At 63.6% G+C, this 56733-nt stretch carries 53 protein-coding genes and 2 pseudogenes (1 of these 55 only partly in view); 32 read left to right on the forward strand and 23 right to left on the reverse strand.

Going from position 1 to position 56733, the window contains the following annotated elements:
• Window positions 1-744 precede the first annotated feature (744 nt).
• From ACZ9H4_RS00005 to ACZ9H4_RS00020, 4 genes and pseudogenes are all read right to left on the reverse strand, one after another.
• Window positions 745-978, reverse strand: a complete 234-nt coding sequence (locus tag ACZ9H4_RS00005) for a hypothetical protein (RefSeq protein WP_408323480.1) — start codon at window positions 976-978, stop codon at window positions 745-747.
• Between the two features lie 148 nt (window positions 979-1126).
• On the reverse strand, window positions 1127-1732 hold the full coding sequence (locus ACZ9H4_RS00010; RefSeq protein WP_476117961.1) for a hypothetical protein: 606 nt from the start codon (window positions 1730-1732) through the stop codon (window positions 1127-1129).
• A gap of 532 nt (window positions 1733-2264) precedes the next feature.
• Window positions 2265-2785: pseudogene (locus tag ACZ9H4_RS00015) on the reverse strand (low affinity iron permease family protein).
• A gap of 121 nt (window positions 2786-2906) precedes the next feature.
• Window positions 2907-4154: an MFS transporter gene (locus ACZ9H4_RS00020; RefSeq protein ID WP_476117962.1), complete on the reverse strand. Its 1248-nt coding sequence runs from the start codon at window positions 4152-4154 to the stop codon at window positions 2907-2909.
• 343 nt (window positions 4155-4497) lie between these two features.
• Here ACZ9H4_RS00020 and ACZ9H4_RS00025 point away from each other — a divergent pair, with 343 nt between their 5' ends.
• On the forward strand, window positions 4498-4770 hold the full coding sequence (locus ACZ9H4_RS00025) for a hypothetical protein (protein ID WP_408138737.1): 273 nt from the start codon (window positions 4498-4500) through the stop codon (window positions 4768-4770).
• A 58-nt stretch (window positions 4771-4828) separates the two neighbouring features.
• Here ACZ9H4_RS00025 and ACZ9H4_RS00030 read toward each other — a convergent pair whose 3' ends face one another.
• Window positions 4829-5350 carry a hypothetical protein gene (locus tag ACZ9H4_RS00030; RefSeq protein WP_476117963.1) on the reverse strand — a complete coding sequence of 174 codons (522 nt, stop codon included), beginning with the start codon at window positions 5348-5350 and terminating at the stop codon, window positions 4829-4831.
• A 546-nt stretch (window positions 5351-5896) separates the two neighbouring features.
• Here ACZ9H4_RS00030 and ACZ9H4_RS00035 point away from each other — a divergent pair.
• Both ACZ9H4_RS00035 and ACZ9H4_RS00040 read left to right on the forward strand, forming a co-directional pair.
• Window positions 5897-6223: an H-NS family nucleoid-associated regulatory protein gene (locus ACZ9H4_RS00035; protein ID WP_408138741.1), complete on the forward strand. Its 327-nt coding sequence runs from the start codon at window positions 5897-5899 to the stop codon at window positions 6221-6223.
• 287 nt (window positions 6224-6510) lie between these two features.
• Window positions 6511-6792 (forward strand): hypothetical protein, encoded by a 282-nt coding sequence (locus tag ACZ9H4_RS00040; protein WP_408138743.1) that lies wholly within the window; start codon window positions 6511-6513, stop codon window positions 6790-6792.
• 62 nt (window positions 6793-6854) lie between these two features.
• On the opposite strand, the gene ACZ9H4_RS00045 is transcribed toward ACZ9H4_RS00040, so the two are convergent.
• The 3 genes from ACZ9H4_RS00045 to ACZ9H4_RS00055 form a co-directional block, all read right to left on the reverse strand.
• The gene (locus tag ACZ9H4_RS00045) at window positions 6855-7478 is read right to left on the reverse strand and encodes an arsenate-mycothiol transferase ArsC (RefSeq protein ID WP_476117964.1); all 624 of its coding nucleotides are present in this window, start codon (window positions 7476-7478) and stop codon (window positions 6855-6857) included.
• Between the two features lie 270 nt (window positions 7479-7748).
• Entirely contained in the window at window positions 7749-7949 is a 201-nt protein-coding gene (locus tag ACZ9H4_RS00050) for a hypothetical protein (RefSeq protein WP_408323478.1), read from the reverse strand.
• A 313-nt stretch (window positions 7950-8262) separates the two neighbouring features.
• The gene (locus tag ACZ9H4_RS00055; protein ID WP_476117965.1) at window positions 8263-8661 is read right to left on the reverse strand and encodes a hypothetical protein; all 399 of its coding nucleotides are present in this window, start codon (window positions 8659-8661) and stop codon (window positions 8263-8265) included.
• Between the two features lie 369 nt (window positions 8662-9030).
• Here ACZ9H4_RS00055 and ACZ9H4_RS00060 point away from each other — a divergent pair, with 369 nt between their 5' ends.
• Window positions 9031-9696: a gamma-glutamylcyclotransferase gene (locus ACZ9H4_RS00060; protein WP_476117966.1), complete on the forward strand. Its 666-nt coding sequence runs from the start codon at window positions 9031-9033 to the stop codon at window positions 9694-9696.
• A 4-nt stretch (window positions 9697-9700) separates the two neighbouring features.
• Here the strand turns inward: ACZ9H4_RS00060 and ACZ9H4_RS00065 are convergent, their stop codons facing one another.
• Complete coding sequence (locus ACZ9H4_RS00065; RefSeq protein WP_408323476.1) at window positions 9701-10435, reverse strand: J domain-containing protein; 735 nt, start codon at window positions 10433-10435, stop codon at window positions 9701-9703.
• A 410-nt stretch (window positions 10436-10845) separates the two neighbouring features.
• Between ACZ9H4_RS00065 and ACZ9H4_RS00070 the strand changes: the two genes are divergently transcribed.
• The 7 genes from ACZ9H4_RS00070 to ACZ9H4_RS00100 all read left to right on the forward strand — a co-directional run bounded on the left by ACZ9H4_RS00070 (window position 10846) and on the right by ACZ9H4_RS00100 (window position 17631).
• On the forward strand, window positions 10846-11505 hold the full coding sequence (locus ACZ9H4_RS00070) for an NADPH-dependent FMN reductase (RefSeq protein WP_408152098.1): 660 nt from the start codon (window positions 10846-10848) through the stop codon (window positions 11503-11505).
• Between the two features lie 342 nt (window positions 11506-11847).
• On the forward strand, window positions 11848-12063 hold the full coding sequence (locus tag ACZ9H4_RS00075) for a transcriptional regulator (protein WP_175159099.1): 216 nt from the start codon (window positions 11848-11850) through the stop codon (window positions 12061-12063).
• A 420-nt stretch (window positions 12064-12483) separates the two neighbouring features.
• The gene (iaaH, locus tag ACZ9H4_RS00080) at window positions 12484-13938 is read left to right on the forward strand and encodes an indoleacetamide hydrolase (protein WP_476117967.1); all 1455 of its coding nucleotides are present in this window, start codon (window positions 12484-12486) and stop codon (window positions 13936-13938) included.
• Between the two features lie 65 nt (window positions 13939-14003).
• Window positions 14004-14828, forward strand: a complete 825-nt coding sequence (locus ACZ9H4_RS00085; RefSeq protein WP_476117968.1) for a CDP-diacylglycerol diphosphatase — start codon at window positions 14004-14006, stop codon at window positions 14826-14828.
• Window positions 14829-14964: 136 nt separating this feature from the next.
• The gene (locus ACZ9H4_RS00090; protein ID WP_408323472.1) at window positions 14965-16020 is read left to right on the forward strand and encodes a fatty acid desaturase; all 1056 of its coding nucleotides are present in this window, start codon (window positions 14965-14967) and stop codon (window positions 16018-16020) included.
• A 522-nt stretch (window positions 16021-16542) separates the two neighbouring features.
• Window positions 16543-16821: a DUF1488 family protein gene (locus ACZ9H4_RS00095; protein WP_408138762.1), complete on the forward strand. Its 279-nt coding sequence runs from the start codon at window positions 16543-16545 to the stop codon at window positions 16819-16821.
• A gap of 18 nt (window positions 16822-16839) precedes the next feature.
• The gene (locus ACZ9H4_RS00100) at window positions 16840-17631 is read left to right on the forward strand and encodes a phosphate/phosphite/phosphonate ABC transporter substrate-binding protein (RefSeq protein ID WP_408138764.1); all 792 of its coding nucleotides are present in this window, start codon (window positions 16840-16842) and stop codon (window positions 17629-17631) included.
• Between the two features lie 9 nt (window positions 17632-17640).
• Here the strand turns inward: ACZ9H4_RS00100 and ACZ9H4_RS00105 are convergent, their stop codons facing one another.
• The 4 genes from ACZ9H4_RS00105 to ACZ9H4_RS00120 form a co-directional block, all read right to left on the reverse strand.
• On the reverse strand, window positions 17641-19677 hold the full coding sequence (locus ACZ9H4_RS00105) for an acetyl/propionyl/methylcrotonyl-CoA carboxylase subunit alpha (RefSeq protein ID WP_476117969.1): 2037 nt from the start codon (window positions 19675-19677) through the stop codon (window positions 17641-17643).
• Window positions 19678-19767: 90 nt separating this feature from the next.
• Window positions 19768-20553: an enoyl-CoA hydratase/isomerase family protein gene (locus ACZ9H4_RS00110; protein WP_408138768.1), complete on the reverse strand. Its 786-nt coding sequence runs from the start codon at window positions 20551-20553 to the stop codon at window positions 19768-19770.
• Window positions 20554-20584: 31 nt separating this feature from the next.
• Window positions 20585-22192: a carboxyl transferase domain-containing protein gene (locus ACZ9H4_RS00115; protein ID WP_408138770.1), complete on the reverse strand. Its 1608-nt coding sequence runs from the start codon at window positions 22190-22192 to the stop codon at window positions 20585-20587.
• 128 nt (window positions 22193-22320) lie between these two features.
• Window positions 22321-23502, reverse strand: a complete 1182-nt coding sequence (locus ACZ9H4_RS00120) for an isovaleryl-CoA dehydrogenase (RefSeq protein ID WP_168668902.1) — start codon at window positions 23500-23502, stop codon at window positions 22321-22323.
• 309 nt (window positions 23503-23811) lie between these two features.
• Here ACZ9H4_RS00120 and ACZ9H4_RS00125 point away from each other — a divergent pair, with 309 nt between their 5' ends.
• From ACZ9H4_RS00125 to ACZ9H4_RS00135, 3 genes are all read left to right on the forward strand, one after another.
• The gene (locus ACZ9H4_RS00125) at window positions 23812-24561 is read left to right on the forward strand and encodes a TetR/AcrR family transcriptional regulator (RefSeq protein WP_408138774.1); all 750 of its coding nucleotides are present in this window, start codon (window positions 23812-23814) and stop codon (window positions 24559-24561) included.
• 111 nt (window positions 24562-24672) lie between these two features.
• The gene (locus tag ACZ9H4_RS00130) at window positions 24673-25512 is read left to right on the forward strand and encodes a DUF72 domain-containing protein (RefSeq protein WP_476117970.1); all 840 of its coding nucleotides are present in this window, start codon (window positions 24673-24675) and stop codon (window positions 25510-25512) included.
• Between the two features lie 172 nt (window positions 25513-25684).
• Window positions 25685-26806 (forward strand): 3-deoxy-7-phosphoheptulonate synthase, encoded by a 1122-nt coding sequence (locus ACZ9H4_RS00135; RefSeq protein WP_408152090.1) that lies wholly within the window; start codon window positions 25685-25687, stop codon window positions 26804-26806.
• A gap of 184 nt (window positions 26807-26990) precedes the next feature.
• On the opposite strand, the gene ACZ9H4_RS00140 is transcribed toward ACZ9H4_RS00135, so the two are convergent.
• Window positions 26991-27269: an HU family DNA-binding protein gene (locus ACZ9H4_RS00140; RefSeq protein ID WP_042324988.1), complete on the reverse strand. Its 279-nt coding sequence runs from the start codon at window positions 27267-27269 to the stop codon at window positions 26991-26993.
• A gap of 349 nt (window positions 27270-27618) precedes the next feature.
• Here ACZ9H4_RS00140 and ACZ9H4_RS00145 point away from each other — a divergent pair, with 349 nt between their 5' ends.
• Window positions 27619-28002 carry a hypothetical protein gene (locus tag ACZ9H4_RS00145; RefSeq protein WP_408138781.1) on the forward strand — a complete coding sequence of 128 codons (384 nt, stop codon included), beginning with the start codon at window positions 27619-27621 and terminating at the stop codon, window positions 28000-28002.
• Window positions 28003-28187: 185 nt separating this feature from the next.
• A complete protein-coding gene (locus ACZ9H4_RS00150; RefSeq protein WP_476117971.1) occupies window positions 28188-30161 on the forward strand; it encodes a putative bifunctional diguanylate cyclase/phosphodiesterase in 1974 nt (657 codons plus the stop codon).
• Between the two features lie 87 nt (window positions 30162-30248).
• Here ACZ9H4_RS00150 and ACZ9H4_RS00155 read toward each other — a convergent pair whose 3' ends face one another.
• On the reverse strand, window positions 30249-30977 hold the full coding sequence (locus ACZ9H4_RS00155; RefSeq protein WP_476117972.1) for a DUF899 family protein: 729 nt from the start codon (window positions 30975-30977) through the stop codon (window positions 30249-30251).
• A 267-nt stretch (window positions 30978-31244) separates the two neighbouring features.
• Between ACZ9H4_RS00155 and ACZ9H4_RS00160 the strand changes: the two genes are divergently transcribed.
• Complete coding sequence (locus tag ACZ9H4_RS00160; protein WP_476117973.1) at window positions 31245-32183, forward strand: LysR substrate-binding domain-containing protein; 939 nt, start codon at window positions 31245-31247, stop codon at window positions 32181-32183.
• A 114-nt stretch (window positions 32184-32297) separates the two neighbouring features.
• Window positions 32298-33548 (forward strand): MFS transporter, encoded by a 1251-nt coding sequence (locus ACZ9H4_RS00165; protein ID WP_476117974.1) that lies wholly within the window; start codon window positions 32298-32300, stop codon window positions 33546-33548.
• Between the two features lie 55 nt (window positions 33549-33603).
• Here the strand turns inward: ACZ9H4_RS00165 and ACZ9H4_RS00170 are convergent.
• Window positions 33604-34208 (reverse strand): annotated as a pseudogene (locus ACZ9H4_RS00170) (peroxidase-related enzyme).
• Window positions 34209-34379: 171 nt separating this feature from the next.
• Here ACZ9H4_RS00170 and ACZ9H4_RS00175 point away from each other — a divergent pair.
• Both ACZ9H4_RS00175 and ACZ9H4_RS00180 read left to right on the forward strand, forming a co-directional pair.
• Window positions 34380-34796, forward strand: coding sequence for a cupin domain-containing protein (locus ACZ9H4_RS00175; RefSeq protein WP_476117975.1), 417 nt, complete (start codon window positions 34380-34382; stop codon window positions 34794-34796).
• Window positions 34797-35044: 248 nt separating this feature from the next.
• Complete coding sequence (locus ACZ9H4_RS00180) at window positions 35045-36073, forward strand: VTT domain-containing protein (RefSeq protein ID WP_476117976.1); 1029 nt, start codon at window positions 35045-35047, stop codon at window positions 36071-36073.
• 148 nt (window positions 36074-36221) lie between these two features.
• Here the strand turns inward: ACZ9H4_RS00180 and ACZ9H4_RS00185 are convergent, their stop codons facing one another.
• Window positions 36222-36350, reverse strand: coding sequence for a hypothetical protein (locus ACZ9H4_RS00185; protein ID WP_476117977.1), 129 nt, complete (start codon window positions 36348-36350; stop codon window positions 36222-36224).
• A 39-nt stretch (window positions 36351-36389) separates the two neighbouring features.
• On the opposite strand from ACZ9H4_RS00185, the gene ACZ9H4_RS00190 reads away from it, so the two are divergent.
• The 7 genes from ACZ9H4_RS00190 to ACZ9H4_RS00220 all read left to right on the forward strand — a co-directional run bounded on the left by ACZ9H4_RS00190 (window position 36390) and on the right by ACZ9H4_RS00220 (window position 43571).
• Window positions 36390-36593, forward strand: a complete 204-nt coding sequence (locus ACZ9H4_RS00190) for a hypothetical protein (RefSeq protein WP_408139533.1) — start codon at window positions 36390-36392, stop codon at window positions 36591-36593.
• Between the two features lie 280 nt (window positions 36594-36873).
• Window positions 36874-37671, forward strand: coding sequence for a gamma-glutamyl-gamma-aminobutyrate hydrolase family protein (locus ACZ9H4_RS00195; protein ID WP_476117978.1), 798 nt, complete (start codon window positions 36874-36876; stop codon window positions 37669-37671).
• Window positions 37672-37704: 33 nt separating this feature from the next.
• Entirely contained in the window at window positions 37705-39039 is a 1335-nt protein-coding gene (locus tag ACZ9H4_RS00200; protein ID WP_168668927.1) for a glutamine synthetase family protein, read from the forward strand.
• 70 nt (window positions 39040-39109) lie between these two features.
• A complete protein-coding gene (locus tag ACZ9H4_RS00205; RefSeq protein WP_476117979.1) occupies window positions 39110-40534 on the forward strand; it encodes an aspartate aminotransferase family protein in 1425 nt (474 codons plus the stop codon).
• Window positions 40535-40910: 376 nt separating this feature from the next.
• On the forward strand, window positions 40911-41600 hold the full coding sequence (locus ACZ9H4_RS00210; RefSeq protein ID WP_408152080.1) for a DUF969 domain-containing protein: 690 nt from the start codon (window positions 40911-40913) through the stop codon (window positions 41598-41600).
• Entirely contained in the window at window positions 41600-42550 is a 951-nt protein-coding gene (locus ACZ9H4_RS00215; protein ID WP_121323156.1) for a DUF979 domain-containing protein, read from the forward strand. Before ACZ9H4_RS00210 ends, ACZ9H4_RS00215 begins: the two co-directional genes overlap by 1 nt.
• 10 nt (window positions 42551-42560) lie before the next feature.
• Complete coding sequence (locus ACZ9H4_RS00220; protein WP_408138798.1) at window positions 42561-43571, forward strand: DUF2891 domain-containing protein; 1011 nt, start codon at window positions 42561-42563, stop codon at window positions 43569-43571.
• Between the two features lie 240 nt (window positions 43572-43811).
• On the opposite strand, the gene ACZ9H4_RS00225 is transcribed toward ACZ9H4_RS00220, so the two are convergent.
• A complete protein-coding gene (locus tag ACZ9H4_RS00225; protein ID WP_121323160.1) occupies window positions 43812-44237 on the reverse strand; it encodes a PRC-barrel domain-containing protein in 426 nt (141 codons plus the stop codon).
• Window positions 44238-44448: 211 nt separating this feature from the next.
• Between ACZ9H4_RS00225 and ACZ9H4_RS00230 the strand changes: the two genes are divergently transcribed.
• Window positions 44449-46815 (forward strand): DNA polymerase II, encoded by a 2367-nt coding sequence (locus ACZ9H4_RS00230; protein ID WP_476117980.1) that lies wholly within the window; start codon window positions 44449-44451, stop codon window positions 46813-46815.
• A 54-nt stretch (window positions 46816-46869) separates the two neighbouring features.
• Window positions 46870-47835, forward strand: a complete 966-nt coding sequence (locus ACZ9H4_RS00235; protein WP_408152077.1) for a TIGR03571 family LLM class oxidoreductase — start codon at window positions 46870-46872, stop codon at window positions 47833-47835.
• Window positions 47836-47851: 16 nt separating this feature from the next.
• Here the strand turns inward: ACZ9H4_RS00235 and ACZ9H4_RS00240 are convergent, their stop codons facing one another.
• From ACZ9H4_RS00240 to ACZ9H4_RS00255, 4 genes are all read right to left on the reverse strand, one after another.
• Window positions 47852-49321 (reverse strand): MFS transporter, encoded by a 1470-nt coding sequence (locus ACZ9H4_RS00240; protein ID WP_476117981.1) that lies wholly within the window; start codon window positions 49319-49321, stop codon window positions 47852-47854.
• Window positions 49322-49550: 229 nt separating this feature from the next.
• Window positions 49551-51500 carry an aconitase family protein gene (locus tag ACZ9H4_RS00245; RefSeq protein ID WP_476117982.1) on the reverse strand — a complete coding sequence of 650 codons (1950 nt, stop codon included), beginning with the start codon at window positions 51498-51500 and terminating at the stop codon, window positions 49551-49553.
• A gap of 174 nt (window positions 51501-51674) precedes the next feature.
• A complete protein-coding gene (locus ACZ9H4_RS00250) occupies window positions 51675-52577 on the reverse strand; it encodes a LysR family transcriptional regulator (RefSeq protein ID WP_408152075.1) in 903 nt (300 codons plus the stop codon).
• A gap of 161 nt (window positions 52578-52738) precedes the next feature.
• On the reverse strand, window positions 52739-53488 hold the full coding sequence (locus ACZ9H4_RS00255) for a 2OG-Fe(II) oxygenase (protein WP_476118267.1): 750 nt from the start codon (window positions 53486-53488) through the stop codon (window positions 52739-52741).
• Window positions 53489-53715: 227 nt separating this feature from the next.
• Between ACZ9H4_RS00255 and ACZ9H4_RS00260 the strand changes: the two genes are divergently transcribed.
• Window positions 53716-54357 (forward strand): DsbA family oxidoreductase, encoded by a 642-nt coding sequence (locus ACZ9H4_RS00260; RefSeq protein WP_476117983.1) that lies wholly within the window; start codon window positions 53716-53718, stop codon window positions 54355-54357.
• A gap of 109 nt (window positions 54358-54466) precedes the next feature.
• On the forward strand, window positions 54467-55162 hold the full coding sequence (locus tag ACZ9H4_RS00265; protein ID WP_476117984.1) for a hypothetical protein: 696 nt from the start codon (window positions 54467-54469) through the stop codon (window positions 55160-55162).
• A 111-nt stretch (window positions 55163-55273) separates the two neighbouring features.
• On the opposite strand, the gene ACZ9H4_RS00270 is transcribed toward ACZ9H4_RS00265, so the two are convergent.
• Window positions 55274-56347 (reverse strand): AraC family transcriptional regulator, encoded by a 1074-nt coding sequence (locus ACZ9H4_RS00270; RefSeq protein ID WP_408138810.1) that lies wholly within the window; start codon window positions 56345-56347, stop codon window positions 55274-55276.
• 241 nt (window positions 56348-56588) lie between these two features.
• Here ACZ9H4_RS00270 and ACZ9H4_RS00275 point away from each other — a divergent pair, with 241 nt between their 5' ends.
• Window positions 56589-56733: the 5' end (the start) of a glycoside hydrolase family 3 protein gene (locus ACZ9H4_RS00275; protein WP_476117985.1), read on the forward strand. 1871 nt of this gene lie beyond the right edge of the window; only the first 145 of its 2016 coding nucleotides appear in the window; the start codon lies at window positions 56589-56591; the stop codon falls past the right edge of the window.

Consider the following 56733-nt stretch of genomic DNA (forward strand, 5'->3'; position numbering starts at 1 on the left):
TCTCGCTGTAATAAATCCGGCGTCGCTGTTTCATTTGCAACACTCCTGCTGCTTACGCAGTCTTCAGTGTGTTGCATCCACCGGTTGAATGCGCCCAGGCGTTGCCGGCCGAAAAAGGCTCGTTCCATTACATTGGCAAAAAGACTGGCAACTATCGTCTACCCTAGCGGCGGCGCCGATGACATTTGGCATAGGGCGCGACTGACAAAGAATGTTGATATATATCGCCAGGGGCACGTGCACAGGCAGCCCGACCAGGCGCCATGAAGCCGACGTGGGAAGAGTAGCGAGCGCACTCGAAATCGCCGGTTATCCGGTTACCTGCGGCGCCTTACGTGGTCCGCGGTGCAGCCGGCGCAGCCTCAATGCTGTCCGGCGTTCAACAGCATCCAGATCTGCTGCGCTGGCGGGCCGGCGAGTATTCGCGCAAACACCGCGCGGCATCGCATGCAGGTGTAGTGCTCTTCCTTTCGCGTATCCGCTACCGCGCCGACGCTATCGAACCTGAGATTCTCGTGCGGGGGACTCGCAGCCGGTTCGCCGTAAAGATCAGAGCACGGTCTGCAAGGTTGAATCCACAGGTCCATGTGTGTTTTTGCCAATGAATGAGCACTGCCCGTGCAGGGATATGTCGACACATAGGAACGAACTCCGCCTGCTTCTACGAAGGCGGTTTCCGCGCGAGCTTTCACTTCTCGCGCGGAAACCGGGCGGCGCCGCGTCCACACACCGCGCAAGCCACGCCTACTCGTCCGATTCGATGAAAAGCATCGAAACATACAGCACGGTCGACACGATGATGATGCCCACGCCGACCAGCACTTTCGTCCGGTCGAAATAAAGGCCGCCCTTGATCACCACGCCGATTCCCACGACCGCCGCCAACGTGCCGAACGCGGCGAGCCCGAGATGCACCTTGCTGCGCAGGAGTTTTCTGCGAGCCGATGCGTCGGTGGACTTCACTGGTTTCTGTTCCATTCCATGCTCCTTCACGCGACGCCATGACCGCGTCGACGATCGTTGCCGGGCACGGCGTCGAACTTCGGGCGCAGCGCGATTTCGAACCGCAATCGCGCTGCCGCCGACGTCGTACGCGATGTGGCGGGTCATTCGCACCATGCGTTCGTCATTTGAGCTCCGCGCCGTCGCGCGACACGGAGGCCGCGATAGCGGCGACGAATACCGCCCGCACCGAATCACCGACTTTGAGGCCGGCCAATGAAACGTCTGGCGAGACGTCGAGCGTTTCGGTGCGCGTCGGCCCGCGCAGCGTGACCGAGTGACGCTTGCGGTCGATTTTCTGCACGGTCGCCACGACCTCGACGCGGCGCGCCGACGTCACCACGCCACCCGACGCAGGCTGCGCGAGCTGGGTGTCGATGCGCTGACGGATGCCGCTCGTCGCAACCTTGTCGACGCCGATCAGAACGGCCTTCTTGTAAGCAATGTTGACGATGTCGCCCACGTGCAGCTTTTTCACGTCCGCCAACTCAGGATTCACGTCAACGACGTCGACGTTGCCACGCGGACCACGCAATGCGACGCTGTTCGTCTCCGCATCGATCGCGACGACACGCGTTTGCACGCGAACCAGCGCCGCCGCGCCGACCGCCTGCGGCACTGAAGCCGGCTCCTGAGCCATGGCCGGGTAAGCCGTTGCGAGCAGTAACGCCAGCACGGCCGGAATAGCCTTCATGCGACTCAACTTCGACTTCGGTGTCTTGCAAGCCATGGATTACTCCTTTGATTGTGTCGTTGCGACAAGTCAATCCCACAAGCCATTCCATTGATCGCCCGTGCGCTGTCTTCGACAGGCCGCGCAGGATGATCGTACACGCGAGCCCGCTCCGCCGCCATGATCAGCCGTTGTTGATTCCGCGTGACGGGGTGGCGTGGCGGCACGGATCGGCATCGAGGCCGATCTATGGCGCATTGAAGTTGTATTGGATTGGCAGACCTGTGGGTACGGCTGCCTCATTGCGGCCAGCGCAAACTGGATACACAGGGAACAGGTTCGCATGCCGTGGTATTGCGCCACGACTTCGCGGGAAGGTTGAACATGCGCTGCCGGCGACCAATCGGTCGGACGCCCCACGCCGGATGAAAGTTGGTGACGCGCTTGACCCATGCTAGTCAAAACGCGCTTCGGGGCGAACTAACCACCGCGCGCGCATACTTCACAGTTCGCGACCAGCCCTGGCGGAAGATCGACGCCCCGGATACCGAAGCCAACTCAGTTGGCAAATAATCGCATCGAGCTTATTTCATTCACTCGCCTGCACCGGCTTCTTTTCCACACAGGCATCGACATCGACGCTTTCCGCGCGAGTACCGGCGGCCTTGCTCGCCAGTTGCAAATACGCTGCGGCAAGGCGTCGAAGTTCGTCCTCGGATGCGGCCTCGATACCGATCAGCTGATTATTCGCGGCGCGATGCGAAGCGAGCAGTTCGTTCAGCTTCAGATGCACGGCCACGCTGTCCTTGTTCTGCCCTTGCTGGATCAGAAAGACCATCAGAAACGTGATGATGGTCGTGCCGGTATTGATGACCAGTTGCCAGCCATCGGAGAAGTGAAACAGCGGTCCGGTGATGGCCCAGACGAGCACCGTAATCGCCGCGACGCCGAAGGCGACCGGCGAACCCGCCAGCCGCATGACCGAACTGGCAAAGGCGTCGAACGCTCGTGTGACGGGGTGCGTTGGTGCGTTGGTGCGGGAACCGTACGGGATGCGTCCGGTGCGGTCCCGAGACTATCCGCAGATGAGCCAGGTGCGGCTTCTAGCATGGCGGCCTCCGTCGGCTGCGAATCGTGTTATCCAATTACCACTGGTAGCACGACCACAGCACATTGCATGCCTATGCCGTCTGACTCCCCCCCCACGGCCCGCGCGCGTCCCGCAGAACCGCTAGTCGATGCACGCCGGACAGGCGATCGCCTTGGCCGCCGCACGCTGCTCGATGCTGCCGAAGCTCGCCAGCGCGGCGAGTCCCAGCAGCGCGAGGCCGGCGCCGAACAGAAAGTCGGCCGGGATGCCGACATGGTCGACCACCACGCCGCCCACCAGCGACCCCAGGGCAATCGCGACCTGGATGATGCTCACGAACAGCGCCGACCCCGCTTCCGGCGAGTCCGGCGTCGCGCGCTGAACCCAGATGCTGAAGCACAACGGCAACGCACCGAACGACACCCCCCACGCTAGCACGAACGCCATCACGCCAAGCGACGAATGCTGCAGGAGCGGCAGCGAGACCAACGCGAACATCAACAGCGAGATCATCGCGCCGACCGACGTTTTGAGGTTGCGCGTCACCGTCGACGAAACGGCGAAGTTCGAGAAGAAGCCGATGATGCCGAAGCCGAGCAGCAGCCACGTGATGGTCGACATCGACAGATTCGCGTTGCGCAGCAGGAACGGCGTGACGTACGTGTACGACGAGAAATGCGCACCGAATACGAGCGCCACCATCAGCATGCTGCGGCGCGGATGCGGCCGGCGCAGTACATCGACCAGATCGCGCAGACGCAGTGCGGTGGACGACGGCAGCGACGGCACGAAAAAGAACTGCGCGACGAGCGCGAACGCAACCAGCACGCCGGTGGCAAGAAACGACGTGCGCCATGAGGCAAAGCTCGCGATGAAGGTGCCGAGCGGCACGCCGATCACGGTCGCACAGGTGACACCGGTCAGGATCGTCGCCATGGCTCGCGGCGCATCTTTAGGCTGCACGAGACGCCCCGAGGCCGCCGTGGCCAGCGTCCAGAAACCGCCCAACGACGCACCGAGCAGCGCGCGTCCGAGCAGCATGAACAGAAAACTGGGCGCAAAAGCCGAAATCAGGTTCGATGCCAGCAGCAACGCGGTGAGCAAAAGAAAAACGCGCCGCCGATCCATGCGGCCCGCCACCAGCATCAAGCCCGGCGCCGATATCGCGGCGATCACGCCGGGCACGGTCACCATCAGGCCTGCCGTGCCGGGCGACACGCCCAGATCCACCGCGACACGCGGCAGCACGCCGACGGGCAGAAACTCCGTCGTCACGAATGCGAATGCACCAATCGCGACGGCGCCGACCGCCAGCCACGAACGCAGCGACGACGAGACGCCGTCGTCCGTCGCGGCGCTTTGCGCCGGCAGATTATCTTCAATCAACATAGTATTGTTCGCGGGTTATTCAACAACGGGTGAGATTGGAGCGGCCGCACCGCACTAATCGACTCGCGCACGGCGAATCACAATTGAAAAAGCAGGCCTGGTAGCCTGCTTGCGATTGCCGTCGGGGAAAGACAGTGGGTGAAACCCGAATGGACGACACCTTAACATCGTCTTTAATCGCTCGCTGACCACACCGGAAAATTGCAGTCGGTCGTGGGGGTATTCAGCGGATCGCAGTGAATTTGTCTGAGGCGGCTGCGCGCGCAATGCGGGTATAGCGTTTGCTGAAGCCCGTCGGCATTCAACGCAAACTCATCGGCCAACCAGAAGAAGGAACTCGCCCATGCTGACCACCCGCCCCTGCACCGCCACCTGCGTACTCGACGGCATGCCCGTCACGTTGACCTTCTATCCGGACAATGGCGTGCTGCGCATTGCGGATCCGTCGGGTTTCTGTGTGAGGGAGATGCGCTGGCACGCGTCGTGGCGCGCGCTGCTGGATGAATTCCGCAGCTACAACGAGCGCAGCGAACTGCAAGGACGTGGTGTCGCCGAGATGATGGACCGCATTGGCGGGCAGACAAGCCAGTCCCTGCAAAATCTGGCGCTGGCGTGAAAACGACACGCGGGACGCGGCGTCTTCCTCCGGACGCCGCATGCCCCTCGTTGAGCGGTCATTGACCGAAATAGATCTTGCACTGAGGTCCGGAGCCGCAGGCCTGGCCGTGCCGCCCGCCTGTTTGCGCCTGCCCCGCGGCCACGCCGCCGTACGACACGTTCTGCGCTCCTTGCGCGCCCGTCTCCGTGCCGTGCCAGGTTTCGCCGAGCGACATATCGGTCGTCGCCTGCGCCGATTCATTCGCGTTCCGTTGCATCTGCGCGCTGCCGGAGATTGCGCTGTCCGGCTGGCCCTGCGGCCCCATCGCGTTGGCCGTTCTGGGCGCGAGAAGCAGAACGGCGCTTGCGGCTACCACCAATAAACGTAATTTCATGGCCAACTCCTCGAATCCGGCGCGGCAGTGCTCGTCCTCCTGAAGAGTGATCCGCGAAAACCAACTTGCCCAATCGGGCTGAGGAACAGATCGATGCCGATGCGCGACTGCCGTGCCGGGCCATCGAACTAAACGGGTAAATAATTGCCATCCTCGCGGCCGATACCAGATGCGTTCTGGCAAATCGCCGGAACCGGTCGCCACAAGCTGGCAGCGCGAATAGCTGTTGCGCTATTTGGTTATAGCTCGCCCATCCGGGAATTCAAACCGGGGGAAACGGGTGCCGGATGAGGCCGATACCGTTCGATAAACCGCATTCACCGATAAAATCACCCAGTGCGGCGCGTGCTTTGGCCGCTCAGTGCGTTATGATGCTGCCATAACGTAAAAAAGCGGCGCGCACGCAGCACCGCCGAGAGACGGAGCGTGGACCTGAAGTCAGCCATTCGCAATCAGTGCATTGTCACAACAGTTCTTTCCATTTGCGGCCGCGAGGCTTATCGAGCCTTGTCCGCCGCACGGCGAAGCGCTGGAATATTCACTGGTCGGCACGGCGGTTTATAGGTGCCCGCAACGGACATAAGCTGTATTGCGATTTATGGAGCAACGTTTTTAACGCAGCTCATGGAATTCCTTCGATCGATCACCCCAACGCGGGCCGGCCCCTTTAAAAGGGATCGACGCATCGCGACTTTCCCTTGCAATCTGTAACTGACAGAACGCTGGACGTTTTAGAAGGACGAATATCTTATGGACGAAAGAAAGCGAGATAGCATGATTGCGTATCTCCGCCATCGCATGGAAGAGTTTGGCATCAAACCAGAAGACCTTGCTGCCGTGCTGGCGTCCGAGCCGATGGCGCAAAAAGCCGAACGCTACCGCAGCGCGACCGGCGACAGCTGGGATGGCCAGGGTGAAATGCCCCAATGGCTGAAACAGGCAATCAGCGCAGGTCAATCAATCGACCACTTCGAATTGACGGCCAAACCGGCCCCGGCCCCGCAGCCGAAAAAACACGTGGACTGGAAGAACGATCCGTTCGCCGGAAGTCCGCTTGCGCGTTCCAATAGCCGCTAAGTCACAGTCAAGCCGTAAAATACTGTCGAGCCGCTCACGTAAAACGCACACCCCACTTTCTCCCGTGGGTCATCACTGGTTCTGGCATACAGGCGTGCCCGCCGACGCGCGTGCACAGCCCCCTTGCGCCCTGCCGATTTGCATCCAGACGCCCGTGCCCGCCGTATATCCGGTGAGAGCAGCGCAATCGCGCGTTGCCGCCCGGGACCGGTCATGCACGTCATGAGCGGGACATGTCCAGCTCGCAGCGCCCCCTGACGCCTGATGAGCTCGCAAGGAGAAATGTGATGCGACTATCGATGCTTGAAATCACGCTGGGCTGCCTGGCGGCTCTGACAATGGCGAGCGGCCCGGCGTTCGCGCAAGGCGGCGGCAACGGTCAGGGAGGCAGCGGCGGCGGCAATGCGCATAGCGCCGCGACGGCGGGCATGACGCATTGGGGCGACCCCGCGCCGAGTCCGCTCGACGCGATGCCGGGCGGCGCCGTGAAAAAACTGGATGCGATGGATGGCGGTATGCAGCCTACGTCGCCGAAAGGCCCGGTGAAGGCCACGAAGACCGGGCAATGAGGCAGCCGACGCCGGGCAATGGATGGCCCGAGGTATCCGTTCAGGCGTCGTTCATGCGTCGCTCAGGCGTTGCACGTGGTGGTTCGATCCGTTGACAGGACCGTTCCGGCGTTCAATGCATCGCCGGCCGAAACGGGCGCGACGTGGCGCTCCGCGTAGGGCGCGCCGCTCGCGTTCAAGGTCTGCCCGGCGCTCGTGATCGCGGCGGCGTCAATATGGGCCTCAGCAGCGCGTGCCGGCGCTGCCGCATATTGCGGCCATTCGATAAACGCGCTGACCTGCTTCACGATCTGCCAGAACATCTTGTCGAACAGCCGCACGCGCTCGTCATCCGGCACACCGTCGGCGAGCGGATCGGCGAAGGTCCACGCGAGCAACGAAGGCGCACCAGGAAACGCAGGCGCGTGATGTTCGTCGACGGATTCGTCGAGCGCAATGACGAGGTCCATGCGCGGCGCCCATTCGCCGGTGAATTCCAGCCAGCTTTTCGGGCTAAGCACGTCGCGCCCCGAAATGCCTGGCCGAAGTTGCGCGAGCGCCAGCGGATGAACCCGCGCGGCAGGCTCCGGCCCAGCGCTGAATGCGTCGAACCTGTGTCCGGCCAGTTCGCGCAGCAAAGCTTCCGCAATGATGCTGCGTATTGAATTATCGCGGCAGAGAAACAGCACTTTGTATTTTCTGGTCACGCTCACCCCGTACCCATGTTTTATTTTTGCTTCTGGGCGCCATTGTGCCGGCCCAGTCTTGCGCCCCCGTGACACTACGATGTCTTAAATACTTGCGCCACGGGAATTTCTACCAGGGGTCTCAACTCACGGGCACTGAACGCTCTATCGTGTTCGCCGCGAAGTGTACCAGCGTGAATGGTTCGGCTTACATCCGGCTGTCGGTCGCATGCGCGGCGGGTACGGCGACGCACTGCTGCAGGCCGGCTTCGAGGCCAGGACGTGCCGCCTTCAACCGGCACTCTCGCCGTCGCGCTGCCGCGGCATGGGCCGATCCGCCGCATCGCTGCCGGCGGCCGGCGCTTGAGGAGCCTCGTCGAGCGACACCTCCGGCGATGGCGTGCTGACCGCCTTCACTCCATTAGCAATGGCTGGCGCCGCGACGTAGGGGATAAACGCCGCGATCGCCACTACCACGATGAAAGTAAACATGGCCGTCGTACCTCCGGGGATGGACTGCGGGAGTCGAGCGAAGCGGGGTGTTCGCGGGAAAGGATGAGAAAGAGCGATCGCCCGTCATGCGGCGCGGCGCGCGGATGGACATATCGCACGCGCATAGGCGAACGGCGTGCCGATGCATCAGCGACCGCGCGTCCGGCAGCGAGGCCGCGCGGCACTTTACACCTTGGCGCGTCACGAACGTGTCATTGATTCTAGAAGCGCCAGTTCGAACGCTAAAGCCCGCCCCCTATATCAATTCGGTCTACGTCTATGATCTGGCGGCCAATGCGTCAGGCGTCATTCATCACACAGCGGCGGTTTCGGCGACCTTGCGCTGCGGCTCGCCGGGCTGATCGCCGCTCGACGCGGTGCGGCGGCTCAGAAACGCAAACGACGCGCACGCCGACAGCAGCGTGATCACGATCAGCACATGCACCAAACGCGTGAACGCCTGCGTGTAGTTCTGCGCCAGATCATGCCGGCTGATTTGCGGCAGGCTCGCGGCCGCTTGCGCAAGATCGCCGGTCGTCAGACGCTGCACCGCTTCGGCGATCTGCTCAGCTGTCACCGTCACCACCGTCAGCCCGGCCCGCGGGGTCTGCGCAATACTATGCGCAACGCTATGCGCGAGGCTCGTCTGCGCGAGGCCGGCGAGAATCGCCGGCTTGCCGCGCTGCCCGACAGGTGGGCTTGCAGTTTTCATTGATTAGCCCTTTCCTTGCGTGTGAATCCAGCCAATGCCCGTCAATCGCGCAGCGAAGCGCGTACTTGCCTCGCGCGCGTGGTGCGGCACTCAAGGGGGCTATTCTCGTGGCCGAGTCGGCTCGGATAAAGTGCGTGCGTGTCGTGACGGAGCGGCCTGGAACGCGGCAATCGCGCGCGTGACGACCGCATCGGCGGGCAAGACAGCGTGGCGGCGCGCGTACCGATTAGCCTCGTTCGCGCGACGCAGTATTTACCGCGGACGAATTTATTCCGCCCCGCGGTCATACTTCAGGTTGACTTCTGCAGCGGCGCGCGAGGCCGACCGATACCCCGATACCCGCGCGCCCCACCATCACGGAACCCACGGATGCTGAACCGACACGCCATTCGCTCCGGCGCATACCTCGAAAGTTTTGATTCACTGCCGAGCGAGCTGCTCTGGACCCAGGCGCGAATCGACGCTTCGCTCGCGCAAACCTTGCGGCAGCGTCCGCATGCAGACGACGTGTGGGTTTTCGCGTACGGCTCGCTGATGTGGAATCCGATCTCCGACTTCGACAGCCGCCGTATCGCGACGCTGCATGGCTGGCATCGCAGCTTCTGCATCCGGATGATCGCCGGGCGCGGCACGCCGGAGCAGCCGGGACGCATGCTCTCGCTCGAAGCGGGCGGCAGCACGCAAGGCGTTGCACTGCGCCTCCCCGGCGCGACGCTCGAAGAAGAGCTGCGGATACTCTGGATTCGCGAGATGGTGATGGGCGCTTATCGTCCGACGTGGGCCGCGCTCACGCTCGACGACGGCACCCAACTATCGGCGATCGCCTTCGTGGCGGAGCCCGGTGGGCTGCAATACGAAAGCGATGCGCGAGCGTCGGCCATCGCGCCGTCGATGGCCGTGGCCACGGGTCTGTTCGGCACCAACGCCGAGTATGTGTTCAAGCTGCAAAGCGCGTTGGCGGATTGCGGTCTGAACGACCCTTATATCGACGAACTCGCGGCCGAACTGATGGGCCTCGGCAGCGGGCCCGCGTGAGCCGTCAGAAGCGCAAGCCGTTCAGAAACTGAAACCACAGACCGCCGAGGGCGCCGGCCGGATGCGCGTCGGTGGTGGGGTCTTCGCGCTTCGCGTGGCTCGCGTGGTTGGGCTGGCTGGTTTGGCCGGCGCGTTTGCCGGGTACGTCGCGAGCGGCGGCGTCCTTCGCCGCAGCGGCGTCGGCATGACCCGATGCGGTCGCTTCAGCCGCTTCATCCGTATCGCTCGAATGGCTTGCCTCGCTTGCCTCGCTTGCTGCAGCGGCCGCGTCGGTCCTCGCGGCCTCACGGCGCGACGCCTGCAACGCCGCCACGCTGTCCGCGATCTGCGCGGCTCGCCTCGCTTCGCATTGCCGCCCGAGCAACACACCGAACAGCACGTCGCGATTGTGGCCTTCGTCGGCGAAACGGATCGCGACCGAGACCATCTCCGCGTACGCCGCTTCGTCGGCCGCACGCGCCGCCGCCTCGCGCTTTGCCTGCGCCTGCTGCTGGCGCGTGCGCTGTGCTTCCCAGCCGCGCATCTGCTCTGCATAGACCGCGTCGTACACCTTGCGCTGCGCGGCGTCGGAGAGAATTGCGTAGGCGTCCTTGATCTCCTGGAACGCGGCGCGCGCCACTTCCTCGGCGCCGCTATTGCGGTCCGGATGCCACTTCATCGCGGCTTTCCGATAGGCGCGCTTGATTTCGTCATCGGTGGCGTGCGCGTGCACGCCAAGCGTGTCATAAAGGGTTGTCATTGCTTGCTCGACCTCGCCGGGAATCATCGCGGCCCATCGTAGCATGCGAAAAACGCCGCTATCGTGACGCGGCGCGTGCGGGCGCGGCTGCAACGGCACAAAAAAAAGGCCTCGCCACCGTGGTGGCAAGGCCGAGTCCCATGTCAAGGAGTGTCATGGAGGAGACGATTCGATCATAGCCGTGCGTGGCCGCGCCCCCAAACAACGGTTCGCCATATGCTTATCTGGCGTGGCCTCACGTGCATTGCGGCGTGCCGCCGGACCGCGCGGTTATATCGTTAGAACAAAAAGTCGCTTAGCCCCGCGTCCCGCGGTCATTAAGATGACACTTCAAAGTCCGGTTCGCCCCGGCCCGTCTGCGTGCAGCCCAGCGCAGGCGTGTCGCGAACCGCTACCGAAGGAGCATTTCGTTGACCCGATTCGATCATCATCGCCGGCCGCTCGTCATCGGCATTGGCGGCACCACGCGCGCGGCATCGTCGACTGAACGCGCGCTCGGCTTCGCCTTGCGCGGCGCCGAAGCCGCGGGCGCGAACACCCGCCTGTTCGGCGGCACGTTCCTGCATAGCCTGCCCCACTACGCGCCGGAACAGCCTAACCGGACCGCCGAACAGCTCGAACTGATCGAGGCCGTGCGCCATGCGGACGCGCTGATCATCGCGACGCCCGGCTATCACGGCGGCGTGTCCGGTCTGGTGAAGAACGCGCTCGACACGCTCGAAGAGTTGCGCGCCGACGAGCGCCCGTATCTGGACGGCCGTGCGGTCGGCTGCATCGTCACCGCTTATGGCTGGCAGGCCGCCGGCTCGGTGCTGACGTCGCTGCGCTCGATCGTCCATGCGCTGCGCGGCTGGCCCACGCCGTTCGGCGCGGGCATCAATACACTGGAAACGCGCTTCGATTCCGTCGACACCTGCTCCGATGCGAAGGTCGTCGAGCAGCTCGCCACAGTCGGCCAGCAGGCCGCGCAATTCGCGCTGGCGTTCAATGCGCATCGCGCCACGGGCCCGCTGCCGTCCACCAGCACGCTCAACGAAGCGCCGCCCGCGCGCCTGCTGCACGCGGTCTGATTCTTCCGATTCCCGGTCCGGCCACCCTTTCTCACGATGCCCGTGACGCCGCGCTCGCGGCCCACGGCATCGGCGTTCCGGCGATCCGTGCGGCACATAACAGACGCTTTCGCCGCCACCCTGATAGTGTGTCCGGACACAGCGATACGATCCGATCCGGGCTCCTGAAGACCGCTCCCGAACCCCGCTGATTTGCTAACGACGAAAGATTGGTTCACCCGCTGCGCAGCGCGCCCTACGCTTGACCCTGTTCGCCCATTCACTGGAGTCGTGGCGAGACGGGTTACGTCCTACGCACTGGTTTCCTTGCAACGCATGCGGGCACACTGACAAGTCGATACCATGAATTCACATATCCGCTACAAGGGTTACGAGGTCGCTCCGGCCGCACAGCTTCTGCCCAACGGGCTGTTCGCCGCCAACCTGACCATCGAAAAAACCTCGGCCAACAACGGGAAAGCGTATTCGTTCGATGCGCTCGATTACTTCTTCGACGAGGAACATGCGCTCGCTTACGCGTTCCGATGGGGACGTATGTGGATCGATAACCATCAATGACGAGGGTCGCGCCGGTCCGCGCACTCAACGGGATTGACGCGGCCGTAGCGATTGCGCCGCGAACCTGACGGCAACGAGCGTCGGTGGCGTAGCCGGCCGGCGCCCGCTTCGCTGCAGTCCCCGGCATCGTCTGTCAGACGGTTGTGCCAGAATAGGCGGCACCACGAATTCGCCTTTCGCGCGCCTGCCATGCCTGATCCATCAGCCGATGTTGTCGAGCACCCACACCCATGCCCGCGGGCATCGCGCCCGCGTGGCGCGCGGCCTGCGGGTTTGCTCTGCGGCGCTGCTGACGCAGGCAGCTGCGCCGCCCTCCCTTCCCGATGAATCCAGACTGTTCGCCAACCCGGCTTTGCGGTCGCTCGCGCGCTTCGCATTGCGTTTTCGCGCCCGCCACGCACACGACAAGGAGACGCGGCCATGCCATGGACCGTCGATGAACAACTCGCGCTGACCGCCACGCAAGCGGTCGCCGCGATCCAGTCCGGGCGCCTCAAGGCCACCGACTACGTCGCCACGCTGCTCGCGCGCGCGGCCTCGCTCTCCAGCCTCAACGCGCTCACCGCGCTCGACCTCGACGGCGCGCTCGCCGCCGCCCAGCGCATCGACGCTTTGCCGGCCCCTGTCAGGGCGCAGTTGCCGCTCGCGGGCCTGCCCATCGTCGTCAAGGACAACATCAACACGGCGGGCTTGCAGACTTCGGCAGGCACGCCCGCGCTCGCAGGCTTCATTCCGAAGGCCAATGCACCGTCCGTGCAACGGCTCGTCGATGCGGGCGCGATCGTACTGGGCAAAGCCAACATGCACGAACTCGCGTTCGGCATCACGAGCACGAATTTCGCCGCGCATGCGGGCCCGGTGCGCAATCCCTACGATCCCTCGCTGATTCCGGGCGGCTCGTCGGGCGGCACCGCCGCGGCGATCGCCGCGCGCATCGCGCCCGCGGGTCTGGGCACCGACACCGGCGGCTCGACCCGCATTCCCGCCGCGTTGACGGGCACCGCCGGGTTTCGTCCGTCGGTCGGCAACGGCGGCGCCGAGCGGCGCTATCACGACCCGAACGCCGTCGTGCCGATCAGCCACACGCGCGACACCGTCGGACCGATGGCGCGCACCGTCGCCGACCTCGCGCTGCTCGACGGCGTGATCAGCGGCTCGGACGCCTTGCCGGCGCTCACGCTGACCGGCCTGCGCATCGGCCTGCCCGTGCCGCTCTGGGAGGGGCTCGAACGACAGGTGGAAGACGTGGCGCGCGCCGCGTTGAACCGGCTCGAAGCGGCGGGCGTCGTGTTCGTGCCGCTCGCGATGGACGAACTGGAGCACCTGAACGGGATGGTCGGCGGCCCGGTTGCGATCCACGAAGCGCTCGACGACGTGCACGCCTGGCTCGTCGCCAACGACGCCCCGGTGAGCACGGTCGCCGACATGGCGGTGCGCATCGCGAGCCCGGACGTGCGCGCGATCTACGACAGCGTGCTCGCCGATGCGCTAGGCGGCCACTACGCGGCGGCCTTGAACCAGTGGCGGCCGCGCTTGCAGCAGTACATGGCCGCGACGTTCGCCGGCGAGCGCCTCGACGCGCTGCTGTTTCCGACCACGCGTCTCGCCGCCGTGCCGATCGACGAGCTGAGCGGTTCGTCGAGTGTGTCGATCGACGGTGGGCCGTCGATCGACACGATGGAGGCGTTCCTGCGCAATACCGATCCGGCCAGCACGTCCGGCATTCCGGGGCTGTCGCTGCCCGCGGGAATGACCGCGAGCGGCCTGCCGGTCGGCCTCGAACTGGACGGGCCGCTCGGTGCCGACCGGCGCCTGCTTGCGATCGGCGTCGCGTTCGAGGAGGTGCTCGGTCCGGTACCGGCACCTGTGCTTTGAGGCCGCCGGTTGCCCTTTGCCCCTTCTGACAGCCCACTCTTCCGAACACATCATCCCAAGTGCCGATGCCAACACCGACACCCACCCGCTTACCCGCCCGCTTATCCACCCGCTTACCCACCTCCCCTCAGCGAACCCAATTACGCCATGCCGCGCGGCTGACCGCGGCACTCGCGATTGCCCTCACCGTCGCCGCATGCGCGCGCCTTGCCACCGTCGATTCGAACGCGTTGTGGAAAATCGTCGACATACGCTGCGTGCCGTCGCAGCAGGCCACCGGCACGCCGGGCCAATGCACGCGCGTCGATCTCGACAAACGCTACGTGATCCTGAAGGATATCGTCGGGCGTTCGCAGTATCTGCTGATTCCGACCGATCGCATCACGGGAATCGAAAGTCCACTGATACTCGCGCCGCATGCGCAGGATTACTGGGTCGACGCGTGGGACTCGCGGCATGATGTCGAGCAGTCGGTCAAGCGTACGCTGCCGGACAATCTGCTCGGGCTCGAAATCAACTCCCAATATCGCCGCTCGCAAAACCAGCTGCATATCCATATCGACTGCCTGCGCCGCGACGTCAGCCTCGCGCTCGGGCGTCACGCGAAAGACGCGCCCGGCCAATGGCATTGGGATACGATCGACGGCAGGCGCTACCGGATCATGCGCGTGACTTCGTTGAGTGAGGCCGGCAATCCTTTTCGCATCGTCGCGCGGGACAATCAGGATGCCGAAGCCATGGCGACGCAAACCATCCTCGTGACGGGCGCGGGGCCGACAGCGGACACCGACGGCTGGCTGATCCTGAACAGCGGCATCGACATCGACAATGGCAGCGGCTCGGCCGAAGGTTTGATGGATCACGCGTGCCGCGTCGCGGATGCGCCGTGAACGGGTGAAAACACGCCGCCGCAAGGCCTGGCCGCCTATGCACGATTGAGCAGATACTTTGCTCGATAAATTGGTTCTGGTAGCGCGTAGGGGTCCGTAGGATCGGTCTGAACCTGCACGATGACCGATCCTGCCCATGGCGATTTATCTCGACGACGCACAACGCAATTCCATCGCCCGGCTGGCAAAAAGCTGGACCTGGCGCACGCAATGGCCCACCTGGGCGCTGATCGTTGTGATCTACGGCGGATGGTTCGGCGTCGTGGCTCATGCGCGCGAACTCGGCCTGCCGTTGACCGCCGGACTGCTGGCGGTATTCGGCGCGTGGTACATGTCGCTGCAGCACGAACTGCTGCATGGGCATCCGACACGCTCGCCGTTCGTCAACGCGTTGCTGGGTTTCGCGCCGCTCGCGGTGTGGTTTCCTTACCGCATCTATCGCGACTCCCATCTTCAGCATCACGACGATCCGCATCTGACGCATCCCGGCATCGATCCCGAGAGCTATTTCGTCAGCCAGCGCGTATGGCAACGTGCGGGATGGACGATTCGCGCGCTGCTGGCTTTCCGCAATACGTTTATCGGCCGGCTGCTGGTCGGGCCCGCGTTCGCTATCGCCGCCACCGGCGTCGAGGCACTCGGCAGGATCAAGCGCGGCGACTGGCGCGACGTGCCGTCGTGGCTCGCGCACTTCGCCGCATTGGCCGCGCTCACGGTGTGGTTGCAGCGCAACTGTGGCATACCGGCGTGGGTTTTCATCGTCGGCGTGGGCTATGGCGCGCTGTCGCTGGGTTCGGTCCGCTCGTTTCATGAGCATCGCACGGCGCACGATCATGCGCATCGCACCGTCGTCAATGAAGCGGCGTGGTGCTGGCGGCTGCTGTTTCTTAACAACAACTACCACGCGGTACATCACGATCTGCCACACGTGCCGTGGTTCGCGCTGAAAAAGATCTACGAAGCGCGGCGCGACGCTTACCTCGATCGCAACGGCGGCTTTCTGGTAAGCGGTTATAGGGAATGGCTGGCGCGCTACGCATGGACGCCGGTCGCTCATGCCGTGCATCCGGCAAACTACCCGCTACCCGACGACACCTGGCTCGATGCGTTGCCGTGGGTCAGGCGCTGGCGAGCGCTGCAACCATCGACCATACCGGCTGATCTTCAGACCGGTGCGCAGTCGCAACGATAGATGCGTCACACCCGGCTTCGCCTGCTCGCTCGATTCATGCGGCCTGCTTCGCACACGAAGCCGCTCACGCGATCAATGGCAACCGATCGCACAACCAAGCGCCCCTAGCGCCCCGACAATGCCCACCCCAGCGCCAAGCCCGAACGTTTCGAGCGAAGTCGCGCAGCCCTGCAGACCACAAGTGCAAACCAGCGTCGCGGCGAATAACCAACGCCGGACCCGCTTGCGCATCACCACCGTGCCGCATTGACTACCGTCATTCATCCTGTCCCCCTCCGTACCGACTGTCCCGAGCAAAGGCGAAATCGCCGCTGCGAGTGTAGCCAGCGCATGCGCGCGAACAACCGACGAATACCGGCCAGAAACAGGCAGCCGCTTACAAAAGCTTGCCGGCAGGTAGTCAATTTCCGCCCAAGTCAGGCCTCGGAATGCCCGCCATTTCACCGCAAATGCCGGTTCTCCCACATACTCAAAACTTACGGCTCGTCATCCTGTTGACTCGGGCGTCGGAGGGAGATCGTCATGTCGGTTTATGTCGATGAAGGGTTCAGGCCCTGTGTGACGGAATGCGCGACGGTCGCGTTCCGGGTGTGCTGCGACGATCGTGCGCAGATTTTCGAAGTCAGCGCCGAAGCGCTCGTCACGTTCTGCGGGGCGGCTAGCAGGCGCAAGGAGGACCTGCTCGTCGCGTTCGAAGACGCCCAACTGGAGATCCTGTCGGTCGCCGCGCAAAAGTGGATCTTCAGACCGACCGAGCCCGTGCGGCTCGGACTCGACGAATTCCGAATGGTCAGACATTAGCCGTGTCAGAATCGCATCATGACCTGGATCGCCGCCCTGCCGATGTATAACGTCACGCCCGCCCTCGACTTCGAGTGGCGCGAGTGGCTCGTCGACGTGCTGCGCCGGGTCAAGCCGGCGTGCCGCATCGTCGAGCCGGACGAGGAATTGCACGGCTTCTGGCGGCGCCCCAACCTGCTGCTCTCGCAAACCTGCGGCTATCCGCTGATGCACGGCCTGCACGAACAGGTTCGCCTGATCGCGACGCCGCGCTTCGACGCGCCAGGCTGCGAGGGCGCGCACTACGCGAGCGTGCTGGTGACGCGGGCGGACGCCCAGTTCGATACGCTCGCGGCCTGCCGCGGCGCGCGCGCCGCCTACAACCAGGACGATTCGAATAGCGGCATGAATGTGTTTCGTCATGCGGTCGCGCCGCTCGCGCGCGCCGGCATGTTCTTCAGCACGGTGCTGCGCACGGGCTCGCATCTCGGTTCGCTGCGGGCCATCGCGGACAATCGCGCGGATGTCGCCGCGGTCGATTGCGTGACCTTCGCCTTCGTCAACGATGTGATGCCCGAGTTGGCGCGGCGGGTTCGCGCGATCGGCATGACGGCGGCGTCGCCGGGTTTGCCGCTGATCGCGTCCGGCACGGTGCCGCCGGCCACCATCGAAGCGCTGCGCGACGCGCTGAACGAAACCCTCGAAGTGCGCCCCGAACGCGCAAAACGCCTGCGTTTGCAGGGCTTTTCCGTTCTACCGCTGACGGACTACGAACGGATCGGGCAGCTTGAAAACGAAGCGCGCGCCGCCGGCTATGCGCGCCTCGCCTGAGCCGCGAAACTACTGCACGTCCAGCACCAGAAGTTGCGCACCGTCGGCGACCTGGTCGCCGACCGCGTAGAGCACTTCCGTCACCGTACCGGCCGCCGGCGCGCCGATCGTGTGCTCCATCTTCATCGCTTCCATCACGAGCAGCGGCGCGCCCTTCTCGACCACGGCGCCCGGTTCGACCAGCACCGCGATCACCTTGCCCGGCATCGGCGCGGTCAGGCGGCCTTCGCCGCCTTCCGCGTCGGCGGCATGCGCGAGCAGGTTCTGCCACTCGAACGCGAGCGCCTCGCCGAGACAAAACACATGGAACGTATCGCCGTCGACGAACACCCGGCCCGTCACACGCGCATCGCCGAGGGTCGCGCGGAATTCGTGCTCGCCCGCCCCGCTCGACCACGAGAAGTCTTCGCGCACGCCGTCGTGTTCGAGCGTCTGCGTGCCGCCGTCGCGGGCGAACGAGACGGTGAACGCGTGTTCGTTGTCACCATGATCGACCTCGCGCCAGCCGAGCGTCTGCGTGTAGCCGCCGTTCAGTCGCCAGTGCGATAAGGCGTCCCACGGCGACGCGCCGTGCGCCGTGCCGCCCTCGCGCGTGAGCAGCGCGGCGCAGGCGAGCGCGAGCGCTTCCTTGAAGGGCTTCCTGTGTGGAGCAAACAGCGCGTCGTGGTGACGCTCGATCAAGCCCGTATCGAGATCGGCGGTAGAGAACGGCTCGCTCGCGACGATGCGTTGCAGGAACTCGACGTTGGTATGCGGGCCGACCACCTCGCACGCACGCAATGCGCGGCTCAGGCGCGCGAGCGCTTCTTCGCGCGTGGCGCCGTGGACGATCAGCTTGGCGATCATCGGGTCGTAGAACGGCGTGATGGTGTCGCCTTCGCGCACGCCGCTATCGATCCGCACCGGCGCCTTACGGCCCGCTGCGCCTGCCCCGGCCGCATCGATCGAGAACTCCACGCCTTCGGGCATGCGCAGGTGCTTGAGCTTGCCCGTCGACGGCAGAAAACCGCGCGCCGGATGCTCCGCATAAATGCGCGCCTCGATCGCGTGACCGTCCAGCTTCAACTGCTGCTGCGTGAGCGGCAGCGGTTCGGCGGCGGCGACGCGCAGTTGCCATTCCACGAGGTCCTGCCCCGTCACCATCTCCGTGACCGGATGCTCGACCTGCAACCGCGTGTTCATTTCCATGAAGTAGAAGTCGCCGCTTCCGGTCATGATGAACTCGACCGTGCCTGCGCCGACGTAATTCACCGCCCGCGCGGCGGCCACCGCAGCCTCGCCCATTGCGCGCTTGATTTCAGCGCTGAGCCCGGGCGCCGGCGCCTCCTCCAGCACTTTCTGATGACGCCGCTGCACCGAGCAATCGCGATCGAACAGATACACCGTGCCGCCGTGACGGTCCGCGAATACCTGCACTTCCACGTGACGCGGCCGCGTCAGATACTTCTCGATCAGCACACGGTCGTTGCCGAAACTGCTCGCGGCCTCGCGCTTGCACGAGGCCAGCGCCGCCGCGAAATCCTCGCTGCGCCCGACCACGCGCATGCCCTTGCCGCCGCCGCCCGCGCTGGCTTTGAGCAGCACCGGATAGCCAATCGCATCCGCTTCGCGCTGCAGCAGCTGCGGGTCCTGATCGTCACCGTGATAGCCGGGCACGAGCGGCACCGAGGCCGCGTGCATCAGCGCTTTCGCGGCGGCCTTCGAGCCCATTGCGGCGATGGCCGATACCGGCGGTCCGATGAAGACGATGCCGGCCGCCTCGCACGCGTGCGCGAAATCTTCGTTCTCCGACAGAAATCCGTAGCCCGGATGCACCGCCTGCGCGCCGGTTGCCTGAGCCGCTTCGATGATGCGCGCGACCCGCAGATAACTTTCCGCCGCCGTCGAGCCGCCGATGTGCACCGCCTCGTCGCACGCGGCCACGTGTTTCGCGTCGGCGTCCGCGTCGGAATAGACGGCCACGCTCGCGATGCCGAGCCGCTTGCAGGTCGCGGCAACGCGGCAGGCAATCTCGCCACGGTTGGCAATCAGGATCTTGTTGAACATGAATGTCTCGATGAAATGGGCCGTTCGGCGCTGTTGTTCTGATCGGGTCGAGGCGCACTCATGCGCCCCGGCAATGGGCCTGCTCGCGCGTCAGCCTCGCCAGCCCGGCGTGCGTTTTTCGAGGAACGACGCGACACCTTCGCGGCCTTCCGCGCCGGCACGCGTGCGCGCGATGCGCGCCGCCGTGTCTTCGATCATCGCATCGTTCAACTCGTGGCCCGCGATGTCCTGCACGAGCTGCTTGCAGGCGCGCACCGCTTGCGGCCCATTCGCGCAGAGCGTGTCGGCGATCTGGGCAACGGTGGCGTCGAGCTGCCCCGCTTCGACCGCTTCGCTGACGAAGCCGAGGCGCAGCGCGGTCGCACAATCGAAGGCCTCGGCAGTGACGAAATAGCGGCGCGAGGCCTGCTCGCCCAACGCGCGGATCACGTACGGCGCGATGGTCGCGGGAATCAGACCGAGCCGCGCTTCCGACAGGCAAAAACGCGCGCTCTGCACCGCCACCACGATGTCGCACGCCGCGATCAGGCCCATGCCGCCCGCGTACGCGTCGCCGTTCACCCGCGCGATGACCGGCTTGTTGCAGCGATACACCGACTGCAGCATGTTCGCGAGCAGCATCGCATCGGCGCGGTTCTCGTCGTCCGAGTAACCGGCCATCTTCTTCATCCAGTTCAGATCGGCGCCCGCACAGAACGCCTTGCCGTTCGCGGCGAGCACGACCGCACGCACGTCGTCGCGCGTGTTCAATGCCGTGAAGGCCGAGGTCACTTCGGCGATCATCGTCTCGTTGAACGCATTGCGCACGTCCGGGCGATTCAAGGTGACCGTGGCGACCTGTCCGGCCAATTGCACATTCAGTGTTTCGTATTGCATCGTCGCAGCTCCCGCGCTTCGTCGCGCATCGTCACATTCTGAACACGCCGAAACGCGTGTCTTCGATCGGCGCGTTCATCGCGGCCGACAGGCCAAGGCCGAGCACGTCGCGCGTTTGCGCCGGGTCGATCACGCCGTCGTCCCATAGACGCGCGCTCGCGTAGTACGGGTGGCCCTGATGTTCGTACTGGTCGCGAATCGGCTGCTTGAACGCTTCCTCCTCTTCGGCACTCCACGCGCCGCCCTTGCCTTCGATGCCGTCGCGCTTGACCGTCGCCAGCACCGACGCCGCCTGCTCGCCGCCCATCACCGAGATGCGCGCGTTCGGCCACATCCACAGGAAACGCGGCGAATACGCGCGCCCGCACATGCCGTAGTTGCCCGCGCCGAACGAGCCGCCGATGATCACCGTGAACTTCGGCACCTTGGCGGTCGCGACCGCCGTCACCATCTTCGCGCCGTTACGCGCGATGCCTTCGTTTTCGTACTTGCGGCCCACCATGAAGCCGGTGATGTTCTGCAGGAACACCAGCGGAATCTTGCGCTGGCAGCACAGTTCGATGAAGTGCGCGCCCTTTAAGGCCGACTCCGAAAACAGAATGCCGTTGTTCGCGATGATGCCGACCGGATGCCCCCAGATATGCGCGAAGCCGGTGACGAGCGTGGTGCCGTAGCGCGCCTTGAACTCGTCGAACGCGGAGTCGTCGACGATGCGCGCGATCACCTCGCGGATATCGAAGGGCTTACGCGTATCGACGGGAATCACGCCGTACATGCTCTTCACGTCGTAGCGCGGCGGCTTCGGTTCCTGCAACGCGAGCGGCGTGGGTTTCGTGCGATTCAGATTGCCGACGATGCTGCGCGCAATCCCCAGTGCGTGCGCGTCGTTTTGCGCGAGATGATCGACCACGCCCGACAAACGGGTATGCACGTCGCCGCCGCCGAGATCTTCAGCGCTCACCACTTCGCCCGTCGCCGCTTTCACGAGCGGCGGGCCGCCGAGAAAAATGGTGCCCTGATTCTTCACGATGATCGACTCGTCGCTCATCGCCGGCACATACGCGCCGCCCGCCGTGCACGAGCCCATCACGACGGCGATCTGCGGAATGCCCGCCGCCGACAGATTCGCCTGGTTGTAGAAGATGCGGCCGAAGTGATCGCGATCGGGGAATACGTCGTCCTGATTCGGCAGATTCGCGCCGCCCGAGTCGACCAGATACACGCAGGGCAAATGATTTTCCGCGGCGATCTCCTGGGCCCGTACGTGCTTCTTCACGGTGACCGGATAGTAGGTCCCGCCCTTGACCGTCGCGTCGTTGCAGACAATCACGCACTCCTGCCCCGCGATTCTGCCGATGCCCGTAATCACACCCGCGCCGGGCGCGTCGTTGTGATACATGTTGTACGCGGCGAGTTGCGAGAACTCGAGAAACGGCGTGCCGGGATCGAGGAGCTTCTCGATGCGGTCCCGCGGCAACAGTTTGCCGCGCCCCGTATGTTTGTCGCGTGCGGCCTGGCCGCCGCCTAGCGCGAGCCTGGCGACCTTCGCGCGCAGATCGGCGACCAGCGCTTCGAGCGCCGCCGCGTTGGCGCGAAAGTCGTCCGAGCGCGGATTCAGCCTGGATTCGATGATCGGCATGAAGTAGCTTCTCCTTTTTGCCGCTTTTTATAGGGGCCGGGCGTTCGGCGCGCCACGTCGAGGCGCGCCATCGTGTGATGGACATGCGCCGCGCGATTGTTCGCACGACGCAACGCCATCACCGCACGTCAGACCGTTTCGGCAAACAGCTCGCGGCCGATCAGCATGCGGCGGATCTCGCTCGTGCCCGCGCCGATTTCATAGAGCTTCGCATCGCGCCACAAGCGCCCGACCGGATACTCGTTGATATAGCCATTGCCGCCGAGAATCTGGATCGCCTCGCCCGCCATCCACGTGGCTTTTTCCGCGGTATAGAGAATCACGCCTGCGCAGTCCTTGCGCACCTGGCGCACATGCTCGTTGCCGAGCGTGTCGAGTTGACGGCCCACGGCGTACAGATAAGCACGGCACGCCTGCAGCGTGGTGTAGAGATCGGCCACCTTGCCCTGAATCAGCTGGAACTCGCCGATCGACTGGCCGAACTGTTTGCGGTCGTGGATATACGGCACCACCGCGTCCATCACCGCGACCATGATGCCGGTCGGGCCGCCCGCGAGCACCGCGCGTTCGTAATCGAGGCCGCTCATCAGCACCTTCACGCCGCCGTTCAGCTGGCCGAGAATATTTTCTTCCGGCACCTCGACGTTCTCGAACACCAGTTCACCGGTGTGCGAGCCGCGCATGCCGAGCTTGTCGAGCTTCTGCGCCACCGAAAAGCCCTTCATGCCCTTCTCGACGATAAACGCGGTAATGCCGCGCGAATTCGCTTCGGGATCGGTCTTCGCATAGACCACCAGCGTGTCGCAATCCGGCCCATTGGTGATCCACATCTTCGTGCCGTTGAGCACGTAGCGGTCACCCTTCTTCTCCGCCCGCAGCTTCATGCTGACCACGTCCGAGCCCGCGTTCGGCTCGCTCATGGCGAGCGCGCCGACGTGTTCGCCGGAGACCAGCTTGGGCAGGTATTTCTGCTTTTGCGCGTCGGTGCCGTTGCGGTGAATCTGGTTCACGCACAGATTCGAATGCGCGCCATACGAAAGGCCGACTGAAGCCGACGCGCGCGAGATCTCCTCCATCGCGATCATGTGCGCGGTGTAGCCCATGTTCGCGCCGCCGTATTCCTCCGACACCGTCATGCCGAGCACGCCGAGATCGCCAAACTTGCGCCACAGGTCCATCGGGAACTGGTCCGTGCGATCGATTTCCGCGGCGCGCGGGGCGATTTCCTTGGCGGCGAATCCCGCGATGCTGTCGCGCAGCATTTCGATTTCTTCGCCGAGCGGGAATTGCAAACCGGGCAGGTTGTGCATTGCTGTGTCTCCAGAGTTCGTTGACGACCGGTCGCCCTCATGGGGCGCCGGCAGGTCCGGGCGCGGGTCGGGCGCAGCGTGGCGGAGGTTCGCGGCCTGCCGGGCCGCTGCCATGCTGCGCGAGGCGCGCTAGCTTCAACGCGCATTTCACGCCAGATTGACGTAAGCGTCAATAGGTATTTTTGAGTGTTACTCAGAAAATGGCTCGCGTGGCTCCGTACGCCATCTTCCGTGATAGGATCGCCGTCATCAGGCGTCAAACGCCTATCCACCGGCTCGATCGGAGCCGTAAATCTGAACTCGACTCATATGACGGTTGCCGTGAAGGCCGAACTACCCGTGTCGCGCCGCCAGCCGGCTGGACGCAAATCGCAACAACGCGTGAAGGAGATTCTTCAGGCGGGGCGCGACGTGTTCTCCGAAAAGGGCTACGAGCGAGCGACGACCGCGGAGATCGCGCAGCGTCTCGGCATTTCAGAGGCGACCGTGTTCAGCTATTTCCGCGGCAAGCGCGAGCTGTGCGCGCGCGTGATCGGCGACTGGTACGACGAGATCATCGAGGCGATCGAGTCCGGCCTGCCGCGCGACGGCAACGTGCGCCAGCAATTCGCTTTCATCGTGCGCACGCATTTGCGGCTGATGCTGGTGAACGGCACCGATCTGTGCGCGCTGGTGCTCTCCGAGGGCCGCGCGCGTCATCACGAATTGAGCGAGGCGCTGACCGAACTGCAGCGCCGCTACACCGCGCCGTTGATGCGCGTGCTGGCGCAGGGCCAGGAGAGCGGGCAGATTCGCGCCGACATGCCGCTGCGTCTATTACGCTCGATGGTATTCGGGCCGATGGAGCACGTGCTGTGGGACGCCACGCTGACGAACCGGCAGATCGATATCGACGCGACCGCGGATCAACTGATCGACGTGTTGTGGAGCGCGCTCACGCCGCCGGACCTGGCGGTCAGCGCATTGCAGCAGTTCAGGATGGAAGTGGCGGAGGCGAACCGGCGCTTCGAAGAAGCGGCGCTTGCACGACGTTCGCCGACTACACCGCGTGACGCATAGCGCACGGTCAATGCGCCGTTTCTCCGCGAAGGCGATTCTCCACGTCTGTGCGCCGGGCAAAAAGAAGCTTAATCTACTGCTTCCCCGGCCGTGCCCAGAAGGAGAATCCAGGTGGCTGAAGCAAAAAGCGTAGCGAGCACAAAGCGCGCGCAACCCACGAAGCCCGCGAACATTCGCATCGGCATCGGCGGCTGGACCTATGCGCCGTGGCGCGGGCCGTTCTACCCGGACGGCCTCACGCAAGCCCGCGAACTCGAATACGCGAGCCGCAATCTCACGTCGATTGAAATCAACGGCACGTTTTACGGTTTGCAGAAGCCGGCGAGCTATGAGAAGTGGTATCAGGAAACGCCGGACGATTTCGTCTTTTCGCTGAAGGCCCCGCGCTACGCGACCAACAGAAAAGTGCTGGCGGACGCAGGCGAAACGATCGAACGCTTCTTCGCGAGCGGCGTGCTGCTGCTCAAACAGAAACTCGGTCCGATCAACTGGCAATTCGCGCCGACCAAGAAATTCGATCACGAAGACTTCGAAGCGTTTCTGAAACTGCTGCCCGCCAGTATCGAAGGCCAGAAACTCAGGCACGCGATCGAAGTGCGCAACGACACGTTCAAATCGCCGGAATTCATCGCGCTCGCGAGGAAGTACAAGGTCGCGGTCGTGCTCGCCGGCGACAGCGATTACCCGCAAATCGCCGACCTCACCGCGCCGTTCGTGTACGCCCGCATCATGGGCACGACCGACAGGCAGGCCAAAGGCTATTCGGCGAAAGCGCTCGACGCATGGGCCGACCGCGCGCGCCAGCTTGCCGCCGGCACCACACCGGCGGACCTGGAGACCTGCGCCGAGCCGCCGGCCAAAGCGGCCGAGCGCGATGTCTACCTGTACGTGATCAGCGGCTTCAAGGAGCGCAATCCGGCCGCCGCGATGGCGCTGATCGGCAAGCTCTGATCCGCCGCAGTCCCGGCTGCGGCAGGCGGGTGTCATAATCGCGCCAGCGGATCAACGCAAACGCAATACAAACAACCTAACCTCAGCGCAGAGTCCACGCGAAACCGGCGTGCAGGCACGCGCACATTCAGGCGGCTACGCCGCCTCATCATCCAGGCCCCGGGAGAATATTTTGAGCGCCATCGACAATCCTTTGCACGATCAGGAAGTCGGCTCGGCCGACGCCACCCAGGACACCACGCGCATCGACGACGTTCGGATCGGCGCGGTACGTCCGTTGATTTCCCCTGCGCTGTTGCAGGACGAACTGCCGGTGCCGCCCGCCGTGCAGACGCTCGTCGAAAAAACGCGCGTGGAAATCGCCGACATTCTGCATGGCCGCGACGACCGGCTCGTGCTCATCGTCGGCCCATGCTCGATTCACGACCACGATCAGGCAATCGAATACGCCCGCAAGCTCAAGGCCGCAGCCGACACCTACAAGGACGATCTGCTGATCGTGATGCGCGTGTACTTCGAGAAGCCACGCACCACGGTCGGCTGGAAAGGCTATATCAATGACCCGCGTCTGGACGGCAGCTTCCGCATCAACGAAGGCCTGCGTCTCGCGCGGCAACTGCTGCTCGACATCAATGGTCTGGGCCTCGCCACCGCGACCGAGTTTCTCGACCTGCTCAGTCCGCAATACATCGCCGATCTGATCGCATGGGGCGCCATCGGCGCGCGCACGACGGAGAGCCAGAGTCATCGGCAACTGGCGTCGGGGTTGAGCTGCCCGATCGGCTTCAAGAACGGCACCGACGGCGGCGTGCAGATCGCCGCGGACGCGATCGTCGCGGCGCGCGCGAGCCACGCGTTCATGGGCATGACGAAAATGGGCATGGCCGCGATCTTCGAAACGCGCGGCAACGACGACGCACACGTGATCCTGCGCGGCGGCAAGAAAGGCCCGAACTACGACAGCGCGTCGGTGGAGGCGACCTGCGCCGCGCTCAAGTCAGCGGGTTTGCGCGAGCAGGTGATGATCGATTGCTCGCATGCGAACTCGGGCAAATCGCATTTGCGCCAACTGGACGTGGTGCAGGATCTGGCGCAGCAACTCACGCAGCGTGAGCGCCGCATTATCGGCGTCATGCTGGAGAGTCATCTGGAAGAAGGCCGTCAGGATCTGAAGGCCGGTGTGCCGCTGCGTTACGGCGTATCGATTACGGATGCCTGCGTGAGCTGGGCGCAAACCGAGCCGGTGCTCGACACCCTCGCCGACGCCACCCGCAAGCGTCGTGCGGCGGGTTAAGCCGCGAGTCGAACGCGAGTCGCTATTTACCGCGACTCAGGCACACGCACCGCACCAGCCGCCGATCAGTCCAGCTTGACGGGCGTTGGGCAGCGCGTGATTCTTCACGCCCGATACATGGCTCGCCGCACGCGTCCATGCATGGCAGCGCGCACGCGGATGCTCCGGCGTGAAGCGCGTTGCATTACGACGCGTTGACGGCTTCCTTGAACGCCTTGCCGGCGGTGAACTTCACCGTCTTGGCTGCCGCGATCTGGATCTCGGCACCCGTCGACGGATTGCGGCCCACGCGTGCTGCGCGCGCGCCGGTCGAGAAAGAACCGAAACCGACCAGTTGCACCGTATCGCCGCTGACAACCGCTTTGGTCACCGCTTCGACGATTGCGTCGATGGTTTGGCCGGTGGCCGCTTTGCTTTCGCCCGTCGCTGCGGCGACTGCATCAATCAGTTCCTGTTTGTTCATAGCACTTCCCGTATGGTAATCATGGAACCGGCGCCACATCTGTTGCGCCGGGACCGACACACTAACGCATAGGCGCGCATTCGCGCAAACCTTCGTGTAAGGCTTGTATCACCCGCCCAGAGCCAATTTGACGATTTTTCGTTGCAAAGTGCCATAAGAATCGCGCGCTTACGCGCTTCCAGCGCTTTGCGCGCTTCGGCGGCGCATCACAATCCGTTGCAATTTCAGTACTTTAGCGGCCCCAAAACGGCCACCAGCACGCATTCTTACCGTGTTAGGGTGGATCGCCGAGATTCGGCGCGGGGCGCGCGATGCCCCGAGCAATTTAAAAATTCGGGAGGAAATAAAAATGATGTTTCGCCATATTGCAACAGGCGTGCTGATTGCCATGCTGTCGTGCGCCGCCTCGGCCGCCGACGATAACGGCTGCGCCACGCTCGTCGGCGCAACCGGTTCGGCAGCACCCGAAGGCTTCAAAATGCGCGACGGCGAACCCGTCGATCTGGTCAGCGGCGCGAAAACGGTCCATGGCAAGCTGCTGATCTTCGGCGACAGCGGGGCCTTCCGCGCCTACTGGCAACCCGAGAAAAGCGCGGAAAAATACGTGCTGGCCAATGCGGGCGTGAATGCGGTGCGTCTCGTGTCGACCCCGCCGCAAGGCACGCCGGCCACGAACGGCGAACCCGGCACGGACGTCCCCCCGCAACGCGTGCTATCGTGCCCGACGTTGTGAATCGGTAAAAACGCCAGGCGCGGTACGCGGCGCGGCATAAATGACTCGCCATCAAAGGCCTGCCAGGTCGGACTTACCGCTTGCTCGACGGCCCATTTATTTCCTTCCGATAGCCTATCAAGCTCGTCCCTCTATTGCCGATATACCAAGCTGCGTACGCGACGCAAACGTTAAAAAGGAAGGGAATGGGCCGGTTAGCCAGATTGAGGGAAGCGCGCTGGGTCACGGAAAGCGACCCAGAGCTCGCGTGCTCGCAGCTTCAGGCGTTCAGCCGTCAAATCCCGCTCCTCTATTTCATCCTGCTCGTCAACACGATGGCCGTTGCGGTTACGCATTGGCAAAGTGCGCCGGCATGGTTGTCCATCTACTTGCCCGCCGTGCTGTGCACGTTGTGCATTGTCCGTTGCATACGCTGGTGGCACGTCCGGCATCGCGTACTCACCGGCGACACGGCAGAGGCCGAGCTGCGCCAACTGACCTGGCTCGCCGCCCTGTTCGGCGTCGCGTTCAGCGCCTGGTCGCTTCTGCTGTTTCCGTATGGCACCGCGTTCGAGCAGGCGCAGGTCGCGTTCTACATGGCGACCACGCTGGTCGGCTGCGTGTTTTGCCTGATGCATCTGCGCACGGCCGCCCTACTGCTGCTTTCCATCGTCATCCTAAGCTTTTCCACCTTCCTCGTGTTCACGGGATATCCGGTGTTCATCGCGATGGCGATCGACATGACGCTGGTGGGCGTCGCGCTCGCGGTCATCATCCAGCTCTATTACCGGACCTTCAGCGACGTGGTGCATGCGCAGCGTGAACTGCAGGCGAGCCAGCAGAAAACCCAGCGGCTCAGCGACGACAACTTCCGTCTCGCGAGCATCGACAGTCTGACCGACCTGCCCAACCGGCGCAGCTTCTTCGCGTCGTTGCGCGCGATGGCGGAACAGTCGCTCGCCACGGGCAGCGGCTTCAATGTCGGACTGATCGATCTGGACGGCTTCAAACAGGTCAACGACGTCTACGGCCACGCGAGCGGCGACCTCGTGCTCCAGGAAGTCGGTTCGCGGCTGCTCGCGCAAGCGGAGCCGGGCCTCTTCTTCGCGCGCCTCGGCGGCGATGAATTCGGCGTCCTCGCGCAGCAGAGGCTATCGGACGAAGCGCTCGTCGAGCTGGGCCAGCGCATCTGCGAAGCGCTCAGCACACCGTATCGCGTGGCGGGCAATATCGCCGAGCTGTCGGGAACGATCGGCTGGGCCGCGTTTCCCGAAGCCGGCAAGACCGTCGCACAGGTATTCGAACGCGCCGACGCCGCGTTGTACTTCGGCAAGGAAAGCCGCCGCGGCAAGCCGGTGATTTTCTCGACGGAGCACGAAACGCGCATCCGGCGTTCGAGCCTCGTGACCCAGGAACTGCGCCATGCCGATCTCGAAGCGGAGCTGTTTCTGGAATTCCAGCCGATCTACGATCTGCTCACGCGCCGCCCGATCGGTCTGGAAGCGCTCGGGCGCTGGCATAACGCACGGCTCGGCGCCGTCAGGCCGGAAGAGTTCATCCGGATTGCCGAGCGCACGGAACTGATTCTGCACATTACCGAGGTGCTGCTGCACAAAGCACTCGACGAAGCTTCGCGCTGGCCATGCGATCTGTTTCTCTCGCTCAACCTGTCCGCGGTGGACATCTCGACGTCGGCGCGCGCGCGTCGTCTGATCGATATCGTGGCGGCGAGCGGCGTGCCGCCGCAGCGGGTCTCGTTCGAAATCACGGAGACCGCCGTGACGCGCGACTTCGAGCAGGCGCGCAGCTCGCTCACGATGATCAAACAGGCCGGCTGCCGTGTATCGCTCGACGACTTCGGCACCGGCTATTCGAGCCTGAGCTACGTGCATCGGCTGCCGTTCGATACGATCAAGATCGACCGCAGCTTCGTGATCGACGTGGACTCGAACAGCGCGTCGAAGAAGATCGTCAAGTCGGTGCTCGACCTGTGCCGCAACCTCGGGCTCGAATGCGTGGTGGAAGGACTCGAAACGGCGTCGCAAGCCGAAGTCGTGCAGGCGCTCGGCGCGCGCGCGGTGCAAGGCTATCTGTTCAGTCGGCCGATGCGCGCGTGCGCCGTTGCCGCGTATCTGCAAGCGGCGCCGGGGCAGGCTTACGCGCTGGACGCGCAGCGCTAGTCCGGCCCACATCCATACCCCGCGATATCCCGCGATATCGCGCGCAATGGCAGCAAGATACGGCGCGACGACGCGGCCACCGCCCGCTTAACGCGGCACGTCCGGATAGTCGAGCCGGGGATACCAGTCGGTGCCGCGCCCGCCAGGCGTCATGTCGAGCAGGGTCCACAGCGGCATCGGATCCGGTGCGCCACGCGGGTCCTGGCCCGGGTCCGCCGACGCCGGCCCCATCTCCTCGGCCCAGAAATGCCGCACCGTGCCGTTTGAACGCGTGAACACGTTCAACGCCGGATAGTCGTCGCCGGCGGGATCTTCGCCCGCGTAATCGCGGTTGAACGTGTTGCCGCCCGACGAGTACAGCCGCAGATACCGCCAGCCCCGCTCCTTCTTGAACGCGACGAGCTTTTCGATCGGCGAGCGGCCGATCACCGCGAACGCCACGCGTTGCAGGATGTCGGGCATTTCGCCGTCGTAGGCGCTCAGCAGCGACGTGCACATCGGACAGGGCCGCGCACGCTGCGGGCCGTACATCCAGTTGTAGGTGATGAGCGTGTCGTGCTCGCCGAACATCTCCGACAGCGTCACCGGGCCCGCTTCGCCGTCGAATCGATAGTCCTCGGGCACGACGCCGCCAGGCGGCAGCGCGCGGCGCTGCACCGCCACCCGTTCGATATGGCGGCGCAATTCGATTTCCTCGGCCAGCAGGTCGTTGCGCGCGCGGCGATAGTCGGCGCTCTCGCCGGGAAAACGCGGCGGCCGCCCCGCCAGTTCCCGCGCCGGCTTGAGCGTTTGCGCGGATGTGTCTACGTCAGTCATCAGCCATCTCCTTGTGCGGAAAAGGGATGGAGGGCGCTTATCGTCGCTCCTGTCGCCCTCCATACGGTCACGACGATCGGGGTCGTCGCAAATCGACATTCATGGCGAAAAAATCGTCCGACGTTGGCCACGGCATCCGACCACCCCGCCACGGTGGCCGTAATCGAAACCACGCGGCAAGGTATGCTTTTGCGAAACAGCACGCGCGCGTGAAACGCGGCGCAAGCCAGAGCCACCGTCACCGCGCGCCGTCCTTGGGGATGCAACATGCCGCTTCGTCTGCCACCTCTGCCCGCGCTTCGTTTCTTCGAAGCGGCCGGCAGGCATCAAAGTTTCAAGCTCGCCGCCGCGGAACTGAACGTCACGCCGAGCGCGGTCAGTCACGGCATCGTCGGCCTGGAGCAGGCGCTCGGCGTCGAGCTGTTCGTGCGCGAGCCGCGCGGCATTTCGCTGACGGCGACCGGCGCCGATTACCTGTCCTACGTTGCCGAAGCGTTTTCGCTGATCGCCATCGGCACGCAGCGTCTGCCGAACCATCGCGCGGATCGCCCGATCGCGTTGAGCTGCGCGCCGACTTTCGCGTCGCGCTGGCTGGTGCCGCGTCTCGCGGGTTTTCGCGAGCACTGGCCGAAGGTGAACGTGAGCGTCGACACATCGCACCGTCAGGTCGGCTTTCCGGTCGACGGCTTCGATTTCGCGATTCGCCTGAGCCGGTCTCCGGTCGCGGGCGCCGCGTGGACGCGCCTGTTCGGCGAACGCTTCGTACCGGTGTGCAGCCCCGTTTATCTGGAGAGTCTGCGCGACGAGGACGGCAACATCAGGCTGGAACACGCGACGCTGATTCACGTGAACGCCGCGAGCGAAGACTGGCAGGCGTGGTTCGATGCGACCGGTGCCAACGGCATCGACCCCACCGGCGGCCTGCGCGTCGACACGATCCAGCTCGCCTTCGAGGCGGCCGCCATGGGCCTCGGTGTCGCGCTCGGCAGAAGGCCGCTGGTCGACAGCGATCTCGGGAGCGGCGCGCTCGTCGAAGCTTCTTCCGACACGATCGATTCGGCCGGCGCGTACTGGCTCGTGAGCGCGGAAAACGCGGACCGCCGGCCGGAACTGTACGACTTCAAACGCTGGCTCGTCGGCGAGGCCGGGCAGTTCGACGCGACCGCCGACGCCGAGGGTCCGGATTCGGGAAGCGCATCGAGTTGAATCCGAATCTCGCGTAACGCCCCACAGGTGAGCCACGCTCACCTGTCGAAGAAATCTTTTCTTTTGCCGCTTCCGACGCTCGCTGCGACCATGGTGTCCAAGGAGATCAGAACCATGTCGAGCGCCAATAGCAAACGCTTCGCCCCCGTCTTCAACCCGACGATGCTCGTGATCCTCGCCGGCGCGCTGATCCTGAGCGCGGCGATGGGCATCCGCCAAACCTTCGGGCTTTTCATCGGTCCGTTCTCGTTCGACCGCGGCTTGCCGGTCACGCAGATCGCGTTCGCCATCGCGCTGCACAATCTCGTGTGGGGCTTCGCGCAACCGTTCGCGGGCGCCGCCGCCGACCGCTACGGCTCGGCGCCGGTGGTCGCGTTCGGCGCCACGACCTTCGCGGCCGGTCTCGGGCTCGCGGCCGTGGCGCCGAACAGCGCGCTGTTGATCGTCGGCATGGGACTGCTGGTCGGCATCGGCGTGAGTTGCACCACGTTCGGCGTCGTGTTGCCGGCGGTCGGCCGCATTGCGACGCCGGAAAAGCGCAGCATGGCCATGGGGCTGGTGAGCGCGGGCGGCTCGGCGGGACAGGTGCTGATGATTCCGCTCGTGCAAGGCATCCGGCTGAGTTCGGGCGTCGCCACGTCGCTGTTCGTGCTGGCCTTCCTGATGCTGTCGATCGCCCCGCTCGGCATCCTGCTCGACCGGCGCGCGCGAGTCGGCACGCCGGTCCAGGAAGCGCCTGCCGCGCCGCTGCGCGAGGTGCTTGCGCTGGCGACCCGGCATCGCGGCTACCGGCTGCTGACCCTCGGCTTTTTTACGTGCGGGTTCCAGCTTGCGTTCATCGCGACGCATCTGCCCGAGTATCTGTCGCTCTGTCATATGCCGCTCGGGCTCGGCGCCACCGCGCTCGCGTTGATCGGCCTGTTCAACATGGCGGGCAGTTGGGCGTGCGGCTGGCTCGGCGGCCGGTTCCGGCAGCAGCACGTGCTCGGCTGGCTCTACCTGATTCGCAGCATGACGATCGGTGCGTTCTTCGTGTTGCCGAAAAGCACCGCGTCCGTGGTGATTTTCGCGGCCGTGATGGGGTTGACCTGGCTCGGCACCGTGCCGCTCACGAGCGGGCTGGTTGCGAAAGTGTTCGGCACGCGCCACCTCGGCAGCCTGTTCGGCGTGTGCTTTCTGAGCCATCAGATCGGCTCGTTTCTCGGTGCGTGGCTAGGCGGGCTGGTGTTCGATCTGACGGGGTCGTATTCGCTGCTGTGGGAAGCGACGGTCGTCGCCGGGCTCGCCGCCGCGATGCTGCACTTTCCGATCGACGACACCACGGTGAACAAGCCCGCGCTTCGGCGCGAACTGGTGCGTGCCTGAGTGGGCCTGGTTCAGCGCCTCTATTCAATCTGGATACCGAAACAAATCATTGCGGTTATTTTTTCGGCTTGTGCGAACCCTCTTTCGGCACGCGCCCCATTAGATAGAACTCATCGTTCGGGCGCATCGATATGACGTTGGCCATCCGGTTCGACAGACCGAAAAACGCGGTAATCGCCGCGATATCCCAGATGTCTTCATCGCTAAAGCCGTGCTCGCGCAGCGTTTTAAAATCGGCGTCGCCGACCGTGCCGGATTTGCGGCACACCTTCAGCGCGAAGTCGAGCATTGCCTTCTGCCGCGCGGTGAGATCCGCTTTGCGATGATTGACGGCGACCTGATCGGCAAGCAACGGCGCCTTTTCGTAGATGCGCAAAATCGCGCCATGCGCGACCACGCAATAGAGGCATTCGTTCACGGCGCTCGTGGCGACCACGATCATCTCGCGCTCGCCCTTGGTAAGGCCGCCCTCCTTCAGCATCAGCGCGTCGTGATAGGCGAGAACGCGCGGAATTCGTCCGGGCGATGGGCGAGCGTCAGAAACACATTCGGCACGAAGCCGGCTTTCTCCTGCACTTCGAGGATGCGGGCGCGGATGTCGTCCGGCCACTCGTCCGGCTGCGGCACGGGGTAGCGGCTAATCGGTTGAGCCTTTGTCATGCGGTGTCTCCGTTATATCTCTATGTGCACGACGACGATTGTAGCAACCGTCAGCCCAGCTGCCGCGCGCTCGACAAGGTCCGATTTCGACGCCCGTATCGTCTAGACTTGCAGTCTCAGGGAGTGTGAGCCGAACCGCGAGTAGCGGCGGCCACCAGCACAGGAGTGAGCATGTCAGACGTTATGCGCGACGCGCGGGCCACGGTCGTCAAGGTGCGTCCCGAGCAGGAAATGATGACGACCCAGCGGCTGCCCTACTTTGTCGGCATCTCCGCAGGCACCGCGGGCGCCACGGGTTTGTCGATGTACATGGTCGTGGTACCGCCGGGCGGTCATGCCGAGCCGCACTTTCACGCCGACTACGAGACCGCGATCTTCCAGCTCGAAGGCAGAATCGAGATCCGCTATGGTCCGGGTTTGCGCGAGTCCGTGATTACCGAAGCGGGCGACTTTCTGTTCATTCCCCCGGGCGTGCCGCATCAGCCCTTCAATCTCGACGATGCCCGCCCCGCGCGCGCCATCGTCGCGCGCAACCATTCCGACGAACACGAACGTGTCGTGCCCTACGACCCGGGCGCCGAGGCGTGATCTGACCGGACGCGCCGCCTCTTTCAATTCGCGCTGAGCAGCCGGCCCGTCGGGCTGCGCAAGCCGGCTCGCAGGTGGCCTCCTGCGTACTGATCCAGCCGCAATCCGCGCGGCGTTCGGCCGTCCTCCCTGCGCCCTTTCGCCACCTGTGCTTAAATCCGCTCTTCGCGCCGATGCGTGTTCGCCATGCGCGAACGAGAGCCCGACTTCATTTCATTTCCTTTCATTGCCTTCTCAGGAGCGCGGTTGTGTGGCATTTCCCGGTTGCTATCCCATCCTCGCTGGGCGTATGGGCCGTTTTCATGAGCGTGCTCGTCACGCAGCTCGGTGTGCCGATTCCGGCCGCACCGATGCTGATCTTCGGCGGCACCATGGCCGCCATGGGGCAAACCTCGTACGTCAACGTCGTGTTCGCCGCGGTCGGCGCGACGCTGATCGCCGACTCGCTCTGGTTCTTCACCGGACGGGCATATGGCCGGCGTCTGTTGAACTATCTGGTGCGCTTCTCCCTTTCGCTGGACACCACGGTGCGCGTCGCGCGCAATACCTATGAGCGCTACGGCGCGCCGATTCTCACCATCGCCAAGTTTCTGCCGGGACTCGGTCTGATTTCCGCACCATTGCTCGGCACGACCGCGATCAGTGTCGGCGTGTTTCTGTGGTGGGATCTGGTCGGCGCCACGTTGTGGGCCGGCGTGTGGGTGGTCGGCGGCGCCGCGCTGCACGATCAGATCGTACAACTGGTGCTGCTCGTGCGGCAAAACGGCGGCACGATTTTCGATGCTTTCGCGGCGATCTTCGTGGCCGCGCTGTTGTATCGCTGGGTGCGCCGTTTGCAGTTTCGCCGCTGGCTCGCGCATACGCGCATCACGCCGGATCAGCTCGACGCGTTGATGAAGTCGAACGAACCGCCGCTGATTCTCGACGCGCGTCCACCCAGCGTGCGCGAAAAGGAATCGCACCGGATTGCCGGCGCGCGGCCGCTGGATCTCGATTCACCCGATCCGATTCATCCCGAGTTCCTGAAGCGGCCGATCGTGGTCTACTGCGTGTGCCCCAACGAGGCGACGGCCAAGCGCATCGTCGCCCGGTTGCATCGCAAGAACATTCATCATATCCGCGCGCTAAAGGGCGGACTCGACGCGTGGGAGAAACGCGGCTATCCGGTCGAACCGCTGCCGCCCGACTTCAATACGGCAATGGCCCATATGATCGAGGATCATGATCATTCAGGCGCCGAGGGTGAATACACGGTGCGTGCGAGGCTCGCGGAGTAAGCGCGGTGATCGACGCAATGTGCGCGATGAGTATCGAGTACTTTGATCGCTTGAGTGACTGCACCATTGGGTAAATCCCGATCAATCTTTTTCATAAAAGGGGTTTGACGGCCTTATTGGCTCGTATATGCTAGTTGTCAGGCGGTCGTCAGGCGCACGCCAAAGACATTCTGAGGCGCAGCGAATTCATTTCGCCCAGCTTCGAGACGACCATGCCAGCGGTCTGTTTCTTTAAACGCCCCGTGCGGATTTCGAGCAGGCCGTTCAATACTTTCAACGTTGCCAGTCGAGTGTAATCGTGAGAGTCCGAGGCCCTTTGGTTAGATGGAATCGCAGTCAGGCGGGTTGTACGCTCGCTGACAGCGCCATCGCCGACGGCAGCAACGGCAGCCTTACGTTCCGCCGCTTCCTGTCCGTCTTTCCGATCCTGTCCCGCCGTTCAATTCGACGTCACAACTCCGTTTGCGCGCGCGCTTTCATTGCGGTGCGAACCGACGAAGTCGCCTCGCTGCTGCCGTAGCGCCTCCCTCCTTTTCGCCATTCGTTCTATCCGTTTGCCTATGCGCGTTCGTGCGTATGCGCGGTGCTGTCTGCCGTCCCTGCGCTTCGCGCGGATAAACGCGGCTCAGTGACTCGCGCATTGCGGCGGATCGAATCGAACGGCCATTCCTGCTACTGCCCGCGGCGCGCCGTTCGCCGACAGCGACAGTACGCAACCTCCTGGCGGCCTCGTGCATCGTGCGCGGCTGCGGGGTCAAGTCGCGCCGCGTTTTAGCGCTATTCACATCACACACCTGGCTATGCGAAACAAACCGCTGGTCGGCATCAGCGCCGACAGAACGATGTTCGGGGCCCACCCGTCGCACGTAGTCGGCGAGAAATACATTGCCGCGATTGTCGATGGCTCGCAGGCGCTGGCCATGCTGCTGCCTGCGCTCGGCGAACGTCAGTCCACTGAAGATGTGCTGGCCGTAGTCGACGGCCTGCTTTTTACCGGCAGCTATTCGAACGTCGAACCGCATCGCTATGGCGGCCATCCTGGTGCCCACGGCACGCTGCACGACGCCGCGCGCGATGCAACGACGCTGCCGCTGATGCGCGCGGCGCTCGCCGCCGGCGTTCCAGTGCTGGCCATATGCCGCGGACTCCAGGAAATGAACGTGGTGTTCGGCGGCACCCTGCATCAAAGCGTTCACGCAGTGGCGGGCCTGAACGACCACCGCGAGAACAAACAGGACAGCCTCGACGTGCAATACGGGGCGTCGCATTCGATCACGTTGTCGCCAGGCGGCTTGTTGCAGCGCCTCGCCGGCCACACGAATGAGGCGCGTGTGAATTCCCTGCACGGTCAGGGCATCGAGCGGCTGGGCCTGGGTCTCACGGCCGAAGCCATCGCACCGGACGGCTTGATCGAAGCGGTCAGCGTGAATGACGCGCGCGCTTTCGCGCTGGGCGTGCAGTGGCACCCGGAGTGGAAGTTCGCCGACGACCCGCTATCCACCGCGATCTTCCGCGCGTTCGGCGACGCATGCCGCGATCGAATGCGCATCAGGACCGGCCACGGCGCGGCATTTGCATCCGCCGCCATGCAGGTTTGAGCCGGTCGCGCGCCAAAAACTGAGAGAACAATCATGCATGACATCGACGATTTTCTGAAGAAGCATCACGTCACCGAAATCGAAGCGATCATCCCGGATATGGCCGGAATCGCGCGCGGCAAGATCATTCCGCGCAGCAAGTTCGAATCCGGCGAGTCCATGCGCTTGCCGCAAGCGGTGATGATCCAGACCGTCACGGGCGAGTATCCGGAAGACGGCTCGCTCACGGGCGTCACCGATCCGGACATGGTGTGCGTGCCCGACGCGGCCACCATTCGAATGATTCCATGGGCCGTCGATCCGACCGCCCAGGTGATTCACGATTGCGTTCATTTCGACGGCACGCCGGTCGCCATCTCGCCGCGCCGCGTGCTGCGCCGGGTACTCGAACTCTACAAAGCCAAAGGCTGGAAGCCGGTCATCGCGCCCGAACTCGAGTTCTATCTGGTCGACATGAACAAGGACCCGGATCTGCCGCTGCAACCGCCCATCGGCCGCACGGGCCGTCCGGAAACAGGACGGCAGTCGTATTCGATCGAAGCGGTCAACGAATTCGATCCGCTTTTCGAAGACATCTACGAGTACTGCGAGGTGCAGGAACTGGAAGTAGATACGCTGATCCATGAAGTCGGCGCCGCGCAGATGGAGATCAACTTCATGCATGGCGATCCGTTGAAGCTCGCCGACAGCGTCTTCCTGTTCAAACGCACGGTGCGCGAAGCGGCATTGCGCCACAAGATGTACGCGACCTTCATGGCCAAGCCGATGGAAAGCGAACCGGGTTCGGCAATGCACATGCATCAAAGTCTCATCGACGAAGAAACCGGCGAGAACATTTTCACCAGCGCGGACGGCAAACCGACTGTGCAGTTCACGAGGTATATCGCCGGCTTGCAGAAGTACACGCCGGCGCTGATGCCGATTTTCGCGCCGTACATCAACTCCTATCGCCGTCTTTCGCGCTTCATGGCCGCACCGATCAACGTCGCGTGGGGTTATGACAACCGCACAGTGGGGTTTCGCATTCCGCATTCGGGACCGGCCGCGCGCCGCATCGAAAACCGCATTCCGGGCGTGGACTGCAATCCCTATCTGGCGATTGCCGCGACGCTGGCCGCGGGCTATCTCGGCATGACACAGCAACTCGATGCCACCGAGCCGCTGCTCAGCGACGGTTATGCGTTGCCGTATCAATTGCCGCGCAACCTCGAAGAAGGTCTGACGTTGATGGCGGCCTGCGAACCGATTGCCGAAGTACTCGGCGAGAAGTTCGTCAAAGCCTACCTCGCGTTGAAAGAAACCGAGTACGAGGCGTTTTTTCGCGTGATCAGTTCGTGGGAACGCCGGCATTTGCTGTTGCACGTTTGAGACCGGACCGTAGAAAAGGCCCTGTCTTGCGATGTCATGATCAGATGTAAATGGAAAAATTGGAGTCAGCATGAGCTACAGAATCGAAGAAGCCGCTTACATGCAACCCGCGCAAGCCGCACAGCGCACGTCGCGCAGCACCGCCGAATACCGCGCGCTCGACGCCGCTCATCATATTCATCCGTTTTCGGATATGGGCTCGCTCAATCGCAGCGGCAGCCGTGTGATCGTCAAAGGCCAAGGCGTGTATCTGTGGGATTCGGAAGGCAACAGGATCATCGACGGCATGGCGGGACTCTGGTGCGTGAACGTCGGCTATGGCCGCAAGGAACTCGCCGATGCCGCATACCGGCAAATGCTGGAGCTCCCCTACTACAACACCTTCTTCAAGACGACGCATCCGCCGGTGATCGAACTGTCGGCCTTGCTCGCGGAATTGACGCCGGCGCCGTTCAAGCACTTCTTCTACTGCAACAGCGGCTCGGAAGGCAACGACACGGTGCTGCGCATCGTTCACCAGTACTGGGCGGCACAGCAGAAGTACTCGAAGAAGTTCGTCATTTCGCGCAAGAACGGTTATCACGGTTCGACGATCGCGGGCGGCACGCTCGGCGGCATGGGTTATATGCATGAACAGATGCCGTCGAAAGTCGAGAACATCGTGCATATCGATCAGCCGTATTTCTTCGGCGAAGCGCAAGCCAATCAGACGCCGGACGAATTCGCGCTGGCGCGCGCGCAGCAACTCGAAGCGAAGATCCTCGAAATCGGCGCGGACAAGGTGGCCGCTTTTATCGGTGAGCCTTTCCAGGGGGCGGGCGGTGTGATCTTTCCGGCTTCGACGTATTGGCCGGAAATTCAACGCATCTGCCGCAAGTACGACATTCTGCTGGTTGCCGACGAAGTGATCGGCGGATTCGGCCGCACGGGCGAATGGTTCGCACATCAGCACTTCGGTTTCGAGCCCGATCTGATCACGCTCGCGAAGGGGCTGACGAGCGGCTATGTGCCGATGGGGGCGGTCGGCCTGCATGACCGGGTCGCCAAGGTGATCATCGGGAGCGGCGACTTCAATCACGGCCTCACTTATTCCGGCCACCCGGTGGCGGCCGCCGTCGCGCTCGCCAATCTCAGGCTGCTGCGCGACGAGAAGATCGTCGAGCGCGTCAAAACGGATACCGGCCCGTACTTCCAGAGGAAGCTGCGCGATACCTTCGCCCATCATCCCATCGTCGGCGAGATTGCCGGCGCGGGTCTCGTGGCCGGTCTGCAACTCGCGCAAGACCCCGCAACACGCAGGCGTTTCGCCAATGGCGGCGACGTCGGCACGATTTGCCGCGACTTCTGCTTCAACGGCAATCTGATCATGCGCGCCACCGGTGACCGGATGCTGCTGTCGCCGCCGCTCGTGGTCAGCAAGATCGAGATCGACGAAATCGTGTCGAAGGCCAAAGCGGCGATCGACGCAACTGCGCGGCAACTCGGCGTGGGGTAATAGCGTTACGCAAGGCAATCCGTCAGCCCATCCCTACATGCTGATCGACACATCCGAGTACAGCGCGGAACACGTCGCGCATGCCGGGCCCGGGCAGGTTATCGGCGAACACCGAGGACGACAAACGCAATTATTCGGCCGCTGAGGCGCAATTTTTCGCTGTCTGGAACCGCGGTCGGTTTCGCCATGCCCTGCCTGCGCCATCTCTCCCCAACCCTGGCGTTTACCCGACAAACCCAAATTGCCGACTATTTATCGATAATTTCTCGTGTTAGATTCCGTCGCCTGCCAGCCATTGCCAACTGGCAAATTTGCGCCGGAACGCACGGCGGCGGCACAACCCCGACCAGGCAGAAGACAGAACAAGGAGACCCCTATGTGGGTTCTAATCGGCGTGCCGATCGTGGTACTCGGCTTCGCATTGCGCTTTAACGCGCTACTCGTGGTGACCGTTGCGGGGGTCGCCACCGGCGTGGCCGGCGGCCTGCAACCGGTGGAAATCGTCAGCGCCTTCGGCAAGGCGTTCGCGGATAACCGCTACATGGGCCTGATCTGGCTCACGCTGCCGGTGATCGCGCTGCTCGAACGCAACGGCCTGAAGGAACAGGCGCGGCACCTGATTTCGCGCCTTCACGCCGCCACCACCGGCCGCGTGCTGATGCTCTATTTCGTGATTCGCCAGGTCACGGCCGCGCTCGGGCTCACGTCACTCGGCGGTCACGCGCAGATGGTGCGTCCGCTGATCGCGCCGATGGCCGAAGCAGCCGCCGCGAACCGCTACGGCGAATTGCCCGACGCGGTACGCCAGCAGATTCGCGCGAACGCGTCGGCGGTGGACAACATCGCGGTGTTCTTCGGCGAAGATATTTTCATCGCGATCCAGTCGATCCTGCTGATCAAAGGCTTTCTCGAACAGAACGGCATCGTGGTCGAACCGCTGCACGTGTCGATATGGGCGATTCCCACCGCGGTCGCCGCGCTCGTGATTCACATGGTTCGGCTGATGCTGCTCGACCGCAATCTCTCGCACAAGATGAATGCATTGGGCCGGGGCGCCGCGCAATGATGATCAAACTCGAATCCCTCTATGTGTTGGCCGGTTTGATGTTTGCCGCGTTCGCGCTCTTCAATCTGCAAGACCGTTCGAATCCGCGCCGCGTCGTCAATTTTCTGTTCTGGGGTATCTACGCGATCACGTTCATGTTCGGCGGGGAACTGCCGCACTTCGTGATGGGCTGTCTCGCCATCGCGCTCGCGCTGATCGCCGGTTCCGGCAAGCTCGGCAAAGGCCGCGCGGACAGCAACAGCGAAGCCGCCGCCGCGCGCCGCGAAGCGAATGCGCAGCGCTTCGGCAACAAGCTGTTCATCCCCGCGCTGTTGATTCCGGTGATTACGCTGCTCGGCACGTTGACGCTGAAATACGCACCGTTCGTCGAAACGAAGAACGTCACGCTGATTTCGCTCGTACTGGGCACGCTGGTCGCGTTCGGCACGGCGCTCTTCATGCTGCGCGATTCGCCGGTGCACGCGCTCAAGGACGCACGGCACACGATGGACACCGTCGGCTGGGCCGCGATCCTGCCGCAGATGCTCGCCGCGCTCGGCGCCCTGTTCGCGATTGCCGGCGTGGGCCACGTGGTGTCGGATCTCGTGAAGACGTGGATTCCGGTCGACTCCGCATTCGCGGTGGTCGCGGCTTATACCTTCGGCATGGCGATCTTCACGATGATCATGGGCAACGCGTTCGCCGCATTTCCGGTGATGACCGCCGGCATCGGCCTGCCGTTGATCGTGCATCAATTCAACGGCAACCCCGCGATTCTGGGCGCAATCGGCATGCTGTGCGGCTTTTGCGGCACCTTGATGACGCCGATGGCCGCGAACTTCAATATCGTGCCGGCAGCGCTGCTGGAGCTGAAAGATCAGAACGGCGTGATCAAGGCGCAATGGCCGACCGCTTTACTATTGCTGATCGTCAATACCATACTGTTGTATCTGCTCGTATTCCGCTTCTGAGGAGCCTGCGATGACCGTTCAACTCACTCGCGAAATCGCGTCCCGTTTCGCCAACCTCGCGCTCGCTCACCTCACGCGCGAGTATCCGAACAAGCTGACGCACTCGCTCGCCGGACCGCAGGACGTGCAAGGTCCGCGCGCCTTGCATCCGATCTTCTACGGCAGCTACGACTGGCATTCGTGCGTGCACGGCTACTGGCTGATCCTGCATCTGCTGGAGCGCTTTCCCGATCTGCCCGAAGCCGCACGCATCATCGCGGTGGTCGACGAGCATTTCACCGACGCCAACGTGGCCGGCGAACTCGCGTATCTCGAGCTGCCGCACAACCGCGGTTTCGAACGACCGTATGGCTGGGCCTGGCTGCTCGCGCTCAGCGCGCAGCTGCACTCGCTGAAGCTCGCGGACGCGGCGCGCTGGTCGAAGACTTTTGCACCGCTTACCGGTTTTTTCGTCGAACGCTTCGAGGAATTTTTGCCGAAGGCGACTTACCCGCTACGCGTGGGCACGCACTTCAACATGGCGTTCGCCCTTGCGCTCACGCTGGATTTCGCCCGCCAGACTTCACACAGCTCGCTCGAAGCGCTACTCGTCAGAACCGCGGAGCGCTGGTTTCTGAACGACGTCGCGTGTCAGGCCTGGGAGCCGGCCGGCGACGAGTTCCTCTCGCCTTCGCTGATGGAAGCGGAGTTGATGCGCCGCGTGCTGCCTGCCGCGCAATTCGTCGACTGGTTCGGGCGCTTTCTGCCGGATCTCGGCGCGAAGAAACCCGCGACGTTATTCGAACCGGTGAGCGTGACCGATCGCAGCGACGGCAAGATCGCGCACCTGGACGGGCTGAATCTGAGCCGTGCGTGGTGCCAGCGCTCGCTCGCACGGGCGCTGCCCGCAGGTGACATTCGCCGGACCGTGCTGTTCGATACCGCCGAGCGTCATCTGCAAAGCGCCCTACCTCATGTGGCCGGCGATTACATGGGCGAGCACTGGCTGGGTACTTTCGCGACGCTTGCTTTGGAGGCTTGATTGAAGGGGTGTTCGGGGCGGCGGTTCGGCGCTCCGGTCTGACTTGAGGCCTATATTCGCGGGCTTTATTCGAACCCGGACGGTTCGCATAGCCTCTCAGCAATACAATAGCGGCGCCGTTAGCGTGAACCGGTTTGCACTACATCAACCGCTTCGCGCCACGTGCGCCGCATATTTATTGGCGGCTCGATTGCAAGCCGCCAGACGCATCAGAGCCGATCGCTCGACCGGCTCCCGGCCTCACTGCCCCGTCAGCTTCTTCGGCTTCGGCGGTGTCTGCACCTTGTTGTACTGGAACTGGGGTGTCGCCTTCAATGCAGCCTTGGAAGCGCCCGCCAGATAGAAATTGCCGTCATGAATATCGAGCGCGGCGATCGGCACCGCGACGTCATGCGACGCGACACCAAGGAAGCCGCCGGCCGACACGATCGCTGCCGACAGCGAACCGTCCGGTGCGACCACCAGATCACGCACCGTGCCGATCTTTTCGTTCTGATCGTTGTACACGGCCTTGCCGAGAATGCTCTTTTTCACGCTCCAGCCGCTCAGCAGCGCATTGGACTGTTCGACCGTGACACTCAGCGTCTGCGTGCCGGCGACCTGCGCCTGTGCACCCAGACTGGTTGCAGCCACCGCGACTACGACAACAAGTTTGCCCAACGTCATCTCGTTCACTCCGTTCTTAGTAGACTTGACCGGCGCATGCGCTGCGCCGAAGGAATCGCTGCAGCACGATCATACAGATTGCGCCGCGTCGCTGCAGTCAGGGTGCATCGTGCGGATGCCGCGCTCGAACAGCGCCTCGCGCATCGGCGCCGCTCGGCGCGCATGGCGGTAAAATCGCGTGAGGCGATAGCGCCCGTTTAAAGGTGGAAGTTTGACTGAGCTTGAACAGGGTTTCATATTGACCCGGCATTGGCGGGATACGCCCGCCGGCACGGAGATCGATTTCTGGCTGGCAACGGACGGCGGGCCCCGTCATATCCGCTTGCGCCCTCAGCCATCGGTCGCGTTCATTCCCGCCGAACACCGCGAGCGCGCCGAAACGATCCTGCGCCGTGACATGCCGCTCGATCTGCGTGCCCTCGAACTGCGCGACTTCCAGCATCGGCCGGTGATGGGGCTTTACTGCCCGCAGTACCGGCAATTGACGGGCTTCGAGAAGCGCCTGAAACAAGGCGGCGTGGACGTCTACGAAGCCGACATCTTCCCGCCCGAGCGCTACATGATGGAGCGCTTCATCACCGCGCCGGTGTGGTTCAGCGGCGAGCCGCAACCGGGCGGCCCGCTGCTGAACAGCGAGTTGAAGCCGGGCACGGACTATCGTCCGCCGTTGAAACTCGTCTCGCTCGATATCGAAACCAGCGCGCACGCCGAGCTTTATTCGATCGCGCTCGAAGGCTGCGGACAACGCCAGGTGTATATGCTCGGACCGCCGAACGGCGATGCGAGCGGGCTCGACTTCGAACTCGAATACTGCGAAACGCGCGCCCAGTTGCTCGAAAAACTGAACCTGTGGATGGAGCGGCACGACCCCGATGCGATCATCGGCTGGAATCTCGTGCAGTTCGACTTGCGTGTGTTGCAGCAGCATGCCGAACAATATCGCGTACCGCTGCGGCTCGGCCGCGGCGGTGCAGTGATGGAGTGGCGCGAACATGGTCTCACGCGCAATCACTTCTTTGCCGGTGCCGCGGGACGGCTGATCATCGACGGTATCGAGGCGCTGCGTTCCGCGACGTGGAGCTTTCCGTCGTTCAGTCTCGAACACGTCGCGCGCTCGGTGCTCGGCGAGGGCAAGGCCATCGACAACCCGTATCAGCGCATGGATGAAATCCAGCGCCGCTTCGACGAGGACAAGCCCGCGCTCGCGCACTACAACCTGAAGGATTGCGAGCTGGTCACGCGCATCGTCGCGAAGACCGAGCTGCTGTCGTTCCTGCTGGAACGCGCGACCGTGACCGGCCTGCCCGCGGATCGCAGCGGCGGCTCGGTCGCGGCGTTCACGCATCTGTATATGCCGCGCATGCACCGGCAAGGCTACGTCGCGCCCAATCTCGGCGATGTCGCGGGCGCGGCGAGCCCCGGCGGCTTCGTGATGGACTCGCGCCCCGGTCTGTACGATTCGGTACTCGTGCTCGACTACAAGAGCCTGTATCCGTCGATCATCCGCACCTTTCTGATCGACCCGCTCGGTCTCGTGGAAGGCATGCTGAACCCCGACGACGAGCACTCCGTGCCGGGCTTTCTCGGCGCACGCTTCTCGCGCACGCGCCATTGCCTGCCGTCGATCGTCGCGCAAGTGTGGCAAGGCCGCGAAGGCGCCAAACGCGAGCACAACCAGCCGCTTTCGCAAGCGCTGAAGATCATCATGAACGCGTTTTACGGCGTGCTCGGGTCTACCGGCTGCCGCTTCTTCGACCCGCGTCTGGCGTCGTCGATCACGATGCGCGGCCACGAAATCATGCACACCACGCGCGAGCTGATTCAGGCCGAAGGCTACGAAGTCATCTACGGCGACACGGATTCGACTTTCGTGTGGCTCAAACATGCGCATAGCGAAGAAGACGCCGGCCGCATCGGCCGCGCGCTCGTCGAGCATATCAACGCGTGGTGGCGACAGAATCTGCGCGCGCGGTTCGGGCTCGACAGCGCGCTCGAATTGCAGTTCGAGCGGCACTATCGGCGCTTTTTCATGCCGACCGTTCGCGGCGCGGAGGAAGGCAGCAAGAAACGCTATGCGGGGCTCACGGTATTGCCCGACGGCGGCGAGGAGATCGTCTACAAAGGACTCGAAACCGTGCGCACGGATTGGACGCCGCTCGCGCAGCAGTTTCAGCAGGCACTATACGGGCGCATATTCAGGCAGCAGCCGTATCAGGATTATGTGCGCGACTATGTGCGCGATACGCTCGACGGCAAGCTCGACGATCAGCTCGTCTATCGCAAGCGCCTGCGCAGAGCGCTCGGCGAATACGAACGCAACGTGCCGCCGCATGTGCGCGCGGCGCGCATTGCCGACGAGTTCAACCGTAGCCAGGGGCGCCCGCTGCAATACCAGAACGGCGGCTGGATCAGCTACGTGATGACGGTGGCCGGTCCCGAACCGCTGGAAACGCTGCGCTCGGCAATTGATTACGAACACTATCTGACGCGGCAATTGCAGCCTGTCGCCGATGCCATTCTGCCGCTGCTGCGCGATGATTTCACGACGTTGCTGTCGGGGCAAAAGCAGCTGTTCTGACGCGGTGTTAGCATCGGGCCGGGCGCGATCCGTTCAACCTGAAGGAGTCGAAAGTTGGCGACAGCAAGCGGACAGCAGAACCACGCACAAACCACGGCGAGCCGCGTGTTCGCAAACGATGCCCTCAGTCTCGGACTCACGCTGCCGCTGCTGCGCACGGGCACCATCGCCGCCGATTTCGACGAGCAGTTGGCTCTTGCGCGGCTCGCCGACGAACGCGGCTTTCGCGCGCTTTGGGTCCGCGACGTGCCGTTGAACAGCGCCGACTATCCGGACCCGGTCGGCCATCTCGACCCATGGGCGTTGCTCGGCGCACTTGCCGTGCACACACAGCGTATTGCGCTCGTGAGCGGCGCGATCGTGCTGACGCTGCGCCATCCGTTGCATATTGCCAAGGCGGCGCTGTCCGTCGACATGCTCAGTCACGGTCGCTTCATTCTGGGTCTCGGCTCAGGCGACCGCCCGCCGGAGTACGCAGCCTTTGGCCGCGACCCGGATGAGCGGCGCGACCTGTACCGACGACATTGGGACACACTAGCGGCGGCGCTCGGCAAGCCGTCCCGCGTGATTCCCGATCGTGCGCCCGAAGGCGCACCGACTTTTCACCTGCTGCCCGACAGCGCGAACACCGTACCGCTGCTGGCGGTGGGCTCGGGCGGTCAGAGCGTCGACTGGATCGCGCGGCATTCGCTGGGGTGGATGACCTATCATCGCGAGCCCGATGCACAGCGCGCGCGTTACAGCATGTGGCGCGCCGCGGCCGAACGCGCGGCGCCCGCTGCGTTTCGCGCGTTCGGCGTGGCGATGCGGCTCGAACTCAGCCGCGATCCGCATGAGCCGGCGCAGCCCGTCACGTTGGGCTATCGAACGGGCCGGCATGCATTGGTCGGCATTCTCAACGACATGCGCGCCGGCGGCACGCATCATGTGACCTTCAATCTCGCGTCGGAGCGCCCTGCCGCCGACGTGATCGAAGAACTCGCGCAGGACGTGTTGCCGCTATTCCAGCCGGAACCCTAACGCCGCGCGCCTGCTTCTAGATCTTCTCCAGTTCCAGCCCCTTCGTGCGTGGCCCCATCAAACCGATCGCCAGCATCACGATGAGCATCGCACCGGCAATGAACACGAACACGCCGGACGTGCCGAATTGTTTCAACACCGCCGCGATCAGAAAAGCCGTGAAGATCGCCGAAAACCGGCTCCACGAATAAACGAAGCCCACCGCCCGGGCACGGATGCTGGTCGGAAAGAGCTCAGTCTGATACGCATGGAAGCTATACGAAATGATGTTGCCCGCAAGCGTCAGACACACGCCGAGGCTCACCAGCAGCACCGCGCCCGACGCCTGACTGAACCACAGCCCGCAGACGATGTTCACGCCGGCCATGACGACGATCACCGTCTTGCGCTCGAAGCGGTCGCCGATGAAGAGACCGATTACCGGACCGAGCGGCGCGGCCAGCGCAATCACGCTCGAATACATCAGGCTCGTCGTGATCGTGATGCCCTGTTTGATCAGCAGTGTCGGCACCCAGTTCGCAAAGCCGTAGAAGCCCACGGTCTGGAAGAGGTTGAAGATAGTCATCATCAGCGTGCGGCTTCGATACGGCGGCACCCACATATCGCGGAAGCTGCCGCGCGGCGTCACGGGCAGCGGCGGTGCCGGCGGCGGCAACTCGCGGCCATATTCGCTGCGCACCTTCGCTTCGAGCGCGCTCATCACGCGGTCGGCTTCGGCAAGACGCCCCTGCTGCGCGAGCCAACGCGGGCTTTCCGGCAGCGCGCGACGAATCCACCAGACGAACAGTGCGCCGTGTGCGCCGATCAGCACGACCCAACGCCAGCCGTCGAGGCCGAATAGCGTGCGCGGCACGAGCAAAAATGACAAAAACGCGACCACCGGCACCGCCGTGAAGCCGACCGCCTGCTCGCACGCGAACGCGCGGCCGCGAATCTGCTTGGGCACCAGCTCGGAGATGTACGTGCCAATCGTCACCAGTTCGACGCCGATACCGACGCCCGCGACGAAGCGCCAGAAGTTCAGGCCAGTGGCCGTTTCCTGAAAGGCCATCACGACGTTGGCCGCTGTATACCAGAGCAGCGAATACGTGAAGACGGCGCGGCGTCCGAAGCGGTCCGCCAGAAAGCCGCAAGCGATCGTGCCGATAAAGAGGCCGCTGAACAAAGCGGCGATGAAACTCGCGACGCCGGTCGAGCCGAACAGTCCGTGCGTCGTTGCAGTCAGTAAGCCGCTCTTGACGAGACCCGGCGCGACATAACCGGAGTACAGCAGATCGTAGAGTTCGAAGAAGAAGCCGAGGCTCAGCAGCACTACCAGCTTCCAGATGGAGCGCGTGGCGGGCAGCCGGTCGAGGCGCGCCGAAATGCTGCCGGCGTCGAGCGGCGCGGCTGCCGTGGTGTCGGGCGCTGTGTTGCCGGGGGTGCTGGAATACGTCACGCTGCCGCCGTTGCGTGCGACGGAGTCGGCGTGATCTGGGGATGCCATGTTGTCTGTCTCCTTTGTCGACCGGAGTTGGCGCTTTAGCGCCTACTCCGGTCCCATGCAAAGCTGTCGACCGGAGTTGGCGCTTTAGCGCCTACTCCGGTCCCATGCAACCCGAATGCTCGTGATACCGGCGAAAAATACAGCTCGCCGAAACCGGCTTGACGCCAGCCATCCGTACGTTCGCGCGTCGCACGCACCACGATGCCGGCATCAAGATCCGGCCAGCATTCTAGCCGCGTGCGCGCTTCAATTGTTCAAAGGTCGTGATTTTCCCGGCCAGCGCACTCGCCGCCACCGTGTACGGGCTCGCCAGCCAAACGTTGCCCGGACCCGAGCGACCCGGAAAATTACGGTTGATCGCGCTGATCGTCACCTGCCCCGCGTCGGCCGACTGCCCCGGCCCGCAATTGGCGCACGACCCGCAACCCGGCATCACGATCGTCACGCCTGCACGTTCAAAGACCGGCAAATAGCCCTGCGCCTCGCAATACTCGCGCACCGCCATGGTGCCGAATTGCAGATAAAGACGCGTGCCCTCAGGCACACGGATGCCCCGCTCGACGCCCCAATGTAGCACCTCGTGATAGAAATCGAAGTCTTCACGCTTGCCGGCGGTACATGAGCCGCCGTACGCAATGTCGATCGCGACGTCCTGCTCCAGTTGCGGCGCCGGCACCCCATTGCCGGGATCGCCAGGACGCGCGAGCATCGGTTCGATGGCGCTGGCGTCGATATGGATCGTGTCGCGATAGATTGCGCCCGCGTCGCTTTTCATCCAGCTTTCCAGTGCGAAATCGACGCCGCGCCGTTCCTTCAGAAACGCCACCGTGCGTTCGTCCGGCTCCACGATGCCGGTGAAGCCGCCCAATTCCGCGACCATGTTGGTCAAGGTCGCGCGTTCGTCGATCGACATCGCGCGCACCGCCGCGCCGCCGTATTCGAACACGAGGCCGATTGCGCCGCCCGAGCGGATCGCATCCATTTGGAGCAGATGCAGCACGACGTCCTTCGCGGTCACGCCTTCGCGCAAGTTGCCGTCGACCTCGACGCGCAGCGTCTCCGGCACTTTGCAGCGCACGTAGCCCGTCACCCAGCTATTGGCGATCTCCGTCGCGCCCGCGCCGAACGCGAGGCAACCGAGCGCGCCCGAATGCGGCGTGTGCGAATCGGTGCCGCACGCTACCTGGCCGGGCAACGCATATTGTTCGGCCATCAACGCGTGACAGATGCCCTCGGAACCCGGCACGCCGTCGAGCGCGCCGTGCGAGCGCACCGGATAATCGCGCGAGAACGACGTATGCCCTTCCATCAGATTGGCGACACCCGGCAACAGGCCGTCGCGCACGTGCGGAATGCTCTGTTCCGCCAGCACCAGATGATCCTGAAACGCGATGATGTGATCCGCCGCGTGCAGCGGCGCCGGCTTGCCGAACGCGCGATGCATCAGATGCGCGCACATGCCGGTGAAATAGTCGTGGCTGAAGCGCCAGTCGGTGGCGATGAACACACCGTCGCCGCGCTGCGCGCTGGCGATGCCCGGGTGCAGATGGCGATCGATGATTTTCTCGACCAGCGTTTTCGGCTCGCCAACTTCAGCGGCCTGCGCGGCATCGCGCACACGCGGCGCGGGCCACTCCGCGAACTTGCTGTATGCGAGCAGGCCGCCGCTGCGAATGATCTGCTGCGTGAGCGCGTCGCGGCCTTTGAGAAACTCGTCGATCGGCACCGTTTCGCCGGCGACCAGGCGATCGAGCACGGAGAAATCGGTGGTCGTGAGAATGCCAATGTTGTCGCAGTTCTGCTGATAGATCCGCTCGAAGCTCTCCGCGACGATCAGCCGGATGCCCGCCGATAATTCCGCCAACGGGCTCGATTCACGCGATGAGCCCTTGCCGTAACGCTTGCCCGCCACCGTGATCTGAAAACCGCCGTCCTTCACCGCATTGCGGCCGATCGGCATGCGCTCGCCCGCCTTGAAGCCGACGTAGGGATATTGGCCGAGGCGTTCGTCGTAGGTGAGCATCACGGTGACCGGCGTGATCTCATCGGTGGACACGTTCTCGCGTAACGGCCCGGCTGTGGCGCGCGTGACATTTTCACCCGCGAGTTGCGCGTCGATCACCGCAGGGTCCTGAGACAGGTACAGCACGCGGCCGTCCAGACGAATCGTATCGCTCATGAGTGCATTTCTCCTTGCACTCACTATACGGCGCGCAGGGTTGATGCCGAAGTGCCGGTGCGGCAACGCAGCCGTCTCGTTTGGCGAGGGCTGGGTGCGTTGTGTTGCTTTGAATATCGCGGCGGGCGCCTCGGCGTGGGCCGGTTCGCACCGGGTTACGCCGCGTCGGCCATGCTAGGGCTGGTCGCCGAGGAACCCGACCAAAGCCGCCGCGCTCGCGCTCAGCTGCTCGCGCGCCTTGAAGATCATGATGAGACGGCGCACGGCCCACGCGTCGCTCAAGGACAGCAAACGCACGTCGAGCGCATTCACGTACAGCAGCCCGACCTGCTCGGGCACGATCGCCATGCCGAGTCCAGCGTGTACCATCCGGCATAGCGCGTCGAGACTGCTGACGCGAATCCTCACGTCGAGCTGACGTCCCGCGCTCGCCGCCTGCTGCGCAAGCAGGCGCGTCAGTGCGCTCTCGCTGCGCAGGCCGACGAAGCGGTCTTCGAGCAGGTCGTCGAATGTGACGCGCGATGCGTGGGCGAGCCGATGTCCGCCCGGCACCAGCACTGCCAACCGGTCTTGCCGGTAGGGCACCTGCTCGAAGGCCTCGCTGCCGGCGATCTGGTTGCAGATGCCGAAGTCGGCGCCATGCTCATCGACGATACGCAGCACGTCCGCACTGTTTTCCTCTTCCAGTTCGATCGAAACGTCCGGAAACGCGCGCCCAAATGCCGCCACGTCCTCCGGCAAAAACTGCACGATCGACGAAAGATTCGCGACCACTCGCACGCGCCCTTTCGCGCCCGACGAAAAGCGCGACAACTCCGCGCTCATCTGTTCGATGTTGCCGATGATCGCCAGCGCGTAGCGCAGCACGGTCTCGCCGACCGGCGTCACGGTGATGCCGCGCGACTGGCGCTGGATCACCGGCAAGCCGATCACTACTTCGATCTCGGCGATGCGTCGGCTCACCGCGGACGACGCGATGAACTCCCGCTCGGCCGCGCGCGCGATATTGCGCTCCTGGCAGACGGCGACGAACAGGCGCAGCGAAGTGAGGTCGAGTTTCTTGAGGAGGTTTTCCATGGTGTCGTGTCGCGGCCGATACCTCGATTGTGACGCGGGTTACGGAATTCGCCAAAGGAGCCGGCGTTTGCTCGTGCGGAGCTTCACGCGTCATGACGACAACGCGGCTTGTGACGCTCTTTCGGCCCCGGCGATCCCGCTTCCACGCTGGACGACTCACCTCACACTGCGTCGTGAAAGATAATGCCCACGGTATGCCGGTGCCCCGAACGCAAACGGCTGACCCCATGACGCAGATTGACACGATATGGGCCCCGCGTCCCCTGAACAGGCCTGCTGTTGACCGTGAACACCACTGCATCGCCTTTTGCCAGCGGCACCACTTCCGCACGCGACTGCATACGCGGACGCTGCTCCGTCATGACGAACTCCCCGCCGGTAAAGTCCCGCCCCGGCTCCGACAGCAAAATCGCGACCTGAAGCGGGAATATATGTTCGCCGTAAAGATCCTGATGAAGACAGTTGTAGTCACCCTCGCCGTATTGCAGGAGCAACGGCGTCGGACGGACCTGGCCGGCGTCATGGCACCGCGTGATGAAGTCCGCGTGCATCGCCGGATAACGCACGTCGACGTTCATGGCTTGATTCCATCGGTTCGCGACCGGCACCAGGTGCGGATAGATTGCCGTGCGCAATTCGCCAATCGTGTTCGGCAGCGGATACCGGAAGTACTTGTATTCGCCACGGCCAAAACCGTGGCGAGCCATCACGACGCGGCTTCGGAAGAGATCGTCGCGCGAATAAAGGGCCGCCAGCATGTCGCATTGGGACGCTGTGACGAGTTCGGGCACAGTGGCACATCCGTACAGGTCGAGATCCTGCTCGATTCTTCGCCAGTCCAGTGCGTCGATCCGTTGCGTGATCGTTGCTGCATATGGGAGGGTGGGCGCTTTCGCTTCACTTGGGTTCATAGCTGATTGGCGACCGTACGCGTAGTCGGGTCCATGAGATATCATCATTCGAGCCAGTGTACGGTCGTCGACAAAAGAAAACACTCCGGGTCTTGCGGTTCAATTCGACCATACTCGCGCATCGACGCGCGGTCCCTGCAAGAGTCGGCAATTCAGGCTACGCTGTCGGCCTCTGTCACGCGCGCGCCATACCGGCTGCGCAACGCGTCATTCCAGTAAGGACCACCATGAAACAGGCGCTAACCATCGATTTTGTCTCCGACATCGCATGCCCGTGGTGTGCGATCGGCCTATCTTCGCTTCAACTTGCGCTCGCGCGTCTTGTCGACACCGTCGACGCCGAGATTGCCGTGCATCCGTTCGAACTGAATCCGCAGATGGGGCCGGCCGGCGAGGCCATCGTCGATTATCTCGGCAAAAAGTATGGACGCACACCGGCGCAAATCGCCGAAACGCAGGAGATGATCCGCGAGCGCGGGGCGAGCGTCGGCTTTACGTTCGGACCGCGTACGCGGGTCTACAACACCTTCGATGCGCACCGCCTGCTGCATTGGGCCGGCATCAAAGGCAAACAGTTGCCGCTCAAGATGGCGCTGCTGCAGGCCTATCATTCCGACGGGAAGGACCCGAGCAACCATGACGTGCTGCTCGAAGCGGCGCAATCCGTGGGACTCGATGCCGCAGAAGCGCGCGACGTGCTGACGAGCGGCATCTATGGCTACGAGGTTCGCGCGGAAGAACAGAATAATCAGGAGATGGGCATCCAGTCGGTGCCGGCCATTATCTTCAACCGTCGATACCTGGTGAGCGGCGGGCAGCCCGTCGAGCAGTTCGTGAAGGCGATCGAGCAGGTTCTGGCTGAAGCGTAGATTGACGTGGCCTTGCTGGAAAGGGCTTGAGGTTAGCGCTTGCCGGGGGCTGCGGCGCGCCATTCGGTGTCGATACGGCAAACCGGTGTCAACGCACGGAGAAAGTCCGATGGGGAACACTATCAAGCTTTTCCGCTCGCGCGCAACGTTCGCGGCGCTCGCGTTCATCGCGCTCAGCAGCCCGGTGCATGCGGCAGATGCGCGCGAACCCTTCGCATGGCCGGCATCACTCGCGCCCTTCGGTGACGGCTATCCCAAGGCAGGAAATGCGTGTCGTCGGCTTGGCGAGTCGCCCGCAACTTCCGCCTACCTCGACCATACGGCTACGCTCGTCGGTTGTCCGGGCGGCGCTGATAGCGCAAGCGTGCGGGCCATGCTTCGCGATCGTCGTGGGCATGTGGTCGGTCAAGCCGAAGGCGTGACGCTCATTTCGGTTCCGACGGATGCAGCGACGAGCAGCGCCGTGCCCAATCACAAAGACGAGCACTCAAAGACAAGGGGAACCGCTTTCAGCGCGACAGGGAAGCTACCGTGCGCCCGCCGTGCGGGACAGACTACAAGCATGTGCAGATTCCACGTCACACGCCACAGCGATCGTAGCGCGAATGTCACGATCTACTGGCCAGGAGGCAGCGCCCGAACGATCTTCTTCGGTGCAGACGGTGCGGTGATTGGAGTCAGTACCACGACTCCCGATCAGCCACCGGCGGAGAAAGCTGTCGCCAGAAAAAACAGTGAGGTTAGTCTGATTTCCGTTGGCGATGAGCGGTATGAAATTGCAGATTCGATTCTTTCTGGCAAATGACTCTGGCGGATTCTTAAAACCGTTTCGGCGTGACCGATGAGATCTCAACGACGATCCTAATGTCGGAGCAGTCGTTCTCTCAGGCTGGCGAGTACGAGCAAAAGGCCGACCTCAAATCCACCCTCTACTCTCCTGCTGCATCTGCGCCCACTGCCTGAAAGCCACCGGCGGCGTCGCGTGCCGGCTACGAAAGAAGCGCGTGAAGGCGCTTTGCGACGAGAAGCCGAGTTGCTCGCTGATCTGCGCGACGCTGAAGCGCGTATCGGCCAATAACCGGCATGCTTCCTTGAACTTGACCCGCGCTTCCAGCTCGCTGAAATGCAGACCTTCGGCCTGCAATTGACGACGCAAAGTCCAACGCGAAGTATTCAGGCGTTCACAGATCTGAGCCAGCAAGGAGGATGACGTCGGCGCCTCCGCGCTTTCGTCCGCGAGGATGTCCCTGACCAGATCCGCGACACGGGCGGAAAACAGACCGCTTTGCTGAACGCGCTGCAATTCCTTTTGCGTCTGCTCCAGCAGAAACGGCGCGAGCACGGCATTGTATTTGGAAAAGGGCTGGTCTAACGCTGCCGCGGAGAACTGCATCTGGTTCGCCGGCGCGCAATACTGCACCGTCGTGCCGAAAAAATCGCCTGGCGTGCGAGAGCGGCGCGGTTCACTACAGGTCAACGCGACACGAAATGCCGTGGCATGCGCGCCATCGTATGCGCGGATCAATGTCGCCAGCACGTGAAAATTAGCGAGCGCCTGGAAGCAGTTGTCGGGCGCGAATTCGGCAATGTACTCGAAGCGCACCCACTCGGGCGTTTCCTTGCAGAAAAGGAAATCGAACTCGCCAATGAGCGGGCGAAAAGTGATGAATGCGTCGATAGCCTCGCGCAGCGTGCGTGCATTCAGACACAGGTTGCCCAGTACAGGGAAATCCGGAAAGAGGCCGCAGCGTTCATCCAGAAGCCGTTCGACATTCGGACTCATGGAAGCCATCAACTCGACCAGCCGGCGATGCCGCGCGCCGTCGATCCGGCCATTGATGTCGATCAGGTCTTGTGCCGCAATGCCGGTGCGCGCAGCAAATGTTTCCGGTGACATACCGGCGGACCCGGCAGCATGCAGCGCGGCGACGGCGATGCGGTTCGAAACGGTACGGCGCGGGACGACGTGCGACGTCAAGTTGGCAGACATGTGTTCCAGATGGGCGGGCATGTCCCGATCATGCCCACAGCTCGCGCGCGAATCCATCAGGAATTGCCATTACATTTTGCCTTCTCCAACTTTCAGCTGGGCTCGTTATGCGCCCTGCTCCACAAAGGCAAACCGTGCACCGCGCAGTCAAACCGGTAGTAGACGGTAAGGATAAGGTAATGCGCGGCCCGTCGATTGGGCCGCCAAAACTCGAAAGATCCACCGAATCCCGGAGACACAGATGCACCTCTTTTCCCAACCCGCTTGCCGGGTCACGGCAATCGCCGCCGCCAGCGCCGCGCTCGGGCTCGGCCTGTTCGCTTGCGGCAGCGACGTCAACGATTCCCCCGCCGTCGCGCAACGCGACCTGGGGTACACCACTCTGC

Source organism: Paraburkholderia sp. TE9906 (genome assembly GCF_056279605.1).

Excerpts from the sequence above, each read along its gene's own strand:
- ACZ9H4_RS00150 (WP_476117971.1), top strand. The coding sequence starts at position 28,188 with ATGGGCCGGTTAGCCAGATTGAGGGAAGCGCGCTGGGTCACGGAAAGC.
- ACZ9H4_RS00155 (WP_476117972.1), bottom strand. The coding sequence starts at position 30,977 with ATGACTGACGTAGACACATCCGCGCAAACGCTCAAGCCGGCGCGGGAA.
- ACZ9H4_RS00250 (WP_408152075.1), bottom strand. The coding sequence starts at position 52,577 with ATGGAAAACCTCCTCAAGAAACTCGACCTCACTTCGCTGCGCCTGTTC.
- ACZ9H4_RS00075 (WP_175159099.1), top strand. The coding sequence starts at position 11,848 with ATGAATTCACATATCCGCTACAAGGGTTACGAGGTCGCTCCGGCCGCA.
- ACZ9H4_RS00095 (WP_408138762.1), top strand. The coding sequence starts at position 16,543 with ATGTCGGTTTATGTCGATGAAGGGTTCAGGCCCTGTGTGACGGAATGC.
- ACZ9H4_RS00270 (WP_408138810.1), bottom strand. The coding sequence starts at position 56,347 with ATGTCTGCCAACTTGACGTCGCACGTCGTCCCGCGCCGTACCGTTTCG.
- ACZ9H4_RS00165 (WP_476117974.1), top strand. The coding sequence starts at position 32,298 with ATGTCGAGCGCCAATAGCAAACGCTTCGCCCCCGTCTTCAACCCGACG.
- ACZ9H4_RS00260 (WP_476117983.1), top strand. The coding sequence starts at position 53,716 with ATGAAACAGGCGCTAACCATCGATTTTGTCTCCGACATCGCATGCCCG.
- ACZ9H4_RS00110 (WP_408138768.1), bottom strand. The coding sequence starts at position 20,553 with ATGCAATACGAAACACTGAATGTGCAATTGGCCGGACAGGTCGCCACG.
- ACZ9H4_RS00010 (WP_476117961.1), bottom strand. The coding sequence starts at position 1,732 with ATGGCTTGCAAGACACCGAAGTCGAAGTTGAGTCGCATGAAGGCTATT.
- ACZ9H4_RS00200 (WP_168668927.1), top strand. The coding sequence starts at position 37,705 with ATGCATGACATCGACGATTTTCTGAAGAAGCATCACGTCACCGAAATC.
- ACZ9H4_RS00040 (WP_408138743.1), top strand. The coding sequence starts at position 6,511 with ATGCGACTATCGATGCTTGAAATCACGCTGGGCTGCCTGGCGGCTCTG.
- ACZ9H4_RS00220 (WP_408138798.1), top strand. The coding sequence starts at position 42,561 with ATGACCGTTCAACTCACTCGCGAAATCGCGTCCCGTTTCGCCAACCTC.
- ACZ9H4_RS00245 (WP_476117982.1), bottom strand. The coding sequence starts at position 51,500 with ATGAGCGATACGATTCGTCTGGACGGCCGCGTGCTGTACCTGTCTCAG.
- ACZ9H4_RS00210 (WP_408152080.1), top strand. The coding sequence starts at position 40,911 with ATGTGGGTTCTAATCGGCGTGCCGATCGTGGTACTCGGCTTCGCATTG.
- ACZ9H4_RS00025 (WP_408138737.1), top strand. The coding sequence starts at position 4,498 with ATGCTGACCACCCGCCCCTGCACCGCCACCTGCGTACTCGACGGCATG.
- ACZ9H4_RS00035 (WP_408138741.1), top strand. The coding sequence starts at position 5,897 with ATGGACGAAAGAAAGCGAGATAGCATGATTGCGTATCTCCGCCATCGC.
- ACZ9H4_RS00240 (WP_476117981.1), bottom strand. The coding sequence starts at position 49,321 with ATGGCATCCCCAGATCACGCCGACTCCGTCGCACGCAACGGCGGCAGC.
- ACZ9H4_RS00020 (WP_476117962.1), bottom strand. The coding sequence starts at position 4,154 with ATGTTGATTGAAGATAATCTGCCGGCGCAAAGCGCCGCGACGGACGAC.
- ACZ9H4_RS00140 (WP_042324988.1), bottom strand. The coding sequence starts at position 27,269 with ATGAACAAACAGGAACTGATTGATGCAGTCGCCGCAGCGACGGGCGAA.
- ACZ9H4_RS00120 (WP_168668902.1), bottom strand. The coding sequence starts at position 23,502 with ATGCACAACCTGCCCGGTTTGCAATTCCCGCTCGGCGAAGAAATCGAA.
- ACZ9H4_RS00125 (WP_408138774.1), top strand. The coding sequence starts at position 23,812 with ATGACGGTTGCCGTGAAGGCCGAACTACCCGTGTCGCGCCGCCAGCCG.
- ACZ9H4_RS00145 (WP_408138781.1), top strand. The coding sequence starts at position 27,619 with ATGATGTTTCGCCATATTGCAACAGGCGTGCTGATTGCCATGCTGTCG.
- ACZ9H4_RS00060 (WP_476117966.1), top strand. The coding sequence starts at position 9,031 with ATGCTGAACCGACACGCCATTCGCTCCGGCGCATACCTCGAAAGTTTT.
- ACZ9H4_RS00265 (WP_476117984.1), top strand. The coding sequence starts at position 54,467 with ATGGGGAACACTATCAAGCTTTTCCGCTCGCGCGCAACGTTCGCGGCG.
- ACZ9H4_RS00100 (WP_408138764.1), top strand. The coding sequence starts at position 16,840 with ATGACCTGGATCGCCGCCCTGCCGATGTATAACGTCACGCCCGCCCTC.
- ACZ9H4_RS00205 (WP_476117979.1), top strand. The coding sequence starts at position 39,110 with ATGAGCTACAGAATCGAAGAAGCCGCTTACATGCAACCCGCGCAAGCC.
- ACZ9H4_RS00065 (WP_408323476.1), bottom strand. The coding sequence starts at position 10,435 with ATGACAACCCTTTATGACACGCTTGGCGTGCACGCGCACGCCACCGAT.
- ACZ9H4_RS00085 (WP_476117968.1), top strand. The coding sequence starts at position 14,004 with ATGCCAACACCGACACCCACCCGCTTACCCGCCCGCTTATCCACCCGC.
- iaaH (WP_476117967.1), top strand. The coding sequence starts at position 12,484 with ATGCCATGGACCGTCGATGAACAACTCGCGCTGACCGCCACGCAAGCG.
- ACZ9H4_RS00195 (WP_476117978.1), top strand. The coding sequence starts at position 36,874 with ATGCGAAACAAACCGCTGGTCGGCATCAGCGCCGACAGAACGATGTTC.
- ACZ9H4_RS00160 (WP_476117973.1), top strand. The coding sequence starts at position 31,245 with ATGCCGCTTCGTCTGCCACCTCTGCCCGCGCTTCGTTTCTTCGAAGCG.
- ACZ9H4_RS00050 (WP_408323478.1), bottom strand. The coding sequence starts at position 7,949 with ATGTTTACTTTCATCGTGGTAGTGGCGATCGCGGCGTTTATCCCCTAC.
- ACZ9H4_RS00215 (WP_121323156.1), top strand. The coding sequence starts at position 41,600 with ATGATCAAACTCGAATCCCTCTATGTGTTGGCCGGTTTGATGTTTGCC.
- ACZ9H4_RS00090 (WP_408323472.1), top strand. The coding sequence starts at position 14,965 with ATGGCGATTTATCTCGACGACGCACAACGCAATTCCATCGCCCGGCTG.
- ACZ9H4_RS00005 (WP_408323480.1), bottom strand. The coding sequence starts at position 978 with ATGGAACAGAAACCAGTGAAGTCCACCGACGCATCGGCTCGCAGAAAA.
- ACZ9H4_RS00175 (WP_476117975.1), top strand. The coding sequence starts at position 34,380 with ATGTCAGACGTTATGCGCGACGCGCGGGCCACGGTCGTCAAGGTGCGT.
- ACZ9H4_RS00115 (WP_408138770.1), bottom strand. The coding sequence starts at position 22,192 with ATGCCGATCATCGAATCCAGGCTGAATCCGCGCTCGGACGACTTTCGC.
- ACZ9H4_RS00105 (WP_476117969.1), bottom strand. The coding sequence starts at position 19,677 with ATGTTCAACAAGATCCTGATTGCCAACCGTGGCGAGATTGCCTGCCGC.
- ACZ9H4_RS00055 (WP_476117965.1), bottom strand. The coding sequence starts at position 8,661 with ATGAAAACTGCAAGCCCACCTGTCGGGCAGCGCGGCAAGCCGGCGATT.
- ACZ9H4_RS00225 (WP_121323160.1), bottom strand. The coding sequence starts at position 44,237 with ATGACGTTGGGCAAACTTGTTGTCGTAGTCGCGGTGGCTGCAACCAGT.
- ACZ9H4_RS00255 (WP_476118267.1), bottom strand. The coding sequence starts at position 53,488 with ATGAACCCAAGTGAAGCGAAAGCGCCCACCCTCCCATATGCAGCAACG.